We start from the raw sequence: 57,063 nt of genomic DNA, 5'->3' as shown, positions 1-57,063 counted from the left end.
AGCAGGCCAAAACCGGGGCTGGCGAACTGGCTGGTGGTGCCGTCGGGGATGTTCAGGCTGGATTCGTCGATGCGCGTCTTGCGCTTGACCAGCGTCCAGGTCAATTCACCGCCGTAGCGCGCTTGCTCATACCCCAGGCTGAACACGCCGGTCAGTGGGTTGACGCTGTTCAGCGGTGCACCGTTGTCATCGTTACGGCCACGGGCGTAGGCAATCGAGCCCTGCGCATACAGGCCGGGCGCGGCGCCAAAGTGCTCCAGATTCAAACGCCCCTTGGCCTCCACACCGCGAATGCTGGCATGGGCAATGTTGCGCGTCTGGAAGGTGTCGCTGGTGTAGCCGGGCGTGAGCGCGTTTTCGTCGATGAAGTCACGGTACTCGTTGTAGAACAGCGCCAGATCAAAGCTGCCGGCGTCAAAGTAGCCACGCAGACCGGTCTCTACACCGCGGCTTTTTTCCGGCTCCAGGTCAGGATTCGGCTCGACCGTGTAGCCTCCGGCCAGGTTTTCGAAGCGGCCGTACAAGGCTTTGGCGGTCGGCGTGCGGAAACCTTCGGCGTACTGACCGAACCAGGTGTAGCGGTCATCAAACTGGTAGGTCACGCCCAGCTTGGGCGATACCCGATGCCAGGTACGGTCGTCGTCGTTGTAGTCGGTCACGTCGCTGCTGCTGACGGTGGCCAGAAATTCGTCGGTCAGCTCGGGTGACAGACGGGTGTAGTCGTAGCGCAGCCCGGGCAGGAAGGTCCATTGGTTCCAGCGGATTTCGTCCTGCACAAACAGGCTGTAGACCTTAATGGTCGGGTCCGGGAAGTCGCTCTGCGGCGTCAGGGTATCCGAGGTGCTGCTGCTGATCGCGCCAACGGTGGGGCAACTGGCGCTGATGGCCTGCAGGCAGACGCCGTACCCGGTGCGCAGGCCGGTGCCTTCCTGGCGCTTAAGCGTGCCGCCGTAGGTCAGTAGATGCTCGGTGCTGCCGAGACTGAACGCTTTGTCCAGCTGCAGGTCGAGCATCCACTGGCGATCCTTGTAAGTGGTGTCGCGGTAGCGTTGCACGTCACGACTGACCGCGCCGGTGAAAAAGTTCTTCGGCACGTAGTGCTCAACGGTGCTCTGGTCGGTCTTGGCCAGCTGATAGTTGAGGCTCCAGTTGAAGTTGTCGGCCAGCAGGCTATCCAGCGCCAGCATGTGTGACAGGCTGTAGCGCTCACGGGTGATGGTGTCGTTGCCTTCACGTGATTCGTAGTAACCAAAGCCGCTACCGGCGTTGTACGGCCCGCCCACGGCGCTGAGCTGATTGGTATCGCGGTCGTCTTTGTAGTTCTCGTAGGTCAGCTGCAAGCGGCCGTTGTCGCTGTAGTCCCAGCCCACTTTGGCCAGCACGTTGGTGGTCTGCACGTCTTCCGGGTTGGCGGCCGTGCGATCCAGGCCGATGCCACCGGCGCTGCCATAGGACTCGGTTTCATGGCCGTTACGCTGGGACAGGTGCAGCAAGGCATCAAGATTGCCGGTACGCCCGGCAACGGTGCCGGAGGCCAGCCAGCTTTCATCTGCCGAGCTGTAACCGGTCTTGAGGCGCGCGCCGGTATCACGGCCGGGCTTGATGATGTCGTCGGCATCCAGGGTGAAATAGCTGACCGCGCCACCAATGGCGCTGCTGCCGTACAGGGCTGAGGCCGGGCCACGCAGGATCTCCACCCGCTTGACGATTTCAGGGTCAACATAGTTGCGCTGGGTGTTGGCGTAGGGGCCGTTGAAAAAGCTGTTGGGAATCTCTACGCCGTCTACCTGGGTCAGCACCCGATCACCATCGATGCCGCGAATGTTGTAGCCGGTAATGCCCGAACGCTGCCCGGTGCCGCCGACCGATACGCCCGGTTCGCCACGCACCAGTTGGCGAGTGGTATTGACCAGTTCACGATCCAGTTGCTCGCGCCCCAGAGAACTGACCGTGCTCGGTACCTCGTCGACCATGCGCTGGCTGCGCGTCGCGGTCACGGTAATGGCCTGCAGGTTGACCGCCCGCTCGCCAGACACCAGCACGACACTACGCTGGCCCGCACTGCGGTAGCCCACGCCGGTGCCGCGCAGCAGCTCGGTCAACGCCTGCTCGGGAGACAGTCGACCACTGACCGGCGCTGACTGCAGGTCTGCCGCCAGATCAGCCTGCAGTCCAACCTGCCAGCCACTGATATCGCTGAAGGCATTGAGCGCTGATACCAGCGGCTGGGCCGGAATCTCAAAACTGTAGCGCGCCTGGCTCTGCTGCAGATTGCTGGCAGGAGCGTCGGCGGCGAGCGCCTGAGGCACAGCGGCGCAGGAGATGGCCAAAGCCAGGAGTGAGAGGCTGGTGGTAGAGCGGGTTCGGGACAGGACGCGGCGAGGTTGAGCGGTCATCGAGAATCTCTTTGCAGGGTCGTGGAACGGCAAACAATGCGAATGGTTTGCATTACTCCCTGACGAGACGAACGACCTGTCGAGATTGCGTAAAAATAATTTGCCGTGTCTTGCAAGAGGGGGGCGCGCAGCCGGCCAGCAGCCACCGATCTCGGGCTCCGCCCGGCCGCCTCGGGGCGGGCCATGATCAGTTGAGAATCAGCAGCGCCGGATATTCATGCAGATTGGCCGAGGTCACCTGCGCCAGCGACCGCATTACGCTGACCGGATCACTGAGTCGATAGTTACCGGTCACCCGCATGCTGTCCAACGGACCACTGGCGTTGATGATCCAGCCCGGGTAATAGCGTCGCAGCTCGGTCAGCACCTCACCCAGCGGGCGGTCATCAAACACCAGACGGCCCTGCACCCAGGCCAGCTGGCTGGCGGCGTCGCCGCGCACACGGTTGCCGGCCCCCTGCTCATCAATGCGAATGCTGTCGCCAGCGCTCAGATGAATACGTGCACCGCTGTTGCGCGCGCGCACCTCGACCTGCCCGTGGGCAACACTGACCTCGGTGGTGTCATCCAGGTAGCGCACGGCAAAGGCGGTGCCCAGCACCGAAATCTGCACTGGCCCGGCGTTGACTTCAAAGGGCCGCGCGCTGTCACGTGCCACGTCAAAATAGGCCTCGCCGCGCAAGAGGTTTGCGGTGCGCTTGCGCCCGTCAATGTCACTGGAAAACGCACTGTCGGTATTGAGCACCACCTGCGAGCCGTCGGCCAGATCAAGGCTCTGCCGCTGGCCGACTGCCGTCACGTGATCGGCACGCCAGTCGAGCAGCACGTTGCTCTGCACCAGCACGCCCAGCGCCAGCAGCACCGAGGCCGCCATCGCCAGTGCGCCCGCCCAGCGTCGCCGGGGCGCAGGCGCGGTACGAGCCTCCAGTTGCGCCGCCGCATCCACCAGCGCCGACGACTGCCAGCAGGCACGGGCGTGCTCAAAGGCCGCCCGGTGCGCGGCCGACTCGGCCAGCCAGGCATCAAAGCGCGCCAGCGTCGCGGTGTCGGCATCTTCCAGCGCCAGCAGCCAGTCCAGCGCCTGGCTCTGCAGCGACTCGCCGTCGGCAGGGTGGGTAATGGGCTCGGTCATTGGCCGGCTCTCGTCATCACGGGTGTTCATTCTGGCTTATGGGGCGGATGAGCGAAAGTCGCTCATTGGGCAGGCGTCAGCCGCTCGATCAGCGTAACGCACAGGGCCATGATCAGTTTCAGCTCCTTTTGCACCGTGCTGGGTGATACCCCCAACTCGGCGGCGATGTCGCTTGCGCTCATGCCATGCAGGCGACTGAGCACGAATATCCGCTGCTGACGGCTACTCAGTTGGTCCAGCGCGCTGCCCAGGTGCTGCAGCAGGCGCGCGGCGTGCAGGCTGTCTTCACTGGAGGAAGCCGGTGCGGCCACCGCCTCGACCACCTCATTGGGCACGTCGTCGAGCATGGTGCGCGACTGCATGCGCTCACGACGCAGGTGGTCCAGCGCCAGGTTGCGGCCAGTCTGAAAGAGAAAGGGTTCAAGGTGATCAATCGGCTTGTCACGCACCGTGCGCGCCACCCGCAGATACGTCTCCTGCACCAGCTCCTCGGCAATGCTGGTGTTCTTGACGATTTTCAGCAAGGTGCGCAGCAGCGAAGTGCGCTGGCTGATAAAGACACTGTCTAGATTGGAACTGTTCACTGGCAAGCCCGGTTTGCCGACTTCACTTGCAAATGATAATTGCTTTTAATACTAGCCGCCAGAGGCTTGCAGGATTAACCGATATACCCGCAAACTGCGACTCATTCTCAATAAGTAACCAGCGCACCCTGCGCATGAGCCATTCCAGCGAGCCCCTTTCCAGCGTCTATCGCGACCACCACGGCTGGCTGCGCGCCTGTCTGCCCGCAATATCGGGAAACGCCTCAAAGATGCCGAACACCCGCTGGGAAAAGCGCACCGCAAACCAGGGGCCAGTACCCGGTTCATCTTCAACACAGGCGCGAATGTCGCGCAGCATCTGCAGTACTTCCTCCTCGCGCCCCGGTTTGGCCTCGATATGAATGTAAAAGGCTTTACGCCCTTCATCGCCCTGCTCTCCAATCTGCCGAACGCCAACATGGGGTCCTTCGGTCAGCGCTGGTGGTGCAGTTGGCCCGGGTACTGACGCGTCGATCATCTGGTTGTCATGCATAGGTCACCTCCTGTCGTGGAGATTCCACTCTAGCCATGGGCGCCTGCAGCAGATGCCCAAAGCACCGGCAAACATGCCTGATAATCCAGATGGCTTTACCCGAAACTCGGCGCCAGCGCAGAATGAGCGCATGAACAAAGCCCTCGTCGACGCCACCCGCCACTACTGTCAAAGGCACGCCAACAGCGGCCCACTGATCAGCACGCCGGTGCCGGGGCTGACTCTGCTGCGCAGAACCTCGCCGGCAGCAGTCGATCACGCAATCGTCCAGCCACTGCTGTGCCTGGTGCTGGAGGGCAGCAAAGAAGTCGACATTGATCAGCGAACCGAGCGCTACAACGCCGGCGACCTCATTCTGGTGGCACGCAATACGCCGACACTGAGACGCATCGCCGGCGCCAGCGTCGCGGCACCTTATATGTCCATCGCGCTGGACCTGAATATCGGCCTGCTGAGTGAGCTGATCAAGCTGCACGACAGTGCGCCAGTAAGCCCGCCGCAGGACACCCGCGCCCCGCTGCTCGATGCCATGCGTAGACTGATCAGCCTCCTCGATGATCCCACTTCACTGGCCGCGCTCGGCACCGGCCTGCTGCGCGAAATCCACCACTGGCTAAGGCCAACCCGAGCTAAGCGGCCACAATCGCCGCCGCCTGACGCCAAGCGCTCTAGAACAACGCCCTCAGGTTCTGCCAACCGGCACACAAAGTAGCCCGACTTTACCCAGCGGCAGGAACCACCACCCTGCGCTACGCCTCTAACCCGCCAGATGCAGATCCAGCACGCCCTGTTCAACGGGCGCCAGCCGACGGCACTTTTGGCCTGGATACGCAAATTCAACGCCTTGTGGAGAGCCAGCCCAGACCATGAACAGACGATACCTGCGGCAAGGTGCCGCCGCGCTTGCCGGCGCCATACTGCTGCCCACCTTCGCACTCGCCGCAAACGAGCCGCAGCCGTTCAGTTACGATGCCCTGGTAGAGCGCGCCCGAAGCATGGCCAACACCGCCTACCAGCCGCCCGCGCTGCCGGCACCCGAGGTCGTCCAGCAGATTGACTACGCGCGCCACGGCGAACTGGTATTTGATACCCAGCGCGCCCCCTTCTCCGGTCAGCCCGACACCGAGGCGAGCGAGGGCTACCCGCTGGTGTTCTTCCCGCTGGGCAAGTACGCACCCAAGGGCGTACACATGTTCATGGTCGATCAGGGCGAAGCCGTCGAGATACCTTACTCTGCCGACTTCTTTGATATGCCGGCAGACAACCCTGCACGCCAGCTGCCCGCCGACGCCGGCTTTGCCGGCTTTCGTCTGCAGGAGTGGCATACGGCTGAGGACTGGGTGAAACAGGATTGGGTGGCCTTTCAGGGCGCCTCCTACTTCCGCTCCATCGGTGCCGACGGGCAGTACGGCCAGTCCGCCCGCGGTATCGCGATTGACCCTGCCGTCGCCGGCAAGCCGGAAGAGTTTCCGGACTTCACCGAGTTTTATATCGAGCAGCAAGACGACGCCACGCCCGACACCCCGGTGATCGTCCACGCCCTGCTAGACGGCCCCAGCGTGACCGGCGCCTACCGCTTCAAGATGACCCGCGGCCTGGACCGCACCACGCCTGTGGTCATGGACGTAGAGGCGCGAATCTTCCTGCGTGAAGACGTCGACCGGCTCGGCCTACTGCCGCTGACCTCCATGTTCTGGTTTGGCGAATACGGCGCAGAGCGCCTCAAGGACTGGCGTCCGGAAGTACATGACTCCGACGGCCTGGCCATGTGGACCGGCTCGGGCGAGCGCCTATGGCGCCCGCTGAACAACCCGGACGCCACCCGCGTATCCGCCTTTGCCGATGAAAACCCCAAGGGCTTTGGCCTGATGCAGCGCGACCGCAACTTCGATCATTACCAGGACGGGGTCTTCTACGACCGCCGCCCCAGCGTGTGGGTGGAGCCGCTCAAACCGCTCGGCAAGGGCAGCGTGCAGTTGCTGGAAATCCCCACCGACGATGAAATCCACGACAACATCGGCGCGTTCTGGGTCCCGGACGGCAAGGCCAGCAAGGGCACCGAATATGACCTGCACTACCGCCTGCACTGGCAGAATCTGAGCCCGGTACCGGCCACCAACATCGCCCAGACCATCGCCACCCGCATCGGCCGCGGCGGCCAACCCGGTCACAAGCGCCCCGAAAACGTCTACAACTTCACCGTCGAATTCGACCGCCCCGAGGTCATGCAGCAGATCCCTTACGGCGTATTCCCCGAGGTCAAGGTCAGCACCAGTGCCGGCATAGTCAGCCGCACCTTCGCCCGCCCGGTACCCAACGGCAACGTCTGGCGCGCCAGCTTCGACCTGGAACTGGAACCCGATCAGGTCGCCGACCTGCGCATGTATATGGAATTGGAAGGCAAACCACTGACCGAAACCTGGCTGTATCAGTTCAAGCCTGAGTGGGCGATGGGCAAGGTTCAGTAAGTGCGCTTGCAAGCGCAAACAAAAAAGCCCGCACAATGCGTAATGCTGTTCACTTAAGCGTTTGCTTGCTGAAGGCCATTCTAAAATCCCGCTGCCGACCGCTCGGCAGCGGGATTTTTCATATTTCCCAGCCCATCCCAAAGGGACGCTGCTATTCCCAAGCTCAAAAAACATGCAATGGAAAACGCCGCACCCCTATTCGGAGTGCGGCGTTTCTATTAAGTGAACAGCATTACGCACAATGCGGGCTTTTTTCACTGCGACCAACGAGTGAGGATCACTCCCACTCAATCGTCGCCGGCGGCTTGCTCGAGACGTCGTAGGTGACGCGGGAGATGCCGTCGATTTCGTTGATGATGCGATTGGAGACCTTCTCCAGCAGCTCGTACGGCAGGTGCGCCCAGCGGGCGGTCATGAAGTCGATGGTTTCTACCGCACGCAGGGCAACCACCCAGGCGTAGCGACGGCCGTCACCGACCACGCCCACCGACTTGACCGGCTGGAACACCACGAACGCCTGACTGGTCTTGTGGTACCAGTCAAAGTTGTGCAGTTCCTGGATGAAGATGTGATCCGCCAGACGCAGCAGGTCGGCGTATTCCTTCTTCACTTCACCGAGGATACGCACACCCAGACCCGGGCCCGGGAACGGGTGACGGTAGACCATGTCGTAGGGCAGGCCCAGTTCCAGACCGATCTTGCGCACCTCGTCCTTGAACAATTCGCGCAGCGGCTCGACCAGTTCAAAGGCCATGTCTTCCGGCAGGCCGCCCACGTTGTGGTGCGACTTGATCACGTGGGCCTTGCCGGTCTTGGCACCGGCTGACTCGATCACGTCGGGGTAAATGGTGCCCTGGGCGAGGAATTTCACATCCTTGAGCTTGGTCGCCTCGGTATCGAACACCTCGATAAAGGTGCGGCCAATGACCTTGCGCTTCTCTTCCGGGTCGGAGACGCCAGCCAGGCGGCCGAGGAACAGGTCTTCGGCATCAGAACGGATAACTTTTACGCCCATGTTCTCGGCGAACATGGCCATAACCTGATCACCTTCCTGATGACGCAGCAGGCCATTATCGACAAAGACGCAGGTCAGCTGATCGCCAATGGCCTTATGCAGCAGCGCAGCAACCACCGAGGAGTCGACACCACCGGACAGCCCCAGCAGCACCTTGGAGTCACCTACCTGAGCGCGCACGGTTGCGATGGCATCTTCCACGATGTTGGCAGGGGTCCACAGCGCTTCACAGCCGCAGATCTCGAGCACAAAGCGCGACAGGATGCGACCGCCCTGCTTGGTGTGGGTCACCTCCGGGTGGAACTGCACGCCGTAGTAGCCGCGCGCATCGTCCGCCATGGCGGCAATCGGGCAGCTCGGGGTGCTGGCCAGCACGTGGAAGCCTTCAGGAATGGCGCTGACCTTGTCGCCGTGGCTCATCCAGACATCGAGCGCCAGCACGCCGTCAGCGTCAACGTGGTCTTCGATACCGTCGAGCAGGCGGGCCTTGCCGACCACATCCACGCGGGCATAGCCGAATTCGCGCAGGTTGGAGCCTTCGACCTTGCCGCCCAGTTGCTCGGCCATGGTCTGCATGCCGTAGCAGATGCCGAACAGCGGTACGTTCAGATCAAATACCGCCTGCGGTGCACGCGGGCTGTCAGCCGCGTGGACCGACTCCGGGCCACCGGCCAGGATGATGCCGCGCGGTGCAAAGGCGCTGATGTCCTCGGCACTCATGTCCCAGGGGTGGATCTCGCAGTAAACACCGATCTCACGCACCCGACGGGCGATGAGCTGGGTGTACTGGGAACCGAAGTCCAGAATCAGGATGCGGTGCGCATGGATATCTTGCAGGGACATGGAATTTCCTCAGAAAAAGTAAGCTACAAGCACCAAGCCTCAAGCTACAAGTACACGCCGTACTGCTTGCAGCTTGAGGCTCTCAGCTTGCCGCTGGCGGGTTGAGCTGCGCTCAACCTACCCGATAGTTCGGCGCTTCCTTGGTGATCTGTACGTCGTGGACGTGCGACTCACTCATGCCGGCACCAGTAATGCGAACAAACTCGGGCTGGGTACGCATCTCGTCGATGGAGCTGGAGCCGGTGTAACCCATGGAGGCACGCAGACCGCCCATCAACTGATGGATGATGGCAGCCAGTGCGCCCTTGTACGGCACGCGACCTTCGATCCCTTCCGGTACCAGTTTCTCGGCGCCAGCGCTGGAATCCTGGAAGTAACGGTCAGCCGAACCGCCGCCGGAGTTGGCCATGGCGCCCAGCGAGCCCATACCACGATAAGCCTTGTAGGAGCGCCCCTGGAACAGCTCGACTTCGCCCGGTGCTTCTTCAGTACCGGCAAACATGGAGCCCATCATCACAACGGATGCACCGGCGGCGATGGCCTTGGCCAGGTCACCGGAGAAGCGAATGCCGCCGTCAGCGATCAGCGGCACGCCGGTGCCTTCCAGCGCGGCAGCCACATCAGCGATAGCGGAGATTTGCGGTACGCCAACACCGGCAACGATACGGGTGGTGCAGATGGAGCCGGGGCCGATACCGACCTTGACCGCATCAGCGCCTGCCTCGGCCAGCGCCTTGGCGGCTGCACCGGTGGCGATGTTGCCGCCGATGACCTGAATGTCGGGGAAGTTTTGCTTGACCCAGCTAACGCGGTCGATCACGCCCTTAGAGTGACCGTGCGCAGTATCAACGATGATCACGTCAACACCAGCAGCGGCCAGCGCTTCAACGCGGGCCGGCGTCTCGGGGCCGGTGCCAACCGCGGCGCCAACCAGCAGGCGGCCTTGATCGTCTTTGGCGGCATTCGGGTAGGCGCGGGCTTTTTCGATGTCCTTGACGGTCATCATGCCCTGAAGACGGAAAGCGTCATCAACGATCAGCACTTTTTCGATGCGATGGATGTGCAGCAGCTGGCGTACTTCGGTAGCGGCAACACCTTCCTTGACGGTCACCAGCTTGTCTTTCGGCGTCATGACGTCGCTGATCAGCGCGTTCATGCGGGTTTCAAAGCGGATATCACGGGCGGTAACGATACCGACCAGGTCGCCGTTAGACAGCACCGGGACGCCGGAGATGTTGTTCTGGCTGGTCAGCTCGATCAGGTCGGCAACCGTGGCGCTGGCGTCGATGGTGATCGGGTCACGTACCACGCCAGACTCGAATTTCTTGACCTTGCGTACTTCGGCGGCCTGCTGCTCGACGGTCATGTTCTTGTGGATGATGCCCATGCCACCTTCCTGCGCCATGGCAATCGCCAGACGGGCTTCGGTGACCGTGTCCATAGCAGCGGACAGCAACGGGATGTTCAGTTCGATACGACGAGTCAGACGGGTCTTGAGACTCACGTCCTTGGGCAGGACCTCGGAGTATCCGGGCACCAGGAGAACGTCATCAAAGGTAAGTGCTTCTTGGCGAATACGCAGCATAGCAGGCTCCCGAGCGGGAAAAATGGAAGCGCGCCATTATACCTGTCAGCCCGGTTGCACTCAATTGGCTTGAGTACTCTAAATGCCAGAAAACGCAAGGCGTGGCGGCAAGGCGTTGAGCGCGCAGTCGCGGCTGTCTTTGCAAGGCCAAAAGCCGGCACGCCGGCGCAATTGTCATAAAACATATGTGTACGATTAACGCGGCAGCGACAATGCGGGTAGATTTTCAGCAGCCTGTTAGAATGCGCCAATGAACGACGACCACCTGTTTCAGAAGCTCACCGCCGAGCCAGACGTGCTCAGCGTCAGCCAATTGAATGCCCGTGCCAGACAGCTGCTGGAAGATGTCTTTCCGCGTATCTGGGTTGAGGGCGAGCTGTCCAATCTGTCTCGGCCCAGCTCCGGCCATATGTACTTCACTCTGAAGGACGACCGCGCGCAGATCCGCTGCGCTCTGTTTCGCCAGAATGCCGCTCGCGTACGGCTGGCCATGCGCGACGGCCAGCAGATCCGCGCTCGCGGCCGCGTCAGCCTGTACGAAGGCCGTGGCGACTATCAGCTGATTGTCGACAGCGTCGAGACTGCCGGTGACGGCGCATTGCGCCAGGCCTTTGAGGAACTGAAAGCCAAACTCCAGGCCGAGGGCCTGTTTGCCACCGAGCGCAAACAGCCGCTGCCCGAACACCCGACCCGCATTGGCGTGATCACCTCGCCCAGCGGCGCGGCGGTACGCGACATCATCAGCGTGTTTGGCCGCCGCGCGCCCTTTATCGAACTGGTCATCGTGCCGGCCGCAGTGCAGGGCCGCGAGGCCGCACCGCAACTGGTGCAGGCGCTGGAGCGAGCCGACCGCGCCGGCTTTGACGCCATCATCCTCAGCCGGGGTGGCGGCTCGCTGGAAGACCTGTGGCCGTTCAACGAAGAGATGGTTGCCCGCGCACTGGCCGCCTGCCGCACGCCCACCATCAGCGCCGTGGGCCATGAAACCGATATCTCGATCAGTGACTTTGTCGCCGACGTGCGCGCCCCCACCCCGTCGGCGGCGGCAGAACTGCTGAGCCCGGACCGCCAGGCGCTGCTGCGCCAGGTCGAGCAGTTGCAGCGCCGCTTGCAGCAACGACTGGCCGAGCGTCTGAGCCGCGCCCGCCTGCAACTGGACGGCCTGCGCCGCCGCCTGCGCCACCCCGGCGAGCGCCTGAGCCAGCAGGCCCAGCGCCTGGATGAAATGGAACTGCGCCTGCGCCGCGCGCTGGAAAACCGCCTGCGCCAGCGCAACGAGCGCCTGCAACACCTGCAGACACGGCTGACCACCCAACATCCGGGCCGCCGCCTGCAGCGCCTGCAGGAACAATGGCAGCAACTGGATCAGCGCCTGCCGCGCGCCATGCAGCAGCAGCTCAAGCAGCAACAAACGCGCCTGCAGCAACAAGTACAGGCGCTGCACCTAATGAGCCCGCTGGCCACCCTGGGCCGCGGCTACAGCATTCTGCTGGACCAGCACGGCAAAGCGGTGCGCAGCGCCGGCGACACCCGCCCGGGCCAGCGCCTGAGCGCGCGCCTGCAGGACGGCACGCTGGCGGTAGAGGTAATAAAAGACGAACCCCACACCCTGTCATTGCTGGATTAAGCCATGCACCTACATCACCTGCGCCGCCCGCTGGCGACACTGCTGCTGGCGGCGTTCAGCCTGCCGGCCCTGGCCGACGGCTTTATCACCCGCCTGCTCGACAAGCCGGTACCCGGCGGCGTTGCAGTAGTAGCCCTGCCTGAGCAGGCCGAAGCGCCCCGCGCTACCTATCAAGGCAAACCGCTGCTGACCATTCGCGAGGACGGCCAACGCTGGATCGCCATCGTCGGGCTAAGCCTGGATACCGCCACCGGCCAGCAACACATCACCCTGGCAGACGGACGCCAGCTGGGCTTTACCGTCGGCCCGCGGGAGTACGATCAGCAGCACATCACCCTGCGCAACCAAAGCCAGGTCAACCCGGCGCCGGCCCAGCTGGCACGCATTCAGCGTGAACTGAAGGAACAGACCGACGCCTACGCGCAGTTCAGCCCACGCCAACCCAGCAACCTGCTGTTTGACCGCCCCGTCCCGGGCCGTCAGTCCAGCCCCTTTGGTGTGCGTCGCTTCTTTAATGGCGAGGAACGCAACCCGCACTCGGGCCTCGACTTTGCCGCCAGCACCGGCACCCCGATCAAGGCACCCGCCGCAGGCAAGGTAATTCTGGTGGGCGATTACTTCTTCAACGGTAAAACCGTGTTCGTCGACCACGGCCAGGGGCTGATCAGCATGTTCTGCCACCTGTCAGCCGTTGATGTCGAACTGGGGCAGGAAATCCCCCGTGGCGGCGTGCTCGGCAAAGTGGGCTCAACCGGCCGCGCTACCGGCCCGCACCTGCACTGGAACGTCAGCCTGAACGGCAACCGCATTGACCCTGCGATTTTCATCGGCACCTTCGAGCCTTAAGGAAGCGCCGATCAATTCCACACGCTCTCTGCGAGTGCTCATGCTGGGCCGCACTCTGCGTTGTGATTTCTCGACAGGTCCCGACATGCCTTCGAAACCACACCTTGATTGCGGCCCAACCTGAATGCCAGGGGGCATGCGGAATTAATCAGTGCTTCCTTAGCGGCAGCCTGACATCGCCGCGCAAACATCTGGCAGAAAACACGAAACCCAGGCAATAAAATCCAACATTTATCGCCATAGAGGTGATTTCTGCCAATTTTTTTCAAGTTGTTGCAACCAAAAATTACAGCCATTACCTTCTACTGCAACTAACTCCTTATTAGTTACTGCCTTTGGCCTTCACAAGAGGCCAACCAGCCCAGGGAAACCCAAACCATGAGCATGCTCAAAGATCCGTCCAGCAAGTATCGTGCGTTCCAGCCGATCGACATTCCTGACCGCCAGTGGCCCAGCCGCACCATCACCGAAGTTCCGGTGTGGTGCAGCTCTGACCTGCGTGATGGCAACCAGTCCCTGATCGAGCCGATGGACCCGGTACGCAAGCTGCGCTTCTTCAAGACGCTGGTTGCCGTGGGCCTGAAGCAGATCGAGGTGGCCTTTCCGTCTGCCTCACAGACCGATTTCGACTTTGTGCGCACCCTGATCGAAGATGGCCACATTCCGGACGACGTCACCATTCAGGTGTTGACCCAGGCGCGTGCCGACCTGATCGAGCGCACATTCGAGTCCGTGCGTGGCGCCAAGAAGGCGATCATTCACGTTTACAACGCGACCGCACCGAGCTTCCGCCGCATCGTCTTCAAGCAGGACAAGCAGGGCGTGACCGATATCGCCGTCAACGCTGCCAAACTGATCAAAGAGCTGGCCGCCAAACAGCCCGAAACCCAGTGGACATTCCAGTACTCGCCGGAAATCTTCACCTCGACCGAGCTGGACTTTGCCGTGCAGGTCTGTGACGCCGTGCTGGATGTGTGGGAGCCGACGCCGGAGAACAAGGTGATCCTCAACCTGCCGGCCACCGTAGAAGTATCCACGCCGAACATCTACGCCGACCAGATCGAGTGGTTCTGCCGCCACATCAGCCGCCGCGACAGCGTGCTGGTGAGCCTGCACACCCACAACGACCGCGGCACTGGCGTTGCTGCGACCGAGCTGGGCCTGATGGCCGGTGCTGACCGCGTCGAAGGCTGCCTGTTCGGCAACGGCGAGCGCACCGGCAACGTTGACCTGGTCAACGTTGCATTGAACATGTACACCCAGGGCCTGCACCCCGGCCTGGACTTCTCCGATATCGACGCGGTGCGCAAGGTGGTCGAGGAGTGCAACCAGTTGCCGGTGCACCCACGCCACCCGTACGTGGGCGATCTGGTGCACACCGCCTTCTCCGGCTCGCACCAGGACGCGATCCGCAAGGGCTTCAGCCAGCAGGATCCGAACGGTGTCTGGGAAGTGCCCTACCTGCCGATTGACCCGGCCGACATCGGTCGCAGCTACGAGGCGGTTATCCGCGTCAACAGCCAGTCAGGCAAGGGCGGCATTACCTATTTGCTGGAGCAGGAATATGGCATCAGCCTGCCGCGCCGCATGCAGATTGAGTTCAGCCAAGTGGTGCAGGGTGAAACCGACCGCCTGGGTCTGGAGCTGACCGCCGCGCAGATTCACGGCTTGCTGGAGAAAGAATACCTGCAAGCCACCAGCCCCTACGCGCTGATTCGTCATCGCCTGCAGGAAGAGAACGGCACCAGTGCCGTCGACGTGGAAGTGCTCAACAAGGGCGACACCCTGCACTGGCGCGGCCTGGGCAAAGGCCCGCTGGAAGCGTTGGTCGCCGGCTTGCCGGTCAAGATCGAGATCATGGATTACCACGAGCACTCCATCGGCTCCGGCAGCAACGCCAAAGCCGCCGCCTATGTGGAGATTCGCCTCGATAACGGCCGCCCGCTGCACGGTATCGGCATTGACGAGAACCTGACCACCGCGACCTTCCGTGCTCTGTTCAGCGCCCTTAACCGCGCGCTGCGTCAGGCCGAAGCACAAGCCGCCTGACACTGAGCTCGCGGGGCCATGCCCCGCGCTTCAGCCCTCTGTACTGGCAGCGACCTGCTGCCAGTGCCCTCTGCCCCACGCACACATCGCTGCCAGTACCGGCTGCAAACTGGCGCCGTGCTCGGTGATCCGGTATTCAACCCGGGGTGGCACCTCGGCAAACACCGTCCGACTGACCACCCCGTCGCGCTCCAGCTCACGTAGCGTTTGGGTCAGCATCTTCTCGGTAATCCCCGGCACCAGCCGCTTCAGTTCGGAAAAGCGCTGCGGGCCCTGAATGATGTGATAGGCCAGCACCGACTTCCATTTGCCGCCAATCACGTCGAGGGTAACCTCAATCGGCGTGGAGAAGACCTTGCCGTCGCGCTCCAGGCGCTTGCTGGCGGCGATACGCAGCTGCTCTTCGGTCATCAATGGTTACCTCATGGTAAGTGACTGCGCAAATCGTACGTACTTGTTAAAAAGTTTGCCACCCCCATAATATCCGGCATTGGTAATTCGCTGATGACTGAATCCGGGAGACATCCATGCCCAGCACTACCCTGTTTCAACCTGCCCGCCTGGGCAGCCTTGATCTGCCCAACCGCGTGGTCATGGCGCCGCTGACGCGCCAACGCGCCGCCCAACCCGGCAACCTGCCGCAGGCGCTGAACGTGGAGTACTACACCCAGCGCGCCAACGCCGGCCTGATCATCAGTGAAGGTGTGCAGATCAGCCCCGAGGCGCAGGGCTATGCCTGGACGCCCGGCATCCACAGCGCAGAGCAGATCGACGGCTGGAAGGCCGTGACCGACTCGGTACACAACGCCGGCGGCCGGATATTCCTGCAGCTGTGGCACGTTGGCCGCATCTCGCACACTCTGATCCAACCCAACGGGAAGGCACCGGTGGCGCCATCAGCGATTGCCGCCAAGGCCGATGTATATGTGCAGGAGCCGGACGGCAGCCACCACAAAGCGGCCGCCTCAACTCCGCGCGCGCTGGAAACCGCAGAGCTGCCGCAGGTCGTGGAAACCTACGCACAGGCCACCCGCAACGCACTGCAAGCCGGTTTTGACGGCGTAGAAATTCACGCTGCCAACGGCTATCTGCTAGACCAGTTCCTCTGCTCCAACAGCAACCAGCGCACCGACAACTACGGCGGCAGCGTCGAAAACCGCGCACGTCTGGTGCTGGACGTGGTTGATGCCGTCATTGCCGCCGCAGGCGATGCAGGCATTGTCGGCATTCGTATCTCGCCGCTTGGCACCTTTAACGGGGTTGAAGACGCCAACCCGCTGGAGACGTTCAGCTACCTGCTGGGCGAGCTGAACAGCCGCGGCCTGGCCTACGTGCACGTCAACAAGCCCGACTGGGCCGGTGGCAGCTACGAAGGCTTCGACGAGTTGCTAGCAGCGCTGCGCAAGGTCTACAAGGGTGACTTTATCCTCGCTGGCGGCCTGGATGGCGACAGCGCCTCTGCAGCGATTGATAGCGGCCTGGCGCAGTTTGCAGCCTTTGGTCGTCCCTACATCGCCAACCCCGACCTGGTCGCCCGCCTGCAGGCCGGTGCGCCGCTGAATCAGGTCAACCCACGCACCCTGTACGGCGGCGGCGCCGAGGGTTACACCGATTATCCGGCGATGTAGCGTTGACGGTTGTCACGGGGCTGGGCGCCTTCCTTGCGGACGCGACATGTCGCGTCCCTACGAAACATCAGAACCGTCCCGTGAACTAAACAGCAGACACAAAAAAGCCGGTGCAATGCCGGCTTTCTTGTCAGAGCAGAATCAGCGCTTGTCCCTGCCCTTTTTCTTCATTTTCTTGTTGTGGCTCATCAACCGACGCTTCTTGTTCACCTGACGCTCGGTCAGCGTGTTCTTGCGGTCGGCGTAGGGGTTGTCGCTGCCCTTGTACTCCACCCGAATCGGGGTGCCCTTGAGCTTGAGCACCTTGCGGAAGGTATTCTCAAGATAGCGGGTATAGGAGCGGGGCACAGAATCAACCTGATTGCCGTGCACCACGATGATCGGCGGGTTGGAGCCACCAAGGTGCGCGTAACGCAGCTTGATCCGGCGGCCGTTGACCATCGGCGGCTGGTGCTCGGTCACCGCGTCTTCCAGAATCTCGGTCATGCGGCGAGTCGGAATTTTGGTCATCGCCGCGCTGTAGGCCTGATCGACCGACTTGTACAGCAAGCCCACGCCGCTGCCATGCAGTGCCGAGATAAAGTGCAGGTCGGCAAACTGGGCAAAGATCAGCCGGCGCTCCAGCTCGGTCTTCACGAAGTCCTTTTCTTCCTGCGCCATGCCGTCCCACTTGTTAACGGCAATTACCAGCGCCCTGCCCGCTTCCAGCACAAAGCCCAGCAGATGTAGATCCTGCTCGACGATACCCTCACGGGCGTCGATGACAAAGACCACCACGTTGGCGTCCTGAATCGCCTGCAGGGTCTTGATCACCGAAAACTTCTCGATGGCCTCGAACACCTTGCCGCGACGACGCACACCGGCAGTGTCGATCAGCGTGTAGGGCTTTTCATGGCGCTCGTAGGGAATGTAGATACTGTCGCGGGTGGTGCCGGCCTGGTCGAATACCACCACCCTGTCTTCTCCGAGCATGCGGTTGACCAGCGTGGACTTGCCCACGTTGGGGCGGCCGATAATTGCGATCTTGGTGCCGATGGGCTCAACCACGCGCCCCTCTTCACCGGTAACCTGCAAGCTCTCGTCGTTGAGCACTGCGTCCAGCATCGGGTTGATATTGCGCCCATGCGCCGCCGCGATACCCAGCGGCTGCCCCAGACCCAGGGTGGCAAACTCACCCAGAATCGCATCCGGGTCAGCCCCGTCAATCTTGTTGGCAATCAGATAGGTGTGCTTGTTGCGTTTGCGCAGGTGCGCGGCAATCTGCTCATCGCCAGCGGTGCGACCAGCACGCGCGTCGACCAGAAACAGCACGGCATCGGCCTCTTCGATGGCCTGCAGGGACTGCCCCGCCATCATCAGATCCAGGCCCTCCTCGTCACCACTGATACCGCCGGTATCGACAACGATATAAGGCTTGCCCTGCCATACGGCCTCGCCGTACTGGCGGTCACGGGTCAACCCGGAGACGTCGGCAACAATGGCGTCGCGACTCTTGGTCAGACGGTTGAACAACGTGGATTTGCCGACATTCGGCCGCCCCACCAGGGCGATGACAGGAACCATGATTACTCCGCGCACATCTGCTGTGCAGAAAAAACAAAACGGCCGTTACACCTGACTGTGTAACGGCCGGGAAAGTATAACCGCTTTTCGGCTTACTTCAGCTTGTAGGCAGCCAGGTCGCCGCTGTTGCCATAGACAAACAGCAGGTCACCCACGGTCAGCGGCGCAGCACGCAGGCCGTCGCCGTCTACCCGGACACGACCGGCCATGCGGCCGTCGGTCTGACCCAGCAGGTGCAGGTAACCCTCAAAGTCACCCACTGCCACAAAGTTGCTGAAGGCAACCGGCGCAGTCAGTTGACGACGGGCCAGCGCTTCGGTGCTCCACAGCTCGGTCGCACTGCCGGCATCCAGCGCCTGAACGGTGCCGTCGGCTTCGCTGATGTAGACACTGCCAAAACCGGCGCCGGGCCCAACGTAACTGGAGGCAGCGTGCTGCCAGAGCGGACGACCGGACTGGGCATCCAGTGCGGCCACGTTGCCCTGATAGGACACCACGTACAGGGTTTGGTCATCCAGCAGCAGACGGCCGTCGATGTCGACCATACGCTCCAGCTCGGAGCGCCCTGTGGGCTGTGCTACACGCTGCTCCCACATCGGGATGCCGGTCTCGGCGGACAGCGCTACAACCTTGCCACTGGCCAGACCCGCGAACACCTGACGGACATCAACCACCGGCTCGCTATGGCCACGCACGGTCAGTACCGGCAGAGTCGATTCGTAGATCCAGCGCCGCTCGCCGTTGCTGATATCCAGGCCAACCAGCTTGTCGTCCTGGGTCTGTACCACCACAACATCGCCGTTGGTCTGCGGGGCAGCCAGCACTTCACTGGATACCTGGGCGCGCCACTTCTCGCTGCCGTCGGCTTCATCCAGGGTAATCACCTGCCCATCCAGGGTGCCGACCAGCACCAGACCACCGCCAGCGCCAACCGCGCCCGAGAGCGGCTCCTTGAGTTTGACTTCCCACTTTTCCTTGCCGGTCTCACGCTCCAGAGCAACTACACGCCCCTTGGCGTCGGCAGCGTAGAGTGTCAGGCCGTCCAGCGCGGGGGTCAGGTTGTTGTACAGGTCGCCCTGACCAACCCCGACATTGCGCTTCCAGATGCGGTCCAGCTCGACCTCGGCATTAAACTTTTCCAACTCGGCCGGCGGCAGCTCCTTCTTGCTGGAGCTGCACCCCACCATGACGGCCGCGGACAGACCAAGGATCAGACAACGAGACAACATCTTCACTAGGCTTCCTCCGCCAGATCATCGAGCTTCAATTGCAATTGCGGGCGTGCAGAAGCGTCAGTCAGCGCCTCTACTGCTGCCTTGTAAGCGGCGCGAGCTTCCTCGGTGCGGCCCAGGCTGACCAGCAGGTCGCCACGCACTTCCTCGCGGCTGGCGGTCAACTCGGCGCCGCTGATCGGTGCGCTGAACAGATCAAGCGCTTCTTCCGCGCGCTCCTGCTGAGCCAGGATGCGAGCCAAACGCTGGCGAGCAACTTCCTGCAGGGCCACATCGTCAGTGCTCTCGAGCAGCTCACGCAGGCTCTGTTCGGCAACAGGGAAGTCCCGCGCCTCTACGGCCAGACGCGCCTGCATCAGCGCGGCAAAGTCAGCGTAACGGGTGTGATCAAATTCATCGCGCAGCTGTGCGGCCAGTTCGGCGGCACGGGCACGGGAGGCTTCGGTATCGCTTGCCAGCACCGCTTCCATCATCGATTGATAGAGGGTAGAGGCGTTCTGCGCCTGAGTCGTCTGGTAGTTCTGCCAGGCATTCCAGCCAAAGACACCGGCCAGTGCCAGAGCAACACCGGTCAGCAGCGGCGCGCCATGGCGCTGCCAGAGCTCTCGCAGTTTTTCTACCTGTTCTTCTTCTGTGTCGTAAGCCACGCAATGCTCCTTAGCGGTACCGAGAACGGATCATGCCGTTCAGATAATCTCTGCAAGCCGAGCCGGCAACGCCTGCCAGCTCAGGTTTTCCTGTTCTGCGCCGCTGCGCAGCGGCTTGAGGCCGATCTGCTCGGCGCTCACTTCGTCCTCACCCAGCACCAGCGCGAACAATGCGCCGGACTTGTCGGCCTTCTTGAACTGGCTCTTGAAGCTGCCGCCACCGGCGTGCACGACCAAGCGCAGCTCGGGCAGCGCGTCGCGCAGCTGCTCGGCCAGACGCAGGCCAGCGAGTTCGGCAGCCTCCCCCAGGGTGACGAGGTAGACATCGACCTGACGGGCCAGTTCAGCCGGCACCTGCTCCAGGGTCTCGATCAGCAGCAACAGGCGCTCCATGCCCATGGCAAAGCCAACGGCCGGAGCAGGCTTGCCGCCAAGCTGGGTAACCAGACCATCGTAACGCCCACCGGCACAGACAGTGCCCTGGGCGCCCAGTTGATCGGTGACCCATTCGAACACCGTCAGACCGTAGTAGTCCAGCCCGCGCACCAGGCGCGGATTGATTTCATAGGGAATGCCTACTGCATCCAGCAGCTTGCGCAAGCCGGCGAAGTGCGCACGCGCCTCTTCATTCAGGTAGTCGGCCAGCTTGGGGGCCTCAACCAGCAGCGCCTGGGTATCCGGGTTCTTGCTGTCGAGGATACGCAGCGGGTTGCTGGCCAGGCGGCGCTGGCTATCCTCGTCCAGTTGATCAAAACGGGCCTGCAGATACGCCACCAGATCGTCACGGTAGCGCGCGCGGTCTTCCGAACTGCCCAGGCTATTGAGCTCCAGCTTGACCGCACCACTGATGCCAAGGCGTTGCCACAGGCGCCAGGACAGCACGATCAGCTCGGCGTCGACGTCAGGGCCTGCGAAGTTGAAGGTTTCCACACCAATCTGATGAAACTGGCGGTAGCGCCCTTTCTGCGGACGCTCGTGACGGAACATCGGGCCGGTGTACCACACCTTGTGGCCCACGCCGCCGCCCAGCAGACCGTGCTGCAGCATGGCGCGCACGCAGCCGGCGGTGCCTTCTGGGCGCAGGGTCAGGGAGTCGCCGTTGCGATCGTCAAAGGTGTACATCTCCTTCTCGACGATATCGGTCACCTCGCCAATCGAGCGCTTGAACAGCTCGGTCGGCTCGACGATGGGCAGGCGGATCTGCTGGTAGCCGTAGCCAGCCAGCAGGTCGGCTACGGTGCGATCCAGATACTGCCAGAGCGCGCTGTCGGCGGGCAGGATGTCGTTCATGCCGCGCACGGCTTGCAGGGTCTTCAAAGTCGCTTTCCTAATTACTGGGCCGCTCAGCCGCGGGCGATGGTATTGGCTTCCGCCGCCTGCTTGGCTGCGACCTTGTCTCGAATCATTTTTTCCAGCCGGTCGACCAGCTCCAGGTTATCCACCTTCTGGTCCGGCTTGCCGTCCTGATAGATCAGGTTGTTCGGCGTGCCGCCGGTCAGGCCGATATCGGCCTCTTTGGCTTCGCCCGGGCCATTGACCACGCAGCCAATCACCGCCACGTCCATGGGGGTCAGCACATCCTCGAGCCGTGTCTCCAGCTCGTTCATGATCTTGACCACATCAAAGTTCTGCCGCGAGCAGCTCGGGCAGGCGATGAAGTTGATACCACGTGAACGCAGACGCAGGGACTTGAGGATATCGAAACCGACACGAATCTCCTCGACCGGATCAGCGGCCAGCGAGATGCGGATGGTGTCACCAATGCCCTCGGCCAGCAGCATGCCAAGCCCGACCGCAGACTTTACCGTGCCAGAGCGCAGGCCACCGGCTTCGGTAATCCCCAGGTGCAGAGGCTGTTCAATTTGCGTGGCCAGCAGGCGGTAGGCATCGACGGCCATAAACACGTCGGAGGCCTTCACGCTGACCTTAAAATCTTGAAAATCCAGGCGATCCAGGTGCTCGACATGACGCATGGCCGACTCGACCAGCGCCGCCGGTGTCGGCTCGCCGTACTTTTTCTGCAGGTCCTTTTCCAGCGACCCGGCGTTGACGCCGATGCGGATCGGAATGCCGTTGTGACGGGCGGCGTCCACCACCGCCTTGACGCGGTCCTCGCGACCGATGTTGCCCGGGTTGATGCGCAGACAGTCGACACCCAGGTCGGCCACGCGCAGGGCAATCTTGTAGTCGAAGTGAATATCCGCGACCAGGGCGATGCCCACCTGCTTGCGAATCTCGCCAAAGGCTTCGGCGGCCTCCATGCTCGGCACCGATACCCGCACGATATCGGCACCCACCTCTTCCAGGCGGCGTATCTGGGCCACGGTGGCTGCCACGTCGCAGGTTTCGGTGTTGGTCATGCTCTGTACCGAGATTGGCGCATCACCACCAACCAGTACCGAGCCTACCTTGATCTGCCGGGAAACGCGCCGCTTGACGGGCGACTGATGCTGCATAACTGACTGACCTCCTACTCGCCCAGGCGCATGCGGACAACGCCCGAACGCCCCTGCGGCGGCAGTGTGACGGAATTACCCTGGAAACGAATCGCGGTGACCGCGCTGCGATCGCCAATGACCAGATCGAGCGCCCCGGATGGCGGCAACTCAAGCGTCTGCCCGGCACGCATCAAAGCGCTGTGCAATACGCGACCGTCCGCAGCGGATACCTGGACCCAGCAGTCGGCGGCAACGCTCAGCACCAGACCAGCACTGCTGGCAGGAGCGGCCGGCTCGGTTGGCGCGGCAGCGGCTGGCGCAGCGTCGGCTGCCGCAGCGTCCGCGCCAGGGGTGTCTTCAGCGCTTTGCGTGGCGGCCTCTTGAGCCGGAGTGGTCTCGTCGGCGTTGGTTGGCGCCGCGCCAGACTCAGCCTCAACCTCGGCCGGAGCCGGTTCAACCGGCATCAGGTCGGCCGGTACGCCGTCCGTCTGCTCGGCGATGGATTCGGGCAGGGTAATCGCATCGACCTCAACGTCATCCAGCAAAGCCTCGGAGTCCAGCTCTTCCAGACCCGGCAGCGGCCCAAAGGTTGGCTGATTGGTTTCGTACCACCACAGCGCCGACAGCACCAGGGCGACAATGATCAGCACCGAGGACCACCACATCAGCCTTCGGCCACTGCGGCTGGGCGGCTCGACCCGGGCAATACTGCTCACGCTGCGCTCACGCACCTCGATACCGCGCTCACGATCAAAGGCCAGCGCCAGACGCGCCGGGTCCATGCCCATCAGGCGTGCATAACTGCGGATATAACCACGCGCAAAGGTATCGCCGGGCAGACTGTCGTACTGCCCCTGCTCGAGACGCTCTACCGCCTGGCGGGAAATCTTGAGCTCCTGCGCGACCTCGGCAACAGACATGCTGCGCGCTTCACGCGCCTCACGCAGTGTCTGTCCAGGGCTACCCAGCGAACCAGTTTCTGCCATGCCTGCCATTGCATCATGACGCTCGGAACTCATGACTATTCGGACTCCACAAGCGCTTTCGCTTCGGGACTGTTGGGATAAAGACGTTTGAGTTGCAGGCCGTAGCTGACGGCGCTGCTGTGATCTTCAAATCGACGCGCCAGACGCACGCCAAGCCACAGACTCCTGGCGTTCTGGGTGGACAGCTGATCGAAGCGGCGATAGTGGTTCCATGCCGGGACAAAGTCGCCCGCATCAAACTCCAGCTGTGCCAGCTCGAACAGCGCGCGTGGCTGACGGCTATTAAGGCGCAGTGAACGCTCCAGATTTTCGCGCGCAGAGGCAGTGTCGCCCATGCGCAAATAAGTGATCCCCATGTTTTCGAACACCCGTGAGCGCTCGCTGTACAGGGTGTCTTCTGCCGCCTTCTGGAAATAGCTCAGCGCCTCGGCATAACGCTCGCGGTCCAGCAGAAAGGCGCCGTAGTTGTTGAGAATACGGGCATTGGCAGGGTCGGCCGACAGCGCAGCGCGGAAGTGCTGCTCGGCAGCGGGGTACTCTCCCTCCTGCTGAAACACCAGCGCCAGCACCATGTTGGCCGAGGCCGAACGCGGGTCTAGCTTCAATGCCTCACTCAGCGGCTGCTTGGCGCGCTCGGTCTCGCCCTTTTGCAGGTAGCCGATACCCAGCTGAATATAGGCATCACGCGCCGCGTCCGGGTCCACCTTGCGGGGCTTGTCTCCGGTCGTGACACAGCCTGCCAGTAGCAGGCTGAGTAGCAGAATCGCGGCGCTTGGCTTGCTCATGTCAACATCCTTTCCGGCTTGAGTATTTAACCCGCGTTGCGCTGATTGCGCTCGCTCGCGTCGGTAGCGTCGGCCGCCAGCTGGCGCACCGCAATATAGCGTTCGCTGCGACGGGTGCGATCCATCACCTGCCCGACCAGCTGACCGCAGGCGGCGTCGATGTCTTCGCCGCGCGTTGTACGCACAGTGACGTTATAACCGGCGTTGTGCAACAGGTCCTGGAAACGGCGAATGGCATTGTTGCTGGGTCGCTCGTAACCGGAGTGCGGGAAGGGGTTAAAGGGGATCAGGTTGATCTTGCACGGGATATCGCGCAGCAGCTCGATCATCTCGGCGGCGTGCTCGGGCTGGTCATTGACGCCCTTGAGCAGCGTGTACTCGACCGTCAGCGAGCGCTTCTCGCCGAGGCCGGCAATGTAGTTCTTGCAGGCCGGCAGCAATACTTCCAGCGGGTACTTCTTGTTCAGCGGTACCAGCTGATTGCGCAGTGCGTTGTTCGGCGCGTGCAGCGACAGCGCCAGGGCAACGTCCATCTGCTCGGCAAGCTTGTTGATCATGGGCACAACGCCGGAGGTGGACAGCGTCACCTTGCGCTTGGAAATACCGTAGCCCAGATCGTCCATCATCAACGTCATGGCATCCACAACGTTGTCGTAATTCAGTAGCGGCTCACCCATGCCCATCATCACCACGTTGGTGACGGCACGGTCGGCGGTTGCCGGAATGGAGCCAAAGGACTTGCTGGCAATCCACACCTGGCCAATGATTTCGGCCACGGTCAGATCGCTGTTGAAGCCCTGTTTGCCGGTCGAGCAGAAGCTGCAGTCCAGCGCACACCCGGCCTGGGAGGAGACACACAGGGTGCCGCGCCCGTTTTGCGGAATGTACACGGTCTCGACGCAACTGCCCGAGGCAACCCGCACGACCCACTTGCGTGTGCCGTCGCGGGAGATATCCTCGCTGACCACTTCAGGACCACGAATTTCGGCGTTTGCCTTGAGCTTTTCGCGCAGGGCCTTGCCGATATTCGTCATGTCATCGAAGTTGTCCACGCCATAGTGATGCATCCATTTCATGACCTGGCCGGCGCGAAAACGCTTCTCTCCCAATCCTTCGAAGAAAGCTTCCAGTTTCTGCTGTGTCAGACCCAGCAGATTGGTCTTGCTGGTAGTATCAGTCATGGCGATCACATCACTCGGCTGAGAGAACCAAACCCGGCCTTAGCGCGGGCAGAGTTCGGTTTCGGCGAAGAAGTAAGCCACTTCACGGGCAGCGGAAGTGGTGGAGTCGGAACCATGCACGGCGTTGGCATCGATGGACTCGGCGAAGTCGGCGCGGATAGTGCCGGCAGCGGCTTCTTTCGGGTTGGTAGCGCCCATCAGGTCACGGTTTTTCAGAACGGCGCCTTCGCCTTCCAGAACCTGAACAACGACCGGACCGGAAGTCATGAAGCCAACCAGATCCTTGAAGAAAGGACGCTCTTTGTGCTCGGCGTAGAAGCCTTCGGCATCGGCCTGGGACAGCTGAACCATCTTGGCAGCGACAACGCGCAGACCAGCCTTTTCAAAACGGGTCAGAATCTCACCAATGACGTTCTTGGCAACGGCATCGGGCTTGATAATGGACAGGGTGCGTTCAACGGCCATAAAACTCTCCAGACAGATAGTTACAGAATGAAATTACAAAAGATGGTTAACCTGCGGATTATACGCAGGTTAAAGACAAATAGATAACCGCAGCATAGCTGACGGCGGACCGTCAGCTTGAGCGCAGGCGCGGCACCACCTGACAGATAACCTCGGCGGCGCGCTGTACGTCTTCCAGACTGGTGTAACGCCCCAGTGACAGACGAATGGAGCTGTGGGCCAGCTCATCACTCAAGCCAATACCACGCAGCACATAGGACGGCTCGACAGCGGCCGAGGTACAGGCCGACCCACTGGACAGGGCCAGCTCCTTGAGCGACAGCAGCAACAGCTCGCCATCCACACCGGCAAAGGCAAGATTGAGGTTGTGCGGCACACGCGACTCGGCGCTGCCGTTGAGACTGACACCCTCCAGCCCCGCCAGCCCGGCCAGCAACGCATCACGCAGCTCGGCGATACGCGCCCCCTCCTGCTCGCGCAGCTGACCGGCCAACTCGAACGCCGCGCCCATACCAACCAACTGGTGTGTTGCCAGCGTGCCGGAGCGCAAGCCACGCTCATGGCCGCCACCGTGAATCTGCGCCTGCGGTCGCGGCATCAGCCCACGCCGCACAAACAGTGCACCCACGCCCTTGGGCCCGTAGGTCTTGTGGGCGCTGAAGGACATCAGATCGACCGGCATGTTTTTCAGGTCAATCGGCAACTTGCCGGTCGACTGAGCCGCATCGACATGAAACACAGCCCCGGCGCCCTGAGCCACCTCGCCGAGGGCGCGAATGTCATTGATCGTGCCGATCTCGTTGTTGACGTGCATCAGCGAGACCAGCGCCGTGTCCTCGCGCAGCGCTGAGCGCAGCTGCTCGGGCGTTATTACGCCGGAGGCGTCAGCCTGCAACCAGGTGACCTCAAAGCCTTCCTGCTCCAACTGCTTGAAGCAATCGAGCACCGCCTTGTGCTCGATAGTCGAGGTGATCAGGTGGCGGCCACGCGCACTCAGCGCATGGGCCATGCCCTTGATGGCCAGATTGTTGGACTCGGTCGCGCCGGAGGTCCAGACGATCTCGCGCGGATCAGCGCCAACCAGATCAGCCACCTGACGACGGGCATTTTCTGCCGCCTCTTCGGCCTTCCAGCCGTAAACGTGCGAGCGCGAGGCGGGGTTGGCAAAGTTGCCGTCCATGGTCAGGCAGGCAACCATTTTCTCGGCAACCGCCGGATCAACCGGCGTAGTCGCCGCGTAATCCAGATAAATAGGCTGTTTCATATCACCTCAGGCCTTGCTGTCGCTGGCAGCGTCCGCTTCAGACGCCGGCTGCGCCTCATCCTTCAGCAACTCGAAATCCTCGCCACCCAGGGTTGGCAGCTCTTTGGCGCAGTAGTCACTGCCCAGCTCGCTCAGCGCCTTGCACATACCCTCAAGACGACCGTCCACTGCATGCATGTGGTCGAGCATCTGACCGATGGCACGGGCAACCGGGTCTGGCATATCGCGACTGACGCCGTAGGCATCAAAACCGAGCTTCTCGGCCATGGCCTCGCGCTTGACCTGCTGCTCCGTCTTGGCCTGCGGCTCCGGCTCCTTGGGAATGATGCGACCCGGAATACCTACCGCCGTCGCACCCGCCGGGACCGCCTTGGTGACCACCGCGTTGGAGCCGATCTTGGCACCAGCACCGACCGTGAAAGGCCCAAGCACCTTGGCGCCGGCACCCACGACCACACCGTCTTCCAGCGTGGGGTGACGCTTGCCCTGATCCCAGCTCGTGCCGCCCAGAGTCACGCCCTGATAGAGGGTGACGTCGTCGCCGATTTCGGTGGTTTCACCGATAACCACACCAAAGCCGTGGTCGATAAAAAAGCGGCGACCGATCTGCGCACCAGGGTGAATCTCGATGCCGGTCAGCCAGCGCGCCAGATGCGAGACCATGCGCGCCAGCAAAAAGGCACGACGCACCCACAGCGCGTGGGCCACACGGTGCAACCAGACCGCATGCAAGCCGGGATAGCAGGTCAGCACTTCCAGCGTGTTGCGCGCGGCAGGGTCACGATGGAATACGCTGGCGATATCTTCTTTCATCCGAGCAAACATGATCAGGGTCTCCGCTCACCGGCCGCTTTTACGCCGATGGCCTTCTGGGTTTCGGTCAAGATGCCGCGCAGGATGTTCATTTCCATCCGATTAAGGTGCACCCGCCCGTAGAGGCGACGCAAACGCGGCAACAGCTGCCGTGGTTTCTGAGGGTCATGGAAGCCGATTTCAACCAGCACCTGCTCCAGGTGCTGATAAAACTGCTCCAACTCCCCTGCCGTCGCCGGAATTTCGTTGAACACGGCCGTCGTCTCGACCTTGCGCATCTTGGTCGGCGCGCCCTCGCGCTGCAGCCCCTGCATGCGCAGCTCATAGGCCAGCACCTGCACCGCAGCCGCCAGGTTCAGCGAACTAAAGTCGGGCATGGACGGGATATGCACGTGATACTGACAGCGCTGCAGCTCGTCCGTGGTCAGCCCCGAATCCTCACGGCCGAATACCAGCGCTATCTGCGCCTCGGGCAGCGCGGCCTGGTCGAGCACCATGTCGGCCGCCTCACGCGGATCAACCACCGGCCAGGGGATACGGCGATCACGCGCGCTGGTGCCCATCACCAGCGTGCAATCGACGATAGCCTCGTCCAGGGTGGCGACAATCCGCGCATTACTCAGCACATCATCTGCGCCGGATGCACGAGAGTTGGCGTCAGGGTCAGGGAAGCGCACCGGATCGACCAGCACCAGCTGGTTCAAACCCATGTTTTTCATGGCCCTGGCGGCGCCGCCAATGTTGCCCGGATGACTGGTGTTGACCAACACCACACGCACGTTATTAAGCACAGCGGACCCTTCACGCCAGAAAATGGACCCTGCATCTTACAAAAGCCTCGCTGCGATAGCCATGATCCATTTCTGTTCACCTACACTTCTGCTACAATTTCCGGCTTTTCATCATTCCCCCGACAGAGACATAGCCTTATGCAGCCCATGCTGAACATCGCCCTGCGTGCCGCGCGCAGCGCAGGAGAGCTCATTTACCGTTCCATGGAACGCCTCGATGTGCTCACCGTGGACGAAAAGGACGCGCGCGATTATGTGTCGGAAGTGGATCGCGCCGCCGAGCAGGCCATTATCAGCCAGCTGCGCAAGGCCTATCCCGACCACAGCATTCAAGCCGAGGAAAGCGGCTTTCAACCTGGCCATGGCGAAGGCGCCGACACCGTCTGGATCATCGATCCGCTGGACGGCACCACCAACTTCATTCGTGGCGTACCGCACTTTGCCGTCAGCATCGCCTGCCGCGTAAAGGGGCGCATTGAGCACGCCGTCGTGCTGGATCCGATTCGCCAGGAAGAGTTCACCGCCAGCCGCGGCCGCGGCGCAGCACTGAACGGCCGCCGCCTGCGTGTCAGCACCCGCAAGACCCTGGACGGCGCCCTGCTGGGTACCGGCTTCCCGTTCCGCGCCAATCAGATCGATTCGCTGGACAACTACCTGGGCATGTTCCGCAGCCTGGTCGGCCAGACCGCCGGCATCCGCCGCGCCGGCGCCGCCAGCCTGGACCTTGCCTACGTAGCTGCAGGCCGCTTTGATGCCTTCTGGGAATTCGGCCTGGCCGAGTGGGACATGGCCGCCGGCGCCCTGCTGATTCAGGAAGCAGGCGGTCTGTGCAGCGATTTCAGCGGCGGCCACCAGTTCCTGGAAAAGGGCCAGATCGTTGCCGGCAACCCCAAGTGCTTCAAGGCTGTGCTGACCGCCATTCAGCCGCACCTGACGCCTAGCATGAAAATGTAACGCCCAGCCGCAAGCAGGAAGCCTCAAGCGGCAAGCTGGCCGTGCAGGGCAGAGCAAAGAGGCCCACATCCTGACCGGTGTGGGCCTTTTTTTGAACTGCAAGCCTCAAGCCTCAAGCCCCAAGCCAAAACCAAAAAACCCGCGCCGGATTCAGTTCCGACGCGGGTTTTCTCGTGGCTTGCCGCTTGCGGCGTGAGGCTTACAGCTGCGCCGGCAAAGCCGGCGCTCAGGGCCGCTCGTCCACCGCCTCTTCCACCTGCGGCGGGATCAGGTCTTCGCGGGTGAGCTTCATGGTCACCAGCAGGCCGCCGGCCACGTAGATCGAGGAGTAGGTACCGATGCCCACGCCGATCAACAGCGCGGTGGCAAAGCCATGGATGTTCTCACCACCAAACCAGAACAGCGCCAGCAGCACCAGAATGGTCGAGAACGAAGTCGCCAGCGTCCGCCCCAGGGTCTGGGTAGTCGAGACGTTGATGATCTCGACCAGGTCCGTGTGGCGCATTGCCCGAATGTTTTCCCGCACACGGTCAAAGACCACGATGGTGTCGTTCAGCGAGTAACCGATCACCGCCAGCAAGGCTGCCAGCACGGTCAAATCGAAGGACAAGCCAAAGAAGGCAAAGAACCCCAGGGTGAAAACCACGTCATGCACCAGAGCCAGAATGGCCGCTACCGCAAACTTCATCTGAAAGCGCAGGGACACGTACAGCAGGATACCGCCAATGGCCAGCAACATGCCCAGGCCACCCTGATCGCGCAACTCCTCACCAACCTGCGGCCCGATAAACTCGACCCGCTTGACCAGGACCTCGCCACCTTCGGCGCGTTTGACCATGTCTGCCACCTGGTTACCCAGGTTCGGGTCATCGCTGGGCAGACGGATCAGCACATCGGTGGAGGCGCCAAAGTTCTGCACGACCGCATCGTCCCAGCCGTTTTCACGCAGGGTCAGACGGATCTCTTCCAGATCAGCGGCTTCGCTGTAGTTGAGCTCAACCAGCGCACCGCCGGTGAAGTCCAAACCCAGATTCAGCTGCTTAACGACCAGACTGCCCAGCGAGGCAATCATCAGCACAACGGCTACGGCAAAGAAGAATTTGCGCAGACCGAGGAAATTGATGGTTCTATTGATGTTCATTATGTCTTCCTCAGAGCCACAGCTTCTTCACGTCGCGACCGCCAACGGCCAGATTGACCATGGCACGCGTCACCATGATGGCGCTGAACATCGAGGTAATGATCCCCAACGACAGAGTGACGGCAAAACCCTTGATCGGGCCCGAGCCCATGGCGAACAGGATTACACCTACCAGCAGGGTGGTCAGGTTACCGTCGATAATCGCCGAGAAGGCCTTATCGAAACCTTCGTGCACGGCGCGCTGGGGCGACATGCCATTAAAGATCTCTTCTTTGATACGCGAAAAGATAAGCACATTGGCGTCCACCGCCATACCCAGCGTGAGCACGATACCGGCAATACCCGGCAGCGTGAGCGTCGCACCCAGCATGGACATCAGTGCGATCAGCAGCACCAGGTTGAAACTCAGGGCGATACTGGCAAACACACCAAAGGCACGGTAAATGATGATCATGAACACCAGCACGGCGATAAAGCCGACCTGGGTCGCGGTCACACCCTTGGCGATATTCTCGGCACCCAGGCTCGGGCCAATGGTGCGCTCTTCCACAAAGTGCATGGGCGCGGCCAGACCACCTGCGCGCAGCAGCAGTGCCAGCTCGGAGGACTCGGCCGGCGAGTCCAGACCGGTAATGCGGAACTGGTTACCCAGCGCACTCTGAATGGTCGCCAGACTGATGATGGATTTTTCTTCAACAAAGGCCGGCACTTCGACCTCCTGCATCACCCCATCGACCTCTTCGGTAACCGTGCGGCTGATCTGGCGCTGCTCGATAAACAGCACCGCCATGCCACGACCGATGTTGCTGCGCGTGGCGCGGTTCATCAGCTCGCCGCCGTGACTGTCGAGGTTGATGTTGACCTGCGGGCGACCGTTCTCGTCGTAGTTGGCCTGCGCATCGGTAACCTGGTCACCGGTGATGATGATGCTGCGTTCGACGTCGGCTACACGGCCTTCGCTGCTGCGGAACGGGAAGGACTCGGTGGTCGCGCGCGGCGCGTCAGGCTCGGCGGCCAGACGGAACTCCAGGTTGGCGGTCTTGCCCAGTACGCGCTTGGCCTCGGCGGTATCCTGCACACCAGGCAGCTCGACCACAATGCGGTCGGCGCCCTGACGCTGCACCAGCGGCTCGGCCACACCCAATTCGTTGACCCGGTTACGTACCGTGGTCAGGTTCTGCGTCACCGCGTAATCACGAATGCTGGCAATTTCCGCCTCGGTCAGCGTCAGCTGCAGGACGTACTGCTCCTGACGCTCAGCGGTTGCGACCGCAAACTGATTGTACTGCCGCGTGATCAGGCGGCGCGCTTCGCTGCGCTGCTCTTCATCGGCAAAGCCAAACTGCAGGGTGTTGCCCTGGGTTGGCAGGCTGCGATAGCGCAGGCCCTCGGTACGCATCAAGCCGCGAATCTCGCTCTGGTAGACATTAACCCGCGACTCGATGGCCTTGTCCATGTCCACCTGCAGCAGAAAGTGCACGCCACCGGACAGGTCCAGACCCAGCGTCATCGGGCCAGCGCCGATATTGCTCAGCCACTCGGGCGTGGTCGGCGCCAGGTTCTGCGCCACCACGTAATCGCGCCCCAGCGCGTCGCGCACCACATCCTGCGCCTTCAGCTGATCGGCACGATTGACCAGACGCACCAGGCCAGAGCGGCCGTTGGCGCCAAGCTCAGTGCCTTTGGTCGGCAGGTTGGCGGCAACCAGCGCCTGTTCGATACGGTCGAGATCGGGCTGCTGTATTTCCAGCGTGGAGCTGGCACCGGAAATCTGAATGGCCGGATCATCCGGATACAGGTTGGGCATTGCGTAGATCAGGCCCAGTGCGAGCACGGCTACGATCAGCAGGTATTTCCAGAGGGGGTAACGATTGAGCATATCAGGGCCTGAAGCAGTCCGGGCGCCTGATCGGCGCCCGGAACGGAGGTCTACGTGGGGATTAGATGGCTTTCAGCGTGCCCTTGGGCAGCACGGCCACGATCGAGCCTTTCTGGAACTTCAGTTCCTGGCTGTCGCCGACTTCCAGTACCACGAACTCGTCGGTCACCTTCTTCACTTTGCCCAGGATGCCGCCGCCGGTTACCACTTCATCACCTGTGGACAGGCCGGCCAGCAGATTCTTGTGCTCCTTGGCGCGTTTGGCCTGCGGACGCCAGATCATCAGATAAAAGATGACCACGAAGCCGATCAGAAAAATCCACTCGAAACCGGAACCCGCCGGTGCGGCTCCGCCTGCAGACTGTGCCATGGCGGCGGGAATGAAAAAGCTCATGTGACGCTCCTGTTATTGAACTGCGAAAAATCGGTTATGGGGGCGCTTCGGACACTATTCAAGCGCCGGGCTGTGCTGATCACATCCGCGGACGCTCAGGGCTCCAGCGGCGGTACCGGCCGGCCCAGTTTGGCGTAGAAGTTATCCACAAAGGCGCTCAATGTACCCTGTTGAATGGCACCGCGCAAACCTGCCATAAGCCGCTGATAATGCCGCAGGTTATGGATGGTATTGAGCATGCTGCCCAACATTTCGCCGCACTTGTCCAGGTGATGGAGGTAGGCGCGGGAGAAGTGCTGACAGGTGTAGCAATCGCACGCGGGGTCCAGCGGCGACTCATCGTGACGGTGCACCGCGTTGCGAATCTTTATCACGCCCGCCTCGGTGAACAGATGCCCGTTGCGCGCATTGCGGCTGGGCATCACGCAATCGAACATGTCCACACCACGGCGTACACCTTCTACCAGATCCTCCGGTTTGCCTACTCCCATCAGGTAACGGGGTTTTTCCGGCGGCATGTGACCGGGCAGAAAGTCCAGTACGCGAATCATCTCTTCCTTCGGCTCGCCAACCGACAGCCCGCCAATGGCCAGGCCGTCAAAGCCGATCTCGCTCAGCCCTTCGAGCGAGCGCAGACGCAGCTCTTCGTGCATGCCCCCCTGAATAATGCCGAACAGCGCCGAGGGGTTGTCGCCGTGCGCCTGCTTGGAGCGCTTGGCCCAGCGCAGCGACAGCTCCATGGAGCGGCGCGCGGTATCGACATCAGCCGGATAGGGTGTGCACTCGTCAAAGATCATGACAATGTCCGAACCCAGCGCACGCTGCACCTGCATGGACTCTTCCGGCCCCATGAATACCTTGGCGCCATCAACCGGCGAGGAGAAGTAGACGCCCTCCTCCTTGATCTTGCGCATGGCGCCCAGGCTGAACACCTGAAATCCGCCGGAGTCGGTCAAAATCGGCCCCTGCCACTGCATGAAGTCATGCAGGTCGCCGTGCTTGCTGATCACCTCGGTGCCCGGGCGCAGCCAGAGATGGAAGGTATTGCCCAGAATGATCTGCGCACCAATGGCCTCGATGTCGCGCGGCAGCATGCCCTTGACCGTGCCATAGGTACCGACCGGCATGAAGGCAGGGGTTTCTACCACCCCACGCGGAAAGGTCAGACGCCCGCGGCGGGCCTTGCCATCGGTGGCAAGCAGTTCAAAGGACATGTGGCTCATGACGATACCTCAGGGCCGGTCGGGGCCGGATTGCGGGTGATGAACATGGCATCACCATAACTGAAAAAGCGGTACTTCTCGGCCACCGCGGCGCGGTAGGCCGCCATGGTCTCAGGGTACCCGGCAAAGGCCGACACCAGCATCAGCAGGGTCGACTCGGGCAAATGGAAGTTGGTGACCAGCGCGTCCACCACATGGAACGGCCGACCAGGGTACAAAAAGATGTCGGTATCGCCACTGAAAGGCTTGAGCTGGCCGTCACGCGCAGCCGACTCGAGCGAGCGCACGCTGGTGGTGCCCACGGCAATCACCCGTCCGCCACGCGCCTTGCAGGCCTCAACCGCCGCCACCACCTCGGGCGAGACCTCCAGCCACTCCTGATGCATGACATGGTCTTCAATCTTCTCGACCCGCACCGGCTGAAAGGTACCGGCACCAACGTGCAGGGTAACCTCGGCGGTCTCCACACCCAGCTCAGCAATGGCGTCCAGCAGCGGCTGGTCAAAGTGCAGCCCGGCCGTGGGTGCGGCAACCGCCCCTTCACGTTTGGCGTAGACCGTCTGATAGCGCTCGCGGTCAGCATCCTCATCAGGGCGATCGATATAGGGCGGCAGCGGCATGTGGCCGACGCGCTGCAGCAGCGGCAGCACCGGCTCGGCAAAGCGCAGCTCGAACAGCGCATCGTGCCGCGCGACCATCTCGGCCTCGGCATCACCGTCCAGCAGGATGCGGCTGCCCGGTTTGGGCGACTTGCTGGAACGGATATGCGCCAGCACCCGATACTCATCCAGCACCCGCTCAACCAGCACTTCCAGCGCACCGCCGGTGGCCTTGCGACCGAACAGGCGCGCCGGAATCACGCGGGTATTGTTGAACACCATCAGATCGCCCGGGCGCAGATAGCCCAGCAAATCGACAAACTGTCGGTGAGCGATGCTGCCGCTCGGGCCATCCAGGCACAGCAGGCGGCTGCCACGCCGCTCGGCCAGCGGATGGCGGGCGATCAGGTCATCGGGCAGCTCGAAATCAAAATCACTGAGACGCATGCGGCAGGCAGATCCGAAATGGCAGAAAAAAGGGCCGCCATAGTAGCGGAAAACCGTCACATTCGCGATCTGTCAGTCGTCACAGCATTGACCGCACCCGCAACAGCTCCTTATACTCCGCGCCTGTCCTGCGCAGCCACTGCGCCTGGCATGCCCCGATGGCGGAATTGGTAGACGCGACGGATTCAAAATCCGTTTCTGGTAACAGAGTGGGAGTTCGATTCTCCCTCGGGGCACCATTCGTACTCTGCGAATGGCGCCACCCCCTGACTAAGACTCACTCCTCAGCGCCTTGATACGCTCGTGCAGCTGCTGCAGATTCGCCTGCCCGCCCAGCAAGCGCGCCTGCTGGGCACGAGACAGCAGCGCCGGCAACACCGCACCCAGCCTTGCCTCCATCTGCAGCAATGCGTCGCCTCGCTGCTGCGAGCGTGCTTCCAGCATTTGCCACTCGCGGGCCTGTGGCAACCCGTAGCCCTCGGGCAACAGGTCGGCGGGCCGACTAAGAAATCCGCGCTCCAGCAGCAACTGGCCAACTATATCGCCCGCCTCTCGCATGGCGGCCTCTGCTTCGCCATCCAGATAGCGCAGCTTCAGGCTGTGCTGCGCAGCCAGCAGCTCACGCCGCACGGCGGCCTGCTCGAGCAGCAGCAAGCCCGCGCTCGCGCGCAGGTCCGCAGCTGCAATCCAAGGGCGGCGCTCGGCTGGCAACAAATCCAGCCACTGCTCAACGTCTTCAGCCGGTAGCCCCAGGCGTGCCTGCAAGGTGGCAAATACCTGCTGATAGCGCTCAGCGTAGGAGTCAAAGCGATACCCTAGGCGCAGCGCCTCCTGCGGATCATCCAGCACCCGCGCATCGGCCATGCCGCGTGCCTGCAAGAGCTGCAGCAGGCCTATCGGCGACTGACTATCCAGATCAATCAACGTCGGGCTGTCGGTCCCGGCGCGCAAAAGTTTGAGCGTCTCGACGGCGCAGTTATTGCCGACAAAGTAGTAGCGCCCGTCGTAGCTCCAGTGCAGCCTGGCAGCCTGTTGCGCCACCCCGGCGATCTGCTCGCGGCTCAGCTGCAGCGGCACGGAGCGCAGGGCGCGCAGCTCAAACTTGGTATATTCATCGACCACCTGAGCCAACGGCAGCATAAACAGGCGCGACGGGTAATTTCCTACCAGCCCATCCCAGTGCGATAACTGAACATCTTCGACAAAAGCGCGAAAAGACAGCACCAGATGCTGGTCCAGATCAAGCAAACAATCTGGCCCGCGCGGGCGACCCGGCGCACAAACCACCAAGCGCAACATGCTGTGCCCCCAGCGGCTCGCCCAGTCATCGTTGGGCTCGGCCAGCAAATAATGCACGGCGTAGATACGCTGCGGGTCAAGCCAGCCAACCACAGGCTGATCGGGCCCGGTCGCGGCATTCAGATAGGGGTATTTGTCCTCACAAGAGGCAGCCGGCGCAGACCAGCCATCGAAGTGCCTGGAGAAATAAGCGTGTAGCGCCGGGCGACGGCAGGCGTAGTCCGGATCGAGCAGAAAATACTCGGCGTTGACCGCAACAAACTCGGCAGGGCTGTCCAGCTCGTAGCGATCAGGCGAGCGCAGCACCTGATCATTGGCCGCTTCACGCTCACCACGCGAACCCACCCGCTGCGGCCAGCCGGCCAGATCCAACAGACGCGGATCATCACTCAGGCGAAACCGCCGCTCGCCCTGCCCGCGACACCCCGCCGGCAAACCTACCGCGCCCTGTGTCTGCAGGCGAGCGCCGCAGTACCAGCGCAGCCTGGCTGGCGGGCCGAGACGGTCGTACAGATGTATCACCTCGTGCAGCAGCGTGCGCAGGGCCAATGCCTGGTCACGCTGCTGCAGCAGACGCCGATCAAGCTGCAGGCGACCACCCGCCGTAGCACGACCGCTGACGCCTGCCGGCAGCCCCGCAGACCAGGCCAGCGGCACAGCCACATCCAGCTGCGCCTTTAACTGCGGTGGCAAGGACGCCTGCGCAGCGCGCGTCAGCTCACGTGTGAATGCACGCTCGGCAGCATCCAGCCCATCCAGTTCGGCAACAAACCGCAGAGCGGCAGAGGCCGGCGTCGCCAGCAACAGCAACAGCAGCAACCGCAGCGTCATGCGCACGAGGTACACGGCGCTGCGGCGCGAACTGCTCACTGGGCGAGAATATCCTCGGCCAGTTGCATGTCGCTGGCTTCAAGGCCCGGCTGCTGGGCACGCAGGTGCTGCAGCGCCGCCTCCAGCTGCACGCCACGGATCGCGCCGTTGCTGGCAACAAAACTGGCGGCATCATCACGCGCCTGCAACACAACCTTGTTGTTACCACCGGTGGAGGCGTCACTGGTTCCTTCAACACTGTTGGCCAGCGAGGAGCCGATGGTGTCGGTGGTGCCGATGAAGCTGCTGGCAGCAGCGTTGCCGGCCATCACAAGCAGACCAGCAGTAGCCAGAGCAGAGAGGATTTTCATAGCGATCTTCCTTTTCAATGAGGTCGCCACCCTCAGGCAGGGACGACCGATAAAGGCCGGCATGCTCAGGCCATTGTCAACTGGTGACCGACCATACCCAGCACAAACCCGAGCACCGCGCCCATGGGTGGTGCCCAGTGACGATCGATCTTCGCCTGCGGCGCGATGTCCTGAAAGACTGAATAGCAGATACCGCCGGCGGCGAACAGCATCACACCGGCAACAACGGCAGGAAATTGCGCCAGCCAGCCGTACCCCAACAGACCACAGACAGGGCCAAGCAGTGCCATCAAGGCAAAAAGACCAGCAACCCGGCGCACCGAGTAATGCGTGCTGGCACGCAGCTCGCGACAGGCATTGAAGCCTTCAGGCAGGTTCTGCAGCATCATCAGGCAGGCCAACAGCACGCCACCGGAGCCGCCTGCGGCAAAGGCGGCGCCAAGGGCGATGGATTCGGGGATGAAGTCCGAAAGCATAGCGGCCAACTGACTGGCCGGCGTATTGATGCGATACAGCAGCAGGTCCAGCCCCATAAAGGCCGTCCCGCCGAGCACAAACCAGAATGCCGAACTGGCTGGCGGCAGCACCTCGATACCTTCTGGCACCAACACCAGCGCCACCGCCGACAACAGCGCACCACCGCCGAAGGCGATAATGCCGTGGCGGCGCTCCTCATCCAGCCAATTGGGTCTGATGGACTCCACACCAGCCAGTAAAGCCCCCGCCGGCATCGCCATGCCAGCCATCAGCGTCAGCCCGATAACCAGTATCCACTCTTCCATTTACCCAGCCTCCTGCCAAACAAAAAACCCCGCCCCGACCGTATGTCGAGGCGGGGTTTCTGACCCGCGCTTACAGCTCGTCGAGGAAGCGCTCAGCATCCAGCGCGGCCATGCAGCCGGCGCCGGCGGAGGTAATCGCCTGACGGTAAACGTGATCGGCGACATCACCTGCGGCAAAGACGCCCGGGATGTTGGTCTGAGTGGCGTTACCCTCGGTGCCGCTCTTGATTTTGAGGTAGCCGTCTTTCATGTCCAGCTGCCCTTCGAACAGGCCAGTGTTGGGCGTGTGGCCGATGGCAATAAAGACACCTGCCAGGGCGATGTCCTCGGTGCCGCCGCCGTTCAGGGCGATGCGCATGCCGGTCACACCGCTGTCGTCACCCAGCACTTCGTCCAGCGTGGCGTTGAGTTTCAGCTCGATCTTGCCTTCAGCTACACGGGCCATCAGCTTGTCGACCAGAATCTTCTCCGCGCGGAAGCTGTCGCGGCGGTGCACCAGCGTTACCTTTTTGGCGATATTGGCCAGATACAGCGCTTCTTCAACAGCGGTGTTACCGCCACCCACAACAGAGACTTCCTGGTTGCGATAGAAGAACCCGTCACAGGTCGCGCAGGCGGACACACCTTTGCCCATAAAGGCTTCCTCGGACGGCAGACCAAGGTAGCGGGCCGACGCACCGGTGGCGATGATCAGCGCATCACACTGGTACTCGCCGCTGTCGCCCCACAGCTTGAGCGGGCGGCTGTTCAGATCGACCTTATTGATGTGGTCAAACTGAATCTCGGTTTCAAAGCGCTCGGCGTGCTTGCGCATACGCTCCATCAGGTCCGGACCCTGCAGGCCTTCGACGTCGCCCGGCCAGTTGTCCACTTCGGTGGTGGTGGTCAGCTGACCGCCCATCTGCATCCCGGTGATCAGCAGCGGCTTCAGGTTGGCGCGAGCCGCATAGACTGCAGCGCTGTAGCCAGCGGGGCCGGAGCCAAGGATGATCAGACGGGCGTGACGCACTTCAGACATGTAAACCTCCCAATTCGCCAGCGCACTGGCGGCAGTAATAAAACGGGCAGTCGGGGGTAAGGGGTCCCCGGAACAACGTGACTGCCCCAAAAACGAATTCGATTACAGCTCGCTGGCATGCTCCGCCAGATAGCTGGCAACGCCCGCGGCGCTTGCCTGCATACCCTTCTGCCCTTTGCGCCAGCCGGCCGGGCAGACCTCGCCGTGCTCTTCAGTAAACTGCAGCGCCTCGACCAGGCGGATCATCTCATCCACCTCACGGCCTAGCGCCAGATTGTTCACCACCTGATGCTGCACGATACCCGCACGATCAATCAGGAAGGAGGCGCGCAGCGCCACGCCGTCCTCGTGCTCGATACCGTAGGCACGGGTAATCTCATGGCGCACATCGGCGACCATGGTGAAATCCACCGGCCCGATACCGCCCTGCTCTACCGGCGTATTGCGCCAGGCAAAGTGGGTGAACTGCGAATCGATGGACACCCCAACTACCTCAACGCCCAGCGCACGGAATTTGTCCATGCGGTTGTTGTGCGCAATGATTTCCGAGGGGCAGACAAAGGTGAAGTCCAGCGGCCAGAAAAACATCACCACATAACGCCCACGCAGACTGCTTGAGTCAAAGGCATCAACGATGCTGCCATCGGCCAGCACGGCCGGCGCAACAAAATCCGGCGCAGCACGGTTTACCAGAACGCTCATCCGATTCTCCAGAACAATGAAGCGCAGCTTACGGCGCTCGGACACATTAGGACATTGCAAAGACTGTATCAGCCAAATAGTTTACCCCTATAGTGCCCGGCTAGGCACTGCACAATTCTGCACGAAAACTCCCCTCCAGGATCAGGCACAATGAAGCAAGTAACCGACCTCATGCGCGGCCCCGACTACCTCAAAGAAGGCTGGCGCACCCTGCGCCAACCGGGCCTGCGGCGCTTTGTGCTGATCCCGCTGGCACTCAACCTGATCCTGTTCAGCGCACTGATCGGCTGGGGGATTCAGCAATTCGACCTGTGGATGACCCGCCTGATGCCCCAGCTGCCAGACTGGGCAGCCTTTGTCGAATGGCTGCTATGGCCGCTGTTTGCCCTGGTGGTCCTGCTGGTGCTGTTTTTTGGTTTCAGCGTGGTAGCCAACATTATCGCTTCCCCTTTTTACGGCATTCTGGCGGAGAAAATCGCCGAACAGGAGCGCAACGAGGTCAGCCCGCCGACCAGTTGGCGCGACATAGCCATGCTGGTGCCGCACAGCGTCGGCCGTGAACTGCGCAAGCTGGTCTATTACTTGCCACGCCTGGTAGCGCTGCTGCTGCTGACGTTGATCCCGGTGGTTAACTTTATTGCCTCGCCACTGCTGCTGGCCTTTGGCGTGTGGATGATGGCGGTGCAGTACATCGACTATCAGGCCGACAACGACAAGGTCGGTTTTCGCGACATGCTGCGCTGGATGCAGACGCGCCGCAGCCTGTCGCTAGGTTTTGGCCTGCCGGTGTATGTCGGCATGCTGATTCCGCTGGTCAACCTGCTGGTCATGCCGACCGCCGTGGCGGCCTCTACCCTGCTGTGGGTACGCGAGCGCGATCAGCAAGCATCATAAAAGCGTCATAAAGATGTCACGCTCCGATCATGGCAGCTGTCCATACTCGGAGCATGACCACACCAGACTCGCCCGGCCGCTGCTTCGCACTGGTCACCGAAACCTACCCCCCACAGATCAACGGCGTCGCCAACACCCTTGGCCAGCTTTGCAATGGCCTGCTCGCGCGCCAGCACCGCGTGCAACTGGTGCGTCCGGCACTGCGTGACGAGCGCCCGGGTAGCGACAGTCAGTGCGGCCTGCTTGAACGCCGCGTGCGCGGCATGCCCATCCCAGGCTACGCCAGCCTGCAATGGGGGCTGCCGTCCGGCCACCAGCTGCGCCGCCTGTGGCAGAGCGAGCGCCCCGATGCGGTCTATCTGGCGACCGAAGGCCCGCTGGGCTGGTCCGCGCTGCGTGTCGCGCGGCGACTGCAAATTCCGGTGATCAGTGGCTTTCACACCAACTTTCAGCAGTACAGCGATCACTTTCATCTCGGCCTGCTGCACGAGCCGGCCATGCGCTATCTGCGCTGGTTTCACAACCAGACGTTGAGCACGCTGGTCGCCAGCTCCACGCAACAACGCGAACTCAGCCGCCTGGGGGTGAACAACCTGTGCCTGCTTGGTCGCGGCGTTGATTGCAGCCGTTTTCATCCTGCGCACCGCAGCAATGACCTGCGCAGCACCTGGGGCGCCGCTGATAACGACCTGGTAATGCTGCATGTGGGCCGCCTGTCGCCAGAGAAGAACCTGACGTTGCTGGCCGAGGCCTGGGAACAGGTCAGCGCCCAGAACACCAGCGGCCGCAAACTGCATCTGGTGATCGTTGGCGACGGCCCATCCCGCGCAGAGCTGCAGCGCCGCCTACCCCACGCCGTGTTTACTGGCGCACTGACCGGCGAGCCGCTGGCAGCAGCCTACGCCAGCGCCGATATCTTCGTCTTCCCCAGCCTGACCGAAACCTTTGGCAATGTGGTGACCGAAGCCATGGCCTCGGGCCTGGCAGTCTGCGCATTCGATACCGCGGCAGCTCACCAGCACATTCAGGACAGGTACAGCGGCAGCCTCGCACCCGTGGCGCACGAGCGGGTCTTTATCGAGAATCTGCAATGGCTGACGGAAGATCGGGAGGGGCGGCGCAGTATCCGCCTGCATGCGCGACACCGCGCCTGCCAGCTGGACTGGAGCAGTATCGTGGAGCGCTTTGAACGTTACCTGCTACAGGCTGCCGGGCGGCAGCCTGCGTTGGCACAGGCAGTGCCGAGCAAGTAGCCCGGACTGCCTGATGCGGCGACTCAGACCAGCGTCTTGAGCGCCTCGCGGCTGAAGGGGGCGATATCTTCAAAGCGACCTTCGCGCACCTTGTCGGCCCACTGCGGATCAACCAGCAGCGCACGGCCAACGGCAACCAGATCAAACTCGTCGGCTTCCAGGCGCTCCAGCAGGCCATCAATGTTGGCGGTCTGAGCAACCTTGTCGGTGTTGACCATAAACTGCAGGAACTCGCCGTCCAGGCCGACACTGCCAACGGTGATGCACGGCTTGCCGGTGATCTTGCGAGTCCAGCCAGCCAGGTTCAGTTCGGAGCTTTCGAATTCCGGCTCCCAGAAACGGCGCTGCGAGCAGTGGAAGATATCCACACCAGCGTCAGCCAGCGGCGCCAGGAACTGCTCCAGCAGCTCGGGAGTCGGGGCCAGGCGTGCGGTGTAGTCCTGCTGCTTCCACTGGGAGAAGCGGAAGATGATCGGGTAGTCGGCGCCAACAGCGGCGCGCACTGCCTTGATGATCTCCACAGCGAAGCGACCACGGTTTTCCATGCTGCCGCCGTACTGGTCTTCACGCTGGTTGGTACCTTCCCAGAAGAACTGGTCGATCAGATAGCCATGGGCGCCATGCAGCTCGATGGCATCAAAGCCAACATCCTTGGCGTCCTTGGCCGCCTTGGCAAAGGCAGCAACCACGTCATCGATGTCCTGCTGGGTCATACCCTTGACCAGCACCTTGCCGTCTTTGACCTTCTCCATCGGGCCGTAACCGGGGACATCGCCATCCGGATCAGTGCCCAGGCGACGTACGTTACCCACGTGCCACAGCTGCGGAGCGATCTTGCCGCCGGCCGCGTGCACGGCATCAACAACTTTTTTCCAGCCAGCCAGCGACTCTTCGCCGTGGAAGTAAGGAACATTGGGATAGCCATTGGCTGCAGCGTGATCAACCACGGTGCCTTCGGTGATGATCAGGCCAACGCCCGACTCGGCACGGCGACGGTAGTAATCCACAACACCCTGATTCGGCACACCCTTGGGCGAGAAGTTGCGGGTCATCGGGGCCATCACGATGCGGTTGGACAGTTCCAGATTGCCCAGGGTAAAGGGCTTGAACAGGGTGTTTACTGCTATGGACATCACAGTTTCCTCACAGGTTGACCGCAACGCCGGCCAAGCATGAGCTGACCGGTCGTCTCGGCAGATTGATCAAGGCTGCAGCAAACGCTCCAGCTGCTGAATGAAGATACGCAGCGGGCCGATCTGACGATCAGCCTTCATGCGCAGCAGCGCCCCTTCCCAGGCAGCACTGACAAACCCGGCCAGCGCGGCCGGGTCCTGATCTGCGGCGATTTCGCCCGCCGCCTGCGCCTCGGACAGACAGTCCGCCAGCACCTGATTGGAGCGCTGCAAAATAGCGCTGGCCGCATAACCGATGGGCTGACTTTCCTCTGCCATCTCGTGGCACAGGCTACCGATAAAGCACTGGTGGCTTGGCTGTTCCTGGCTGGCGAAGTAGCCGACCAGATCTCGGTAACACCGCAGAATGCGCTCGCGGGGTGACAGCTGCGAGGCATTCAGCGCATCGGCAAAACGCTCGATACGTGGCGTGTAGTAGTAGTGCAGCGCCTGGATGGCAAAGTCTTCCTTACTTTCGAAGTAGTGATAGAAAGACCCCTTGGGCACACCAGCGCCCTGGGTGATTTCCTGCACCCCAGTGCCGTTGTAGCCCTTGCGCAGCATCACCGCCGTACCGGAGGCCAGAATGCGCGCGCGTTTGTCTTGGATAGCGTTCATGCCGGCCACTATACGACCGGTCAACTTTTACTGATAGACAAAAATAAAGACGATAAATACCAGTGATAAAGCACTATCAACTTTGATTGCGGCGAGCATAGCGATTTGCTTTGCAGATCTTGAGCGAGGCGGAGCACGGCAGCTGCAGAGAACCAGCCGCTCAAAGGCAATGCGGAGCGAGCACGGTCGAACGCAGCAGCCGGGGCTGGAGCACTACGCTTCGACCAACCATAAAAAAACCGAGCCTTGGCCCGGTTTTCTTGACGCAGCAGCGATCAGTGGTGATGACCACCTTCACCGTGGACGTGACCGTGAGCGATCTCTTCGTCCTGGGCGTCACGCACTTCAACAACCTTCACTTCAAAGGTCAGACGCTCGCCAGCCAGCGGGTGATTGCCATCGACAGTCACTTCGTCACCTTCCAGTGCCTTGATGGTGACGATCTGCATGCTGCCGTCTGGGCCGGAGGCGTGGAACTGCATGCCCACTTCCAGCTCGTCGACACCTTCGAACATGTTGCGACCCAGCACCGCAATCAGCTCGGCGTTAAAGTCGCCGTAAGCCTCTTCGGGCTCAACGGTTACTTTGATCTCGTCACCGCTCTGCTTGCCTTCCAGCGCCTTTTCCAGACCCGGAATGATGTTGCCGGCACCGTGCAGGTAGACCAGCGGCGCACCACCGACGGACGAATCCAGCACTTCGCCATCATCGTTGGTCAGGGTGTAGTCGATGGACACGGCCTTGTTGGCAGCAATCTGCATAATCTCTTTCCTGTGGTTTTGGGGTAACAGGGGAAGCGCAGATTAATCTGCGCTTCCCAAGCCCAAAGTGTACGCGCTATAGCCTAGAAACGCACGGCTTGACCCGACAGGAGGGGCACCGGAAGATGGTCGAACCCACCGGCTTCAATGCGGTCCATACCTCCAGATTCGGCTGAAAGGAATTCGCTCGTACCATGACAAACCGCCTCGTACTGGTCATTAACGGGGGCAGCTCCTCCATCAAAGTGGCCTTGCGCCGCGAGAACACCGCCGGCGCCATCTTCGAGGCGATCGCCGAGCGCCTGAATACCGCCCAGGCCCGCCTGTCCACCTCGGACGGCCTGGAGCAGGACCTGTCCGGCGCCGACCACCTGGCCGCACTGGACGCGCTGCTGCCGCTGGTAGACCGCCATCTGGACCAACCGCTCAGCGCCGTCGGCCACCGTGTGGTGCACGGCGGCGAACGCTTCACCAGCGCACGCCTGATCGACGATGAGGTGATTGCCGGCATCCAGGCCAACGCCCCCCTGGCCCCCCTGCACAACCCGGCCAACCTGACCGGCATCCGCGCCGCCCTTAAGTTGCTGCCCGGCACTCCGCAGTTTGCGGTCTTTGATACCGCCTTCCACCAAAGTATGCCGCCCCACGCCTTCCGCTACGCCCTGCCCGACGAGCTGTACGCCGTGCACGGCGTACGCCGTTACGGTTTTCACGGCACCAGCCACAAATACGTCAGCGACGAGGCCAGCGTGCTCTGCGGCAAGGAGCGCGGTGCAGGCGCCTGGCTGACCGCTCACCTGGGCAATGGCTGCTCCAGCTGCGCAGTGCTGGATGGCCGCAGCATGGATACCAGCATGGGCCTGACGCCGCTGGAGGGCCTGGTCATGGGCACCCGCAGTGGTGACGTAGACCCCAACTTGCACGCGCATCTGGCGCGCACCCTCGGCTGGGACCTGCCGCGCATCGAGCACCTACTCAACCGCGAAAGCGGCCTGCTCGGCCTCTCCGGGCTGTCCAACGACATGCGCGAGCTGGAGCAGGCACGCGCCGACGGCCACAGCGGCGCACAGCTGGCCATTGAGGTGTTCTGCTATCGCCTCGCCCGCTCACTGGCGGGGCTGGCGGTCGCGCTGCCCCGTATCGACGGCCTGATCTTCACCGGCGGCATTGGTGAAAACTCCGCGTTGACCCGCGCCCTGACCGTCAAGCATCTGGCCGTCATGGGCCTGCGACTGGACCCGGACAGCAACAGTCTGCTGCCCCGCGGTGAGGCCGGCCGGGTGGAAGCCCAAGGTTCACCGGCCATTCTGGTCATACCAACCGACGAGGAGCGCCAGATCGCCGACGAAAGTCTCGCCCTGCTCGACACGCAGCCAAGGAGCCAAATGGCATGAGCCTGCACACCTTTTTTGTCGCACCCACCGGTTTCGGGGTCGGCCTGACCTCCACCAGCCTCGGCCTGATCCGCGCCCTGGAGCGCACCGGCCTGAAAGTGCACTTTCTCAAGCCCATTGCCCAGCCACACCCGGGCGACGACGGCCCGGAGCGCTCCAGCGAACTGATAAGCCGCACCCTGGGCCTGACACCGCCGCCCTCAATGACGCTCTCCCAGGTTGAGCACCAGCTCGCCATGGGCGAGCTGGACGAGGTACTGGAAGAGATTGTCAGCCGCTATCAGCAAGCCGCCCAGGACGCCGATGTTGTCGTGGTTGAAGGCATGGTTCCCACCCGGCAGAGCAACTACGCCAGCCAGATCAACCAGCAGCTGGCCAAAAGCCTGGATGCGGACGTGATTCTGGTCACCGCCCCAGACGGTGACGACTTCGCCACGCTGGCCGACCGTATCGAGATCAACGCACAGACCTTCGGCGGCCCCAAGCATCCGAAGGTGCTGGGCGTGATTATCAACAAGGTGAAGGCGTTGGCCACCGAAACCAGCGCCGACATCCCGGATCGCCCGACCCTCAAGAGCACCCTCAAGGACTTTGCCCAGAACCTGCGCGAGGCCTCCAGCCGGCTGGATACCAACGACTTCCGCCTGATCGGCTGCGTGCCCTGGCAAGAGGAGCTGAACGCACCGCGCACCTCCGACATCGCCGAGCTGCTCAGGGCCAGCACCTTCCACGCTGGCGACATGCAGCAACGCCGGGTGATGGAAATGGCGTTGTGCTCGCGTACGGTGCCCAACATTATTCACCTGCTGCGCCCCGGCGCGCTGATTGTCACCCCGGGTGATCGCGACGACATCATCATCGCCAGCTCGCTCGCCTCGTTGTCCGGCACCCCCCTGGCCGGACTGCTGCTGACCGGCGGGTATGAGCCAAACCCACGTGTCATCCAGCTGTGCCAACCGGCACTGGATCAGGGGCTGCCGATTCTCGGTGTACCCACCGACACCTTTGCCACCGCCACCCAGCTCGACCGCATGAACCGGGAAATCCCGATTGATGACCGCGAACGTGCCGAGAAGGTGACGGACTTTGTTGCCAGCCATATCGACCACGTCTGGCTGGCCAAGCGCTGCGACACACCGCGTGAAAAGCGCATGTCGCCGCCGGCGTTCCGCTACGAGCTGGTGCGCCAGGCCCAGCACGCTGCCAAAACCATTGTGCTGCCTGAGGGCGATGAGCCGCGCACCGTGCAGGCGGCAGCCATCTGCCAGCGCCGCGGCATCGCCAACTGCATCCTGCTGGCCAAACGCGAGTCGGTCGAAGCGGTGGCCCGCGCCCAGCACATCACCCTGCCCGACGGCCTGCAGATCGTCGACCCGGATCAGGTCCGCGAGCGCTACGTCGCGCCCATGGTCAAGCTGCGCGAGGGCAAGGGGCTGAACGAGCCCATGGCCCTGCAGCAGCTTGAAGACAACGTGGTGCTCGGCACCATGATGCTGGCTCTGGATGAAGTCGACGGCCTGGTCTCCGGCGCCATTCATACCACGGCCAACACCATTCGCCCGGCATTCCAGCTGATCAAGACGGCCCCCGGCTACAACCTGGTGTCCTCGATCTTCTTCATGCTGCTACCCGAACAGGTACTGGTGTACGGCGATTGCGCGGTCAACCCCGACCCCAGCGCCGAAGACCTGGCAGAAATTGCCATCCAGAGCGCGCGCTCGGCAGAAGCCTTCGGCATTCCGGCGAGGGTGGCCATGATCAGCTACTCCACCGGCACCTCCGGCAGCGGCAGCGAAGTCGAGAAGGTAAGAGAGGCAACGCGCCTGGCACGCGAACGCGAGCCCGGACTGTTGCTCGACGGCCCGCTCCAGTATGATGCCGCCGCCATCGCCAGTGTCGGCCGCCAGAAAGCGCCCGACAGCCCGGTGGCCGGTCAGGCAACCGTGTTTGTGTTCCCTGACCTGAACACCGGCAATACCACCTACAAGGCGGTACAGCGCAGTGCCAACGTAGTCAGCGTCGGCCCCATGCTGCAGGGCCTGCGCAAACCGGTGAACGACCTGTCTCGCGGTGCGCTGGTCGACGATATTGTCTATACCATTGCGCTGACCGCCATCCAGGCCTACAACAACGAATAGACGACAGCCCAATAGCCGGCACAACGCCGTAAACGTCGTCTGAGACCAATAAGAATGGCCGCCTGCCGGCGGCCCTGGACGAGCCAAATCCATGCTGTCGTTTCTGCCCGCCCCCGTACGGGGCACCCTTGCCGCGCTGCTGCTGGTGCTTAACACCCTGGTGCACGCACCTATTCTGTTTGTCTTCGCGCTGATCAAGCTGGTGCCGATACCCGCGCTGCGCACCTGGTGCACCCGGGTGATGATCAGCGTTGCCGAATTCTGGATGCGCTGCAACAGCGGCTGGATGGCCCTTAGCGGCAACATTCGCTGGGACATCGAAGGACGCGAGCGGCTGGACTACAACGGCTGGTATCTGGTCACCAGCAACCACCAGAGCTGGGTCGACATTCTGGCCCTGCAGCATGTACTGAACCGCCACATGCCGATGCTCAAGTTCTTCCTCAAGCAGGAGTTGATCTGGGTACCGGTGATCGGCCTGTGCTGGTGGGCGCTGGATTTCCCCTTCATGAAGCGCTACACCAAGGCTTATCTGGCCAAGCATCCGGAAAAGGCCGGCCAGGATCTGGCCACCACGCGCAAGGCCTGCGAGAAGTTCAAAAGCACGCCGGTGGCGGTGTTCAATTTTCTCGAAGGCACCCGTCTGACCCCCGCCAAACACGCCGAACAAAACTCCCCTTTCCGCTATCTGCTCAAGCCAAAGTCCGGTGGCATCGCCTTTGTGCTCGATGCCATGGGTGAACAGCTGCGCTCGCTACTGGATATCACCATCCACTATCCCGGCGGCAACCCGTCTTTCTGGGGGCTGATGTGCGGCAAGGTTACCCACGTTGTCATGCATCTGGAACTCAAGCCAATTCCGGCCGAGTTTATTGGCCGCAATTACCAGGAAGACGAAGCCTTCCGCGGCGAGTTTCAGGCTTGGGTCAACCAGCTCTGGCTCGACAAGGACGCACACATGACGCGTCTGCACCAGCAGTATCCGACGCCGATGGATCGCTCGAGCCGGTAAGCTGTAAGGGTAATTAGTTGGTTCACTAAGAATTGCTGGGGTGGACGTCAAGCCATTGCGCTGGTGCTGAATCAGCCTTTCGCCTTCACGGCGAGCCAAAGGGGGCCGCTTGCCCGCCCCCCCTTGGCGATCCCCCCGGGCACCCGACTACGCGGCCCTTCGGGTTCGCTGCGTTGCTCGATTTATCGGGGAGTCGCAGAACTCGTCGCTGCGCTCCTCAGACATGCTGCGACTCTTTCTCCCGATAAATCTGCGCTACTCGCCCGCGTAAACGGGACGAACCGCACGTGCACACTCCACCTCCTGAACATCCATCCGGCAGACTTTCTCCGCGCAACAACCTCGCCCCCAATCCCTAACGTCCGCAAAAAAAACAAAAAAGGCCAACCGGTTGCCCGGTTGGCCTTTCTGCTTACGTATAAAGATCAGAGCTGACGCAGGGTAATCTCAACGCGGCGGTTCTGAGCGCGACCTGCTTCGGTGTCGTTGCTGGCGATCGGCTGGCTGGGGCCAACACCGGCGCTGCTGATACGTGCGCCGCTTACGCCCTGACCGGACAAGTAGGACGCTACGCTGGTAGCGCGCTCACGCGACAGGCGCATGTTCAGTTCCTGCGAGCCGGTGCTGTCGGTGTGGCCAACAATGTTGATACCGTTCTGGTCGAACTCCTTGAACACCTTCACCAGGGAGTTAAGCGTCGGGTAGAAGCTGCTGGCGATATCGGAGGAGCCGGACGCAAAGGTGATGTTGCCCGGCATGACCAGTTGCAGGGTGTCGCCGTTACGGATGACCTGCACACCGGTGCCGGTCAGTTCTTGGCGCAGGCGCTGCTCCTGCTTGTCGACGTAGTAGCCGTAGCCGCCGCCCGCTGCACCGCCCACTGCCGCGCCAATCAGCGCACCCTTGGCACGGTCATCGCTGCTGGAGGTGGCGGCGCCAATGGCGGCCCCTGCCAATGCGCCAATACCGCCGTAGGTCGCTGACTTGCCGGCCTGCTCTTCGCCGGTGTAGGGGTTATTGGTACAACCTGCAATCATCAGTGCACAGGCACCGGCGACAATCAAACCTTGGCTTTTCATAATGATTCCCTTGTTTCGTTGGTTCCAGACCATCGGGCAGAGGCACAACCCTGCCCAAACGCGGCGTTAGCCGCGGATAAACGGATTCTCGCGAATCTCGTCTCCAATACGGGTGTCCGGGCCATGCCCGGTAACGACCACCGCATCCTCATCAAGACTATAGAGTCGCTGACGGATGGATTGTTCAATCTGGCGATAATCACCACCCCACAAATCGGTGCGACCAATACCACGCCGGAACAGCGTATCGCCCGCGATCAGCAGTTTGTCCTGTGGAAACCAGAAGCTCATCGAGCCCGGTGTGTGCCCCGGGGTATGCAGCGCCACACCACAACCGCACGCCAGCTCTTCATCATCGCTGAGCCACTGATCCGGTGCCGGCACCGGCGTGTAGGGCACGCCAAACATCTTGCACTGCATCTCCAGGTTGTCCCAGAGGAACTGATCTTCCTTGTGCAGGTGCAGCGTGGCGCCGGTCACCTTTTTCAGCTCGCCGGAGGCAAGAAAGTGATCCAGGTGTGCGTGGGTGTGAATAATGCTGACCAGCTTGAGCCCCAGCTCGTCCAGACGTTTGAAAATAAACTGGTGATCGCCACCTGGGTCTACCACGATGGCTTTTTTGCTGACGGGGTCACCAATCAGCGTGCAATTGCACTGCAGCGGGCCAACGGGAAAGGTTTCACGGATCAGGCTGGGTGTCTGGTGCATGGCAAATCCAGGTCAGGCGATGGGTCAGGCCGCGTACCTTGCGCGGCCAGCGAATAAACCGAGTATACCAGCGCCTCCAGGCGACAACCGGCAGTGACTGTCATCTACGAGCTGCTACAATCCGCGCACTCACCCGCCAAGAGGACTATTTAATGGCTACCAACCGCTCGCGCCGCCTGCGCAAGAAACTCTGTGTCGACGAATTCCAGGAACTGGGCTTCGAACTGAATCTGGAATTCAAGCAAGACCTGTCCGACGAAGCCATCGACAGCTACCTGAATCAATTCCTGCGCGAGGCGATCATCGCTAACAGTCTGGATTACGTAGGCGGAGAAGACTTTGGCCTGATTTGTCTGGCCAAGCGTGGCTCGGTTACTGAAGAGCAGCGCAACGCCGTCGAAAACTGGCTCAAAGGCCGTGACGAGCTGGCCAGCTTCACTGTCAGCCCGCTGCAAGATGCCTGGTATCCGAGCATGCCGATTCCGGCAGCCTGATACCAGAACGCCGCCGGGCTAGCCCGGCGGCTGTTCGTTTAGTCCTGGTACAACTCGTCCAGGCCCAGCCCCACCGCCAGTTCGCCGCCAAAGCGCGTGCCGGTTTGCCCTTCTGCCAGACGCTGCTGCGCCTTGCCATAGGCCTCTACCGACAACGGCATGTAGCCGGTCACATGCAACCAGTGCCGCACGCCATCCAGGTAGCCTTGCAGAAAGGGACGCAACGTCGCCTTCTGCTCCAGCGCACCAGCATTCACATACAGAAACAGCGGCCGCGCCAGCGGTTGATACTCACCACCCAACACCTCGTTCAACGCGGGATAGACCGGTCCTTTACCGCTGTCCACTGCCACGTCATGCAGCTCCTGCCAATGCCGGAAGTAGGCACCGACACCAAAGAAGCCCAGTGCATCAGGCTCCGCCAGCATGGCCTTGACCAGTTCCTCTTCGTTCTCGCTGGCCAGGTAATCGCTGCGACTGGCGCGCGTCTCGCCGTTGATCACGGTGGTGAAGTAATCGTAGGTGCCTGAGTTGCTGCCACGGCCGAACAGACTGACAGGCCGGTCCGGCCACTCGGCGCGCAGGTCCTGCCAGGTGATCTCCTGCCCCTGGGCCTGTGGCTGCCACAGTGTTCTCAGTTCCTCGGTGGTGATGTCGCGCACCCAGTCGTTACTGCCGTTGACCACGACGGCGATAGCGTCAAAGGCGATAGGCAGCTCAACATACCGCACGCCAGCGGCCTCACAGCTCGCCATCTCCTCGCGGTTGATCGGGCGTGAGGCATTGCTGATGTCGGTTTCACCGGCGCAAAAGCGCCGAAATCCGGCCGTGGTACCGGAGAAGCGGTTGTCCACCTCCAGCTTGCTGCGCTTGGCCGCTTCCTGGGTGATGGGGAATACGGTGCTGGAGCCATCAGCCAAGATGGCGTCGCTGGCGAACACCGGGGACGCCAGCAGCCCGGCAATCAGCCCGCACAAGGACACACGTTGAACAGCGCTCAGTGTCATGGCTTTTTGCTCCGCAGCTCGTCCAGCACCAGCTGGAAGAAGGCCTTGACCTGCGCCCACTTGACTGGCGTCCACTCAGGGCTCAGCTCGATGCTCTCGACCAGCGTATGCTGGGTATCGGCTTCGCGCTCTTCCAACTCGGCGCGAATCTCATGGATGCGCTGTTCTGTCTCGTCCAGGATGGCTTTCAGCTCCTGGGTCGAAAGATGCTCAAGATCGGTCATGATGCTTCCTTCCATTGAGGTATCACTAGCCTGGGACATCAGAACACCATGCTCGCGGCGATCAACAGCAGCGGCAGGACGATAAACACGCCAAGCATCCAGATGGCGGCGAAGATCTTTTTCTCGGCGGCAATGTCCGCCAGCCACTCGGCGCCCTGGAGCGGCAAGTCGCGCAGGAACGGCAGGCCAAAGATCACCATCACGGCGAAGACGTTGAACATCAGGTGTACCAGCGCAATCTGCAGCGCGGACGATGCCACCGCCCCGCCAACCGCCGTAGCTGCAAGCAAGGCCGTGACCGTGGTGCCGATGTTGGCACCCAGCATGAAGGGGTAGATCTGCTTCAGAGTGAAGGTGCCAGAGCCCGCCAGCGGCACCATCAGGCTGGTGGTGGTAGAAGACGATTGCACAAAGGTAGTAACCAGTGCGCCAGAGGCAATACCGGCAACCGGGCCGCGACCGATGGCCGAGTGCAGCACTTCTTTCGCCTTGCCGACCATCAGCACCTTGAGCAGCTTGCCGGTGTAGGTGATGGCCACAAAAATCAGTACCAGCCCGATCACCACCATTGCCAAGCCCGCCATCGCACCCGGCAACATGCCGGTGGCGCCGTCGACCAAATTCACAAAGGGCTTGGTCAGCGCCTTCATGAAGTTCATATCAGACATGGAGTAACTGTCGGCACCTACCAGCAGCGTTGCCAGCCAGGCCGATACCCGCTCCAGCAGGCCGAACATGATTTCCAGCGGCAGAAAGATGGCCACGGCAATCAGGTTGAAAAAGTCATGCACGGTAGCGGCCGAAAAGGCCCGCCGAAACTCGCTCTTGTCGCGCACGTGGCCTAAGCTGACCAGCGTATTGGTGACAGTGGTACCCACGTTGGAACCCATGATCATGGGGATCGCGATACCCACCGGCAGTCCGCCTGCGACCATGCCGACGATCAGCGAGGTGACGGTAGAAGAAGACTGAATCAGGGCGGTCGCAACAATGCCGATAACCAGCCCGATATAGGGGTTGGAGGCGAAGGAGAACAGCTCCTGAGCCTGACCTCCCGTTGCCGCCTTAAAACCGGAACCGATCATGCTGACCGCGCAGATCAGCACATAGATCAAGCCCAGTACGGCCAGCCACTGGGGCCAGCGGTTGCCGCTTACCGCCAGCGGCGCGTGTAACGCTTCTGCGTTGCTGTTCATGGGAACTCCTCCCTTGAGAAAAGGCCATCATCAGCTCGCCGCATGACAGAGCGGTGACGCCCGGCAAGCTGCATGACGGCGTCTGGCTCAGTAACGCTTGGGTACGTACAGCTCACTGGGCAGGGTCTGGCGCTCGTAATCCGGATCAAACACCCGATCGGGTAGCTCGATCTTGTCCTGGGTCACGGTTTGGTAGGGTATGTGGTCCAGCAAATGGTGGATGCAGTCCAGCCGCGCCCGCTTCTTGTCGTTGCCCTCAACGATGTACCAGGGCGCTTCTGGGATGTTGGTGCGCGCGAACATCTCTTCCTTGGCGCGGGTGTAGTCCTCCCAGCGCACCCGCGACTGCAGGTCCATGGGCGAGAGCTTCCACTGCTTCATCGGGTCGTGGATGCGCATGAGAAAGCGCATCTGCTGCTCTTCGTCGGTAATCGAGAACCAGTACTTGATGAGGATGATCCCCGAGCGCACCAGCATGCGTTCAAACTCCGGCACGTCCTCGAAGAACTGCTCCACCTGGCCTTCATTGGCAAAGCCCATCACCCGTTCGACCCCGGCGCGGTTGTACCAGGACCGGTCAAACAGGACGATTTCACCGGCGGCCGGCAGGTGCGGCACATAGCGCTGAAAGTACCACTGGGTACGCTCCCGGTCGGTGGGCTTGGGCAAGGCCACCACCCGGCAGACACGCGGATTCAGACGTTGGGTAATACGTTTGATCACCCCGCCCTTGCCCGCCGCATCACGTCCTTCAAACACCACCACAACCTTCTGCCCGGTACTGGCGACCCAGTCCTGCAGCTTGATCAGCTCGGACTGCAGCGGCAGCAGCGCTTCAAAATAGTGGCGTCGCTCCAGCGTAGGAGCATGGTTGGATTTGTAGATGCGGCGCAGCGCCAGCGACAGTTCCGGATCGGAAATTTCCATTTCCAGATCTTCATCGAACGCATCAGCCAGTTCGGCTTCAAGCCAGCTCAGTGAGCCCGGGGAGTCTTGCATGACCTGATCCTGTGGTCGAAACGGAAAGGAAGCACTCCCTTAACCTAGGATCAGTAGATGAACAAATAATGAACAGCCGCAGCCCTGTCAGCCTTCGCGATCTCGTCAGGATACTGATATGCATGGCGTGCCACCCTCTGCGTACGTTGCTGTTGCCGCACAGGATCAGATCACAGGCCATGACAATCAATTAATTGTCATGGATACAGCAATGCCTGCGGCGCGCTAGAAGCAACTGGTTGACCGCGTTGCCCAGCAGATCCGCTCCGGCGCACTGCTACCCGGTACCCGCCTGCCCACCCACCGCTCACTGGCGCAGCAGGAACGGGTCGCCCTGGCCACCGCGTCACGGTGTACGCCGAGCTAGAGTCGATGGGGCTAGTCAGCGCCGAGACCGGACGCGGCACCTTTGTACGGGAAACCAGCGTGCCTGCAGGGCACGGTATCGACCAGAGTCCAACTGCACCGGGCATGTTGGACCTGAATTTCAACTACCCGGAATTACCGGAACAGGCCGAGCTACTGCGCGGCGCCCTGCGCAAATTGAGCAGCGCAGGCGATCTGGACGCCCTGCTGCGTTACCAGCCCCACGCCGGGCGCCGCCACGAACGCGCGATCATCGCAGAGCATCTGAGCACGCCAGGGCTGGCGGTGACGGCCGAGCAGGTCTTGCTGGTCAGCGGCGCTTGCTGGTCAAAGAGGTGATCGACGCCGCCGAATGTGGCGCACTCGGCTAACGCTCGCCTGCGCTGACAATCCCAAACTGCTTCGGCCAGTCGCGCCGGGTAAACACTTGGCCGTGGTCCCGCAACCTGCGCACCTCGTCCAGATCCAGCTGACAGACCAGCCACTGGCTACTGCTCGGGCATAGCTCGGCGCTTTCGGCGACGATGCCACTGGGCGGCATGCCGTAATCAGACGGCACATAGAGCGCGGCACGGCCGTTGTTTTCATCCAGCGCTGGCGACCAATCAGCCATGCCAACGGTCGGCGACTGCAGCACCCCAATCTGGTTCTCCAGCGCCCGCGCCTGCGCGCCGACACGCACCCGGTAGAAGCCCGCCACGGTATCCGTACAACTCGGCGCGAGAATCAGGTCAGCGCCCTGCTCGGCCAACGTCCGCGCCAGCATGGGGAATTCGTTGTCGTAGCAGATCAGAATGCCGAGCTTGCCCAGCTCGGTGTCGAACACGGTCAACTCGGTGCCGGCCGCAATGTTCCACTGCTCCAGCTCGAAGCGGGTCATCATCAGTTTGTCCTGGCTGCCCAGACAGCCCTCAGGGCCAAACAGCCAGGCGCGGTTGCGGTATTGCCCGTCGTCGTCCAGCACCGGCATCGAGCCCGGCTGCAGGTAGACGTTGCAGTCCCGCGCGATCTGCTCGCACAGCGCCAGCCAGCGCGGCAGCAAGGGCTGAATTCCGGCGATGGAGGCATGCAGGTCGCTGCGTTCGACAGCGGGCAATTGGCCGCTCAGCACCAGCCCGGCGTATTCCGGCAACAGCAGCAACTGCGCCCCCTGCTCGGCTGCCTGTTGGCACAACGTGCTCAGGTGCTCGGCGTAAGCGTCCCAGGTTTCCAGCAGATCAATGTGGTACTGACAGGCCGCGAGGGTAATCATCAAACAAGCTCCTTGAGCCAGAACGACATCGGCTTGGCCGAGTCCT

53 protein-coding genes, 1 tRNA gene and 1 pseudogene (2 of these 55 cut by a window edge) are annotated in these 57,063 nt (G+C 62.0%); 15 read left to right on the top strand and 40 right to left on the bottom strand.

Annotated elements, in window-relative coordinates:
• The 4 genes from BM116_RS05595 to BM116_RS05580 form a co-directional block, all read right to left on the bottom strand.
• Positions 1-2,396, bottom strand: partial view of a TonB-dependent receptor gene (locus tag BM116_RS05595; protein ID WP_083727588.1) — the 5' portion only. The gene continues 205 nt to the left of window position 1, outside the view; 2,396 of the gene's 2,601 nt are visible here — the first part of the coding sequence; the start codon lies at positions 2,394-2,396; its stop codon lies beyond the left edge, outside the window.
• A 187-nt stretch (positions 2,397-2,583) separates the two neighbouring features.
• Positions 2,584-3,528, bottom strand: a complete 945-nt coding sequence (locus tag BM116_RS05590; RefSeq protein ID WP_083727612.1) for a FecR family protein — start codon at positions 3,526-3,528, stop codon at positions 2,584-2,586.
• A 62-nt stretch (positions 3,529-3,590) separates the two neighbouring features.
• Positions 3,591-4,112 (bottom strand): RNA polymerase sigma factor, encoded by a 522-nt coding sequence (locus BM116_RS05585; protein ID WP_083727586.1) that lies wholly within the window; start codon positions 4,110-4,112, stop codon positions 3,591-3,593.
• 166 nt (positions 4,113-4,278) lie between these two features.
• Positions 4,279-4,605: a putative quinol monooxygenase gene (locus BM116_RS05580; protein ID WP_175494031.1), complete on the bottom strand. Its 327-nt coding sequence runs from the start codon at positions 4,603-4,605 to the stop codon at positions 4,279-4,281.
• 130 nt (positions 4,606-4,735) lie between these two features.
• Here BM116_RS05580 and BM116_RS05575 point away from each other — a divergent pair, with 130 nt between their 5' ends.
• A complete protein-coding gene (locus BM116_RS05575; protein WP_169847277.1) occupies positions 4,736-5,317 on the top strand; it encodes an AraC family transcriptional regulator in 582 nt (193 codons plus the stop codon).
• A gap of 154 nt (positions 5,318-5,471) precedes the next feature.
• On the top strand, positions 5,472-7,073 hold the full coding sequence (locus BM116_RS05570) for an OpgD/OpgG family glucan biosynthesis protein (protein WP_083727582.1): 1,602 nt from the start codon (positions 5,472-5,474) through the stop codon (positions 7,071-7,073).
• Positions 7,074-7,350: 277 nt separating this feature from the next.
• Here BM116_RS05570 and guaA read toward each other — a convergent pair whose 3' ends face one another.
• Complete coding sequence (gene guaA, locus BM116_RS05565) at positions 7,351-8,931, bottom strand: glutamine-hydrolyzing GMP synthase (RefSeq protein ID WP_083727580.1); 1,581 nt, start codon at positions 8,929-8,931, stop codon at positions 7,351-7,353.
• A gap of 112 nt (positions 8,932-9,043) precedes the next feature.
• Complete coding sequence (gene guaB / locus BM116_RS05560; RefSeq protein WP_083727578.1) at positions 9,044-10,516, bottom strand: IMP dehydrogenase; 1,473 nt, start codon at positions 10,514-10,516, stop codon at positions 9,044-9,046.
• A gap of 250 nt (positions 10,517-10,766) precedes the next feature.
• Between guaB and xseA the strand changes: the two genes are divergently transcribed.
• The 3 genes from xseA to leuA all read left to right on the top strand — a co-directional run bounded on the left by xseA (position 10,767) and on the right by leuA (position 15,038).
• Entirely contained in the window at positions 10,767-12,143 is a 1,377-nt protein-coding gene (xseA, locus tag BM116_RS05555) for an exodeoxyribonuclease VII large subunit (RefSeq protein ID WP_083727576.1), read from the top strand.
• Between the two features lie 3 nt (positions 12,144-12,146).
• Complete coding sequence (locus BM116_RS05550; RefSeq protein ID WP_083727574.1) at positions 12,147-12,989, top strand: peptidoglycan DD-metalloendopeptidase family protein; 843 nt, start codon at positions 12,147-12,149, stop codon at positions 12,987-12,989.
• A gap of 378 nt (positions 12,990-13,367) precedes the next feature.
• Positions 13,368-15,038: a 2-isopropylmalate synthase gene (gene leuA / locus BM116_RS05545; protein ID WP_083727572.1), complete on the top strand. Its 1,671-nt coding sequence runs from the start codon at positions 13,368-13,370 to the stop codon at positions 15,036-15,038.
• Between the two features lie 30 nt (positions 15,039-15,068).
• Here leuA and BM116_RS05540 read toward each other — a convergent pair whose 3' ends face one another.
• Positions 15,069-15,449, bottom strand: coding sequence for a winged helix-turn-helix transcriptional regulator (locus tag BM116_RS05540; protein ID WP_083727570.1), 381 nt, complete (start codon positions 15,447-15,449; stop codon positions 15,069-15,071).
• Between the two features lie 116 nt (positions 15,450-15,565).
• Here BM116_RS05540 and BM116_RS05535 point away from each other — a divergent pair, with 116 nt between their 5' ends.
• Positions 15,566-16,666, top strand: coding sequence for an alkene reductase (locus BM116_RS05535; RefSeq protein ID WP_083727568.1), 1,101 nt, complete (start codon positions 15,566-15,568; stop codon positions 16,664-16,666).
• Positions 16,667-16,807: 141 nt separating this feature from the next.
• Here the strand turns inward: BM116_RS05535 and der are convergent, their stop codons facing one another.
• The 12 genes from der to BM116_RS05475 form a co-directional block, all read right to left on the bottom strand.
• Positions 16,808-18,229, bottom strand: coding sequence for a ribosome biogenesis GTPase Der (gene der, locus BM116_RS05530; protein ID WP_083727566.1), 1,422 nt, complete (start codon positions 18,227-18,229; stop codon positions 16,808-16,810).
• Positions 18,230-18,321: 92 nt separating this feature from the next.
• Complete coding sequence (gene bamB / locus BM116_RS05525) at positions 18,322-19,458, bottom strand: outer membrane protein assembly factor BamB (protein WP_083727610.1); 1,137 nt, start codon at positions 19,456-19,458, stop codon at positions 18,322-18,324.
• A 5-nt stretch (positions 19,459-19,463) separates the two neighbouring features.
• Positions 19,464-20,108, bottom strand: a complete 645-nt coding sequence (locus tag BM116_RS05520; protein WP_083727564.1) for a YfgM family protein — start codon at positions 20,106-20,108, stop codon at positions 19,464-19,466.
• A 39-nt stretch (positions 20,109-20,147) separates the two neighbouring features.
• Positions 20,148-21,425 (bottom strand): histidine--tRNA ligase, encoded by a 1,278-nt coding sequence (hisS, locus tag BM116_RS05515; protein ID WP_268874565.1) that lies wholly within the window; start codon positions 21,423-21,425, stop codon positions 20,148-20,150.
• A 26-nt stretch (positions 21,426-21,451) separates the two neighbouring features.
• A complete protein-coding gene (ispG, locus tag BM116_RS05510) occupies positions 21,452-22,564 on the bottom strand; it encodes a flavodoxin-dependent (E)-4-hydroxy-3-methylbut-2-enyl-diphosphate synthase (RefSeq protein WP_083727562.1) in 1,113 nt (370 codons plus the stop codon).
• 14 nt (positions 22,565-22,578) lie between these two features.
• The gene (locus BM116_RS05505) at positions 22,579-23,565 is read right to left on the bottom strand and encodes a RodZ domain-containing protein (protein ID WP_083727560.1); all 987 of its coding nucleotides are present in this window, start codon (positions 23,563-23,565) and stop codon (positions 22,579-22,581) included.
• 2 nt (positions 23,566-23,567) lie between these two features.
• Entirely contained in the window at positions 23,568-24,317 is a 750-nt protein-coding gene (gene pilW, locus BM116_RS05500; RefSeq protein WP_083727558.1) for a type IV pilus biogenesis/stability protein PilW, read from the bottom strand.
• 26 nt (positions 24,318-24,343) lie between these two features.
• A complete protein-coding gene (gene rlmN, locus BM116_RS05495) occupies positions 24,344-25,498 on the bottom strand; it encodes a dual-specificity RNA methyltransferase RlmN (protein WP_083727606.1) in 1,155 nt (384 codons plus the stop codon).
• A 39-nt stretch (positions 25,499-25,537) separates the two neighbouring features.
• The gene (gene ndk, locus BM116_RS05490; protein ID WP_083727556.1) at positions 25,538-25,963 is read right to left on the bottom strand and encodes a nucleoside-diphosphate kinase; all 426 of its coding nucleotides are present in this window, start codon (positions 25,961-25,963) and stop codon (positions 25,538-25,540) included.
• 112 nt (positions 25,964-26,075) lie between these two features.
• Positions 26,076-27,227, bottom strand: a complete 1,152-nt coding sequence (locus tag BM116_RS05485) for an IscS subfamily cysteine desulfurase (RefSeq protein ID WP_083727553.1) — start codon at positions 27,225-27,227, stop codon at positions 26,076-26,078.
• A 6-nt stretch (positions 27,228-27,233) separates the two neighbouring features.
• Positions 27,234-28,052, bottom strand: a complete 819-nt coding sequence (gene cysE, locus BM116_RS05480; RefSeq protein WP_083727551.1) for a serine O-acetyltransferase — start codon at positions 28,050-28,052, stop codon at positions 27,234-27,236.
• Positions 28,053-28,054: 2 nt separating this feature from the next.
• A complete protein-coding gene (locus BM116_RS05475) occupies positions 28,055-28,831 on the bottom strand; it encodes an RNA methyltransferase (RefSeq protein WP_083727549.1) in 777 nt (258 codons plus the stop codon).
• 138 nt (positions 28,832-28,969) lie between these two features.
• On the opposite strand from BM116_RS05475, the gene suhB reads away from it, so the two are divergent.
• Positions 28,970-29,785, top strand: a complete 816-nt coding sequence (gene suhB, locus BM116_RS05470) for a type III secretion system regulator SuhB (protein WP_083727547.1) — start codon at positions 28,970-28,972, stop codon at positions 29,783-29,785.
• A 226-nt stretch (positions 29,786-30,011) separates the two neighbouring features.
• On the opposite strand, the gene secF is transcribed toward suhB, so the two are convergent.
• The 5 genes from secF to queA form a co-directional block, all read right to left on the bottom strand.
• Positions 30,012-30,926, bottom strand: coding sequence for a protein translocase subunit SecF (gene secF / locus BM116_RS05465; protein WP_083727545.1), 915 nt, complete (start codon positions 30,924-30,926; stop codon positions 30,012-30,014).
• 10 nt (positions 30,927-30,936) lie between these two features.
• A complete protein-coding gene (secD, locus tag BM116_RS05460) occupies positions 30,937-32,805 on the bottom strand; it encodes a protein translocase subunit SecD (RefSeq protein WP_083727543.1) in 1,869 nt (622 codons plus the stop codon).
• Positions 32,806-32,866: 61 nt separating this feature from the next.
• Positions 32,867-33,199 (bottom strand): preprotein translocase subunit YajC, encoded by a 333-nt coding sequence (yajC, locus tag BM116_RS05455; protein WP_083727541.1) that lies wholly within the window; start codon positions 33,197-33,199, stop codon positions 32,867-32,869.
• 95 nt (positions 33,200-33,294) lie between these two features.
• Positions 33,295-34,413, bottom strand: a complete 1,119-nt coding sequence (tgt, locus tag BM116_RS05450) for a tRNA guanosine(34) transglycosylase Tgt (protein ID WP_165771233.1) — start codon at positions 34,411-34,413, stop codon at positions 33,295-33,297.
• A 5-nt stretch (positions 34,414-34,418) separates the two neighbouring features.
• Entirely contained in the window at positions 34,419-35,468 is a 1,050-nt protein-coding gene (gene queA, locus BM116_RS05445; RefSeq protein ID WP_083727537.1) for a tRNA preQ1(34) S-adenosylmethionine ribosyltransferase-isomerase QueA, read from the bottom strand.
• Positions 35,469-35,620: 152 nt separating this feature from the next.
• Between queA and BM116_RS05440 the strand changes: the two genes are divergently transcribed.
• A tRNA-Leu gene (locus tag BM116_RS05440) sits at positions 35,621-35,707 on the top strand.
• A gap of 31 nt (positions 35,708-35,738) precedes the next feature.
• On the opposite strand, the gene BM116_RS05435 is transcribed toward BM116_RS05440, so the two are convergent.
• The 5 genes from BM116_RS05435 to BM116_RS05415 form a co-directional block, all read right to left on the bottom strand.
• Positions 35,739-37,598 (bottom strand): DUF7844 domain-containing protein, encoded by a 1,860-nt coding sequence (locus BM116_RS05435; RefSeq protein WP_083727604.1) that lies wholly within the window; start codon positions 37,596-37,598, stop codon positions 35,739-35,741.
• Positions 37,599-37,633: 35 nt separating this feature from the next.
• Positions 37,634-37,948 carry a DUF2388 domain-containing protein gene (locus tag BM116_RS05430; RefSeq protein WP_083727535.1) on the bottom strand — a complete coding sequence of 105 codons (315 nt, stop codon included), beginning with the start codon at positions 37,946-37,948 and terminating at the stop codon, positions 37,634-37,636.
• A 65-nt stretch (positions 37,949-38,013) separates the two neighbouring features.
• Positions 38,014-38,730, bottom strand: coding sequence for a ZIP family metal transporter (locus BM116_RS05425; protein WP_083727533.1), 717 nt, complete (start codon positions 38,728-38,730; stop codon positions 38,014-38,016).
• A 70-nt stretch (positions 38,731-38,800) separates the two neighbouring features.
• Positions 38,801-39,748, bottom strand: coding sequence for a thioredoxin-disulfide reductase (gene trxB, locus BM116_RS05420; RefSeq protein ID WP_083727531.1), 948 nt, complete (start codon positions 39,746-39,748; stop codon positions 38,801-38,803).
• 102 nt (positions 39,749-39,850) lie between these two features.
• Positions 39,851-40,450 (bottom strand): peroxiredoxin, encoded by a 600-nt coding sequence (locus BM116_RS05415; RefSeq protein WP_083727529.1) that lies wholly within the window; start codon positions 40,448-40,450, stop codon positions 39,851-39,853.
• 150 nt (positions 40,451-40,600) lie between these two features.
• On the opposite strand from BM116_RS05415, the gene cysZ reads away from it, so the two are divergent.
• Together cysZ and BM116_RS05405 are read left to right on the top strand one after the other, a co-directional pair.
• Positions 40,601-41,344, top strand: coding sequence for a sulfate transporter CysZ (gene cysZ / locus BM116_RS05410; RefSeq protein ID WP_083727527.1), 744 nt, complete (start codon positions 40,601-40,603; stop codon positions 41,342-41,344).
• 29 nt (positions 41,345-41,373) lie between these two features.
• A complete protein-coding gene (locus BM116_RS05405) occupies positions 41,374-42,597 on the top strand; it encodes a glycosyltransferase family 4 protein (protein ID WP_083727525.1) in 1,224 nt (407 codons plus the stop codon).
• 23 nt (positions 42,598-42,620) lie between these two features.
• Here the strand turns inward: BM116_RS05405 and BM116_RS05400 are convergent, their stop codons facing one another.
• The 3 genes from BM116_RS05400 to BM116_RS05390 all read right to left on the bottom strand — a co-directional run bounded on the left by BM116_RS05400 (position 42,621) and on the right by BM116_RS05390 (position 45,148).
• Positions 42,621-43,730, bottom strand: coding sequence for an NADH:flavin oxidoreductase (locus tag BM116_RS05400; RefSeq protein ID WP_407920301.1), 1,110 nt, complete (start codon positions 43,728-43,730; stop codon positions 42,621-42,623).
• A gap of 69 nt (positions 43,731-43,799) precedes the next feature.
• Positions 43,800-44,387: a TetR/AcrR family transcriptional regulator gene (locus BM116_RS05395; RefSeq protein ID WP_175494030.1), complete on the bottom strand. Its 588-nt coding sequence runs from the start codon at positions 44,385-44,387 to the stop codon at positions 43,800-43,802.
• A gap of 275 nt (positions 44,388-44,662) precedes the next feature.
• Positions 44,663-45,148: an FKBP-type peptidyl-prolyl cis-trans isomerase gene (locus tag BM116_RS05390; protein WP_083727523.1), complete on the bottom strand. Its 486-nt coding sequence runs from the start codon at positions 45,146-45,148 to the stop codon at positions 44,663-44,665.
• Between the two features lie 194 nt (positions 45,149-45,342).
• On the opposite strand from BM116_RS05390, the gene BM116_RS05385 reads away from it, so the two are divergent.
• The 3 genes from BM116_RS05385 (at position 45,343) to BM116_RS05375 (ending at position 49,692) form a co-directional block, all read left to right on the top strand.
• Complete coding sequence (locus tag BM116_RS05385) at positions 45,343-46,542, top strand: acetate/propionate family kinase (RefSeq protein WP_083727521.1); 1,200 nt, start codon at positions 45,343-45,345, stop codon at positions 46,540-46,542.
• A gap of 2 nt (positions 46,543-46,544) precedes the next feature.
• Positions 46,545-48,680: a phosphate acetyltransferase gene (pta, locus tag BM116_RS05380; RefSeq protein ID WP_083727598.1), complete on the top strand. Its 2,136-nt coding sequence runs from the start codon at positions 46,545-46,547 to the stop codon at positions 48,678-48,680.
• Between the two features lie 91 nt (positions 48,681-48,771).
• A complete protein-coding gene (locus BM116_RS05375) occupies positions 48,772-49,692 on the top strand; it encodes a 1-acylglycerol-3-phosphate O-acyltransferase, YihG family (RefSeq protein WP_083727519.1) in 921 nt (306 codons plus the stop codon).
• Positions 49,693-50,117: 425 nt separating this feature from the next.
• Here the strand turns inward: BM116_RS05375 and BM116_RS05370 are convergent, their stop codons facing one another.
• Positions 50,118-50,771, bottom strand: a complete 654-nt coding sequence (locus BM116_RS05370) for a YiaD family glycine zipper/OmpA-like lipoprotein (RefSeq protein WP_083727517.1) — start codon at positions 50,769-50,771, stop codon at positions 50,118-50,120.
• Positions 50,772-50,837: 66 nt separating this feature from the next.
• Positions 50,838-51,479 (bottom strand): MBL fold metallo-hydrolase, encoded by a 642-nt coding sequence (locus BM116_RS05365; protein ID WP_083727515.1) that lies wholly within the window; start codon positions 51,477-51,479, stop codon positions 50,838-50,840.
• A gap of 152 nt (positions 51,480-51,631) precedes the next feature.
• On the opposite strand from BM116_RS05365, the gene BM116_RS05360 reads away from it, so the two are divergent.
• Entirely contained in the window at positions 51,632-51,973 is a 342-nt protein-coding gene (locus tag BM116_RS05360) for a YggL family protein (RefSeq protein WP_083727513.1), read from the top strand.
• A gap of 38 nt (positions 51,974-52,011) precedes the next feature.
• On the opposite strand, the gene BM116_RS05355 is transcribed toward BM116_RS05360, so the two are convergent.
• The 4 genes from BM116_RS05355 to ppk2 all read right to left on the bottom strand — a co-directional run bounded on the left by BM116_RS05355 (position 52,012) and on the right by ppk2 (position 55,399).
• Positions 52,012-52,980 (bottom strand): PstS family phosphate ABC transporter substrate-binding protein, encoded by a 969-nt coding sequence (locus BM116_RS05355; protein ID WP_083727511.1) that lies wholly within the window; start codon positions 52,978-52,980, stop codon positions 52,012-52,014.
• Positions 52,977-53,204, bottom strand: a complete 228-nt coding sequence (locus BM116_RS05350; RefSeq protein ID WP_083727509.1) for a hypothetical protein — start codon at positions 53,202-53,204, stop codon at positions 52,977-52,979. The genes BM116_RS05355 and BM116_RS05350 overlap by 4 nt, the downstream gene beginning before the upstream one ends.
• 38 nt (positions 53,205-53,242) lie before the next feature.
• Positions 53,243-54,400 (bottom strand): Na/Pi symporter, encoded by a 1,158-nt coding sequence (locus BM116_RS05345; protein ID WP_083727507.1) that lies wholly within the window; start codon positions 54,398-54,400, stop codon positions 53,243-53,245.
• An 87-nt stretch (positions 54,401-54,487) separates the two neighbouring features.
• Positions 54,488-55,399, bottom strand: a complete 912-nt coding sequence (ppk2, locus tag BM116_RS05340) for a polyphosphate kinase 2 (protein ID WP_083727505.1) — start codon at positions 55,397-55,399, stop codon at positions 54,488-54,490.
• Between the two features lie 235 nt (positions 55,400-55,634).
• On the opposite strand from ppk2, the pseudogene BM116_RS05335 reads away from it, so the two are divergent.
• A pseudogene (locus BM116_RS05335) lies at positions 55,635-56,086 on the top strand (GntR family transcriptional regulator); the annotation flags it as partial.
• 46 nt (positions 56,087-56,132) lie between these two features.
• Here BM116_RS05335 and BM116_RS05330 read toward each other — a convergent pair.
• Both BM116_RS05330 and BM116_RS05325 read right to left on the bottom strand, forming a co-directional pair.
• On the bottom strand, positions 56,133-57,017 hold the full coding sequence (locus BM116_RS05330; protein ID WP_083727503.1) for a carbon-nitrogen hydrolase family protein: 885 nt from the start codon (positions 57,015-57,017) through the stop codon (positions 56,133-56,135).
• Positions 57,017-57,063: the final stretch of a GNAT family N-acetyltransferase gene (locus BM116_RS05325; RefSeq protein WP_083727501.1), read on the bottom strand. It continues 541 nt past the right edge of the window; only the last 47 of its 588 coding nucleotides appear in the window; the start codon falls outside the window, past its right edge; the stop codon is at positions 57,017-57,019. The genes BM116_RS05330 and BM116_RS05325 overlap by 1 nt, the downstream gene beginning before the upstream one ends.

The organism is Halopseudomonas pachastrellae (genome assembly GCF_900114765.1).
GTDB lineage: Bacteria > Pseudomonadota > Gammaproteobacteria > Pseudomonadales > Pseudomonadaceae > Halopseudomonas > Halopseudomonas pachastrellae.
This window is presented reverse-complemented; position numbering and strand designations above follow the sequence as displayed.

Bases quoted from the DNA above. Each gene is read 5' to 3' on its own strand.
- BM116_RS05590 (WP_083727612.1), bottom strand. From the start codon at position 3,528: ATGACCGAGCCCATTACCCACCCTGCCGACGGCGAGTCGCTGCAGAGC.
- BM116_RS05580 (WP_175494031.1), bottom strand. From the start codon at position 4,605: ATGCATGACAACCAGATGATCGACGCGTCAGTACCCGGGCCAACTGCA.
- BM116_RS05575 (WP_169847277.1), top strand. From the start codon at position 4,736: ATGAACAAAGCCCTCGTCGACGCCACCCGCCACTACTGTCAAAGGCAC.
- BM116_RS05570 (WP_083727582.1), top strand. From the start codon at position 5,472: ATGAACAGACGATACCTGCGGCAAGGTGCCGCCGCGCTTGCCGGCGCC.
- guaA (WP_083727580.1), bottom strand. From the start codon at position 8,931: ATGTCCCTGCAAGATATCCATGCGCACCGCATCCTGATTCTGGACTTC.
- guaB (WP_083727578.1), bottom strand. From the start codon at position 10,516: ATGCTGCGTATTCGCCAAGAAGCACTTACCTTTGATGACGTTCTCCTG.
- xseA (WP_083727576.1), top strand. From the start codon at position 10,767: ATGAACGACGACCACCTGTTTCAGAAGCTCACCGCCGAGCCAGACGTG.
- BM116_RS05550 (WP_083727574.1), top strand. From the start codon at position 12,147: ATGCACCTACATCACCTGCGCCGCCCGCTGGCGACACTGCTGCTGGCG.
- leuA (WP_083727572.1), top strand. From the start codon at position 13,368: ATGAGCATGCTCAAAGATCCGTCCAGCAAGTATCGTGCGTTCCAGCCG.
- BM116_RS05540 (WP_083727570.1), bottom strand. From the start codon at position 15,449: ATGACCGAAGAGCAGCTGCGTATCGCCGCCAGCAAGCGCCTGGAGCGC.
- BM116_RS05535 (WP_083727568.1), top strand. From the start codon at position 15,566: ATGCCCAGCACTACCCTGTTTCAACCTGCCCGCCTGGGCAGCCTTGAT.
- der (WP_083727566.1), bottom strand. From the start codon at position 18,229: ATGGTTCCTGTCATCGCCCTGGTGGGGCGGCCGAATGTCGGCAAATCC.
- bamB (WP_083727610.1), bottom strand. From the start codon at position 19,458: ATGTTGTCTCGTTGTCTGATCCTTGGTCTGTCCGCGGCCGTCATGGTG.
- ispG (WP_083727562.1), bottom strand. From the start codon at position 22,564: ATGCAGCATCAGTCGCCCGTCAAGCGGCGCGTTTCCCGGCAGATCAAG.
- BM116_RS05505 (WP_083727560.1), bottom strand. From the start codon at position 23,565: ATGAGTTCCGAGCGTCATGATGCAATGGCAGGCATGGCAGAAACTGGT.
- pilW (WP_083727558.1), bottom strand. From the start codon at position 24,317: ATGAGCAAGCCAAGCGCCGCGATTCTGCTACTCAGCCTGCTACTGGCA.
- rlmN (WP_083727606.1), bottom strand. From the start codon at position 25,498: ATGACTGATACTACCAGCAAGACCAATCTGCTGGGTCTGACACAGCAG.
- ndk (WP_083727556.1), bottom strand. From the start codon at position 25,963: ATGGCCGTTGAACGCACCCTGTCCATTATCAAGCCCGATGCCGTTGCC.
- BM116_RS05485 (WP_083727553.1), bottom strand. From the start codon at position 27,227: ATGAAACAGCCTATTTATCTGGATTACGCGGCGACTACGCCGGTTGAT.
- cysE (WP_083727551.1), bottom strand. From the start codon at position 28,052: ATGTTTGCTCGGATGAAAGAAGATATCGCCAGCGTATTCCATCGTGAC.
- suhB (WP_083727547.1), top strand. From the start codon at position 28,970: ATGCAGCCCATGCTGAACATCGCCCTGCGTGCCGCGCGCAGCGCAGGA.
- secF (WP_083727545.1), bottom strand. From the start codon at position 30,926: ATGAACATCAATAGAACCATCAATTTCCTCGGTCTGCGCAAATTCTTC.
- secD (WP_083727543.1), bottom strand. From the start codon at position 32,805: ATGCTCAATCGTTACCCCCTCTGGAAATACCTGCTGATCGTAGCCGTG.
- yajC (WP_083727541.1), bottom strand. From the start codon at position 33,199: ATGAGCTTTTTCATTCCCGCCGCCATGGCACAGTCTGCAGGCGGAGCC.
- tgt (WP_165771233.1), bottom strand. From the start codon at position 34,413: ATGTCCTTTGAACTGCTTGCCACCGATGGCAAGGCCCGCCGCGGGCGT.
- queA (WP_083727537.1), bottom strand. From the start codon at position 35,468: ATGCGTCTCAGTGATTTTGATTTCGAGCTGCCCGATGACCTGATCGCC.
- BM116_RS05435 (WP_083727604.1), bottom strand. From the start codon at position 37,598: ATGACGCTGCGGTTGCTGCTGTTGCTGTTGCTGGCGACGCCGGCCTCT.
- BM116_RS05430 (WP_083727535.1), bottom strand. From the start codon at position 37,948: ATGAAAATCCTCTCTGCTCTGGCTACTGCTGGTCTGCTTGTGATGGCC.
- BM116_RS05425 (WP_083727533.1), bottom strand. From the start codon at position 38,730: ATGGAAGAGTGGATACTGGTTATCGGGCTGACGCTGATGGCTGGCATG.
- trxB (WP_083727531.1), bottom strand. From the start codon at position 39,748: ATGTCTGAAGTGCGTCACGCCCGTCTGATCATCCTTGGCTCCGGCCCC.
- BM116_RS05415 (WP_083727529.1), bottom strand. From the start codon at position 40,450: ATGAGCGTTCTGGTAAACCGTGCTGCGCCGGATTTTGTTGCGCCGGCC.
- cysZ (WP_083727527.1), top strand. From the start codon at position 40,601: ATGAAGCAAGTAACCGACCTCATGCGCGGCCCCGACTACCTCAAAGAA.
- BM116_RS05405 (WP_083727525.1), top strand. From the start codon at position 41,374: ATGGCAGCTGTCCATACTCGGAGCATGACCACACCAGACTCGCCCGGC.
- BM116_RS05400 (WP_407920301.1), bottom strand. From the start codon at position 43,730: ATGTCCATAGCAGTAAACACCCTGTTCAAGCCCTTTACCCTGGGCAAT.
- BM116_RS05395 (WP_175494030.1), bottom strand. From the start codon at position 44,387: ATGAACGCTATCCAAGACAAACGCGCGCGCATTCTGGCCTCCGGTACG.
- BM116_RS05390 (WP_083727523.1), bottom strand. From the start codon at position 45,148: ATGCAGATTGCTGCCAACAAGGCCGTGTCCATCGACTACACCCTGACC.
- BM116_RS05385 (WP_083727521.1), top strand. From the start codon at position 45,343: ATGACAAACCGCCTCGTACTGGTCATTAACGGGGGCAGCTCCTCCATC.
- BM116_RS05375 (WP_083727519.1), top strand. From the start codon at position 48,772: ATGCTGTCGTTTCTGCCCGCCCCCGTACGGGGCACCCTTGCCGCGCTG.
- BM116_RS05370 (WP_083727517.1), bottom strand. From the start codon at position 50,771: ATGAAAAGCCAAGGTTTGATTGTCGCCGGTGCCTGTGCACTGATGATT.
- BM116_RS05365 (WP_083727515.1), bottom strand. From the start codon at position 51,479: ATGCACCAGACACCCAGCCTGATCCGTGAAACCTTTCCCGTTGGCCCG.
- BM116_RS05360 (WP_083727513.1), top strand. From the start codon at position 51,632: ATGGCTACCAACCGCTCGCGCCGCCTGCGCAAGAAACTCTGTGTCGAC.
- BM116_RS05355 (WP_083727511.1), bottom strand. From the start codon at position 52,980: ATGACACTGAGCGCTGTTCAACGTGTGTCCTTGTGCGGGCTGATTGCC.
- BM116_RS05350 (WP_083727509.1), bottom strand. From the start codon at position 53,204: ATGACCGATCTTGAGCATCTTTCGACCCAGGAGCTGAAAGCCATCCTG.
- BM116_RS05345 (WP_083727507.1), bottom strand. From the start codon at position 54,400: ATGAACAGCAACGCAGAAGCGTTACACGCGCCGCTGGCGGTAAGCGGC.
- ppk2 (WP_083727505.1), bottom strand. From the start codon at position 55,399: ATGCAAGACTCCCCGGGCTCACTGAGCTGGCTTGAAGCCGAACTGGCT.
- BM116_RS05330 (WP_083727503.1), bottom strand. From the start codon at position 57,017: ATGATTACCCTCGCGGCCTGTCAGTACCACATTGATCTGCTGGAAACC.